This window comes from Stenotrophomonas sp. STEN031, from assembly GCF_056759975.1.
The window spans coordinates 1-40,814 of record NZ_JBRREA010000037.1; the positions used below are offsets into that span (position 1 = coordinate 1).

Consider the following 40,814-nt stretch of genomic DNA (forward strand, 5'->3'; position numbering starts at 1 on the left):
ATATTATAGTTATGTGGGGGGGGGGGGGGGCCGCCCGCGCCGCGCCGCCGGCTCCCTCCGCGCCGCCCCCGGCCGCGCCCCCCCCCCCCCCCCCCCCCCCCCCAACACTCCGCATCAAGGCCCCTGCACGTGCTGCAGGACCACCTTGGCCAGACCTTCGTAATCACCTTCAAAATGGTGATCGCCAGGCAGCTTGATCAGTTGTGCGCTACCGGCCGGCAGCTTCGGGCACAGCGCATCTTCATCGTCGGCACCATAGATGCACAGCGTGCGATCAGCCGCCAGGCGGCGCATTTCCGGCGCAATCGGCAACCCATCATCGCCGCCACTGGAGATCCAGTTGCTGACATGGAACTCGTAGTCGGCACGCTCCCCCACCGACATCAGCGCGGTCATGGCCAGCATCTGTGCGCTCGCCCGCGGCAGCTTGTTGATGGCCGCGGGCAAGACATCGGCCCCCTGCGAGAAGCCAATCAGCATCAGTTTCGGCCGTTGCCAATGGTTGGCGTAATAGCGCGCGATGCGATCCAGGTCGGCGGCGAATCCTGCCGGCGTGCGCTCGCTCCAGAAGTAGCGCAGCGAATCCACGCCCACCACCGGAATCCCAGCCTTTGCCAGGGCGCCAGCCACGTCCTTGTCCAGTCCAGCCCAGCCACCATCACCAGAGACAAACACCGCGAAGGTATCGCCCTGCCCGCTGGCCGGCACTTCCACCAGCGGCAGCCCATCCAGGTCCTGTGGCACGGCCGGCAGGCTGATACCCCGCTGCGCGCCCAGCACCCGCGCAGCCGCTACTTCACCGGGCAAGGCACTGCCCTGGCGGGTACGTGCGAACTGCCGCGCCCACGGCACCGCATCGGTGAACGCCGTCACTGCCGTCGCCGCACATGCCTGCTGCTTGCCCGCCGCCGCGTTCAACCAGGGAAAGTGCAACGGCTGCGGCAACAGCACCCGGCCCTTGATGGCATCGCCACAGGTCATCGTCGCGTTGCGCAGCTGCGGGCAGAAGCCATCGGTCAGCAATCCGGCGAACACGCCCGGGTCTGCCTGGCTCGCGACCGCATAGGCCAATGCCGCACCAGACCCCTCACCGCCGAGGATGGGCAGGCGATAGGTCGGTATGTGGTAATAGGCCTGCACGTAGCGCGAGAAGTTCTCCACATCGCCAGCGGAAAAACCACAGCTGCCACCTTCCCTGGCCAGCACCTGGTACAGGTGCGGGGTGTCGATATCCACCACCAGCGCGCCGTCATCGCGCAGTGCCTGCAGGCGCGCCACGTGCCCCGTGGAGGCGGCTGCATCGCCAAACCACAGCACCACGCGTTGTGCCGGCAAGTCGGGCAGCAGCACCGGTACATGCTGGAAACGACCGTGGCTGACCTGCTCGGTCGCCATTGCCGACGCCGCCCACAGGCCCAGCGCCAGCACCCCCATCCCCCACATCACACGTGCCATGTACAGGTCTCGATAACGGTGCCGCACAGCCTACGCCCCTGGCCGGCGGAAAGATGTCGAAGGTGCGGGTTCAGGCCTGTGTTTCGGGGTGGCGAGCGATCCATTCGGCCAGCTTCTGCCGGTAGATCATCAGTTCGTCGGTATACAGATCCAGCACGCACAACGGGCAGCCGCTGCCACAGCATTCGTTGGGACCCGGTGCCTCCGGCGGTTGCGGGCGGGGGTCAGGATCGGGAGTTGCGGGAGCTTGGACGGGCAATTCGTTCATTACAGCGGCCGGCTAGGCCCAATCAGCAACAGGACAGACTGCATTTTAGCCAAAGCCAGGCATCAGGCCGTGGCCCGGCGCAGGTTGGCACGCGCCGCCGCGTCGTAGCGTTCATGGAAGAAATCACTGAAGAAGATGCGTGGCTGCGCCAGCAGCTTCTTCAGGAACCGGCGCCGGTTGAGCCGGAACAGGAAACCCGGCACCTTGCCCAGGTATTCCTCGGCAATGCCACGGTCATAGGCATCAAACACCGCATCCGGCGCCCCCAGGATCGCCATGTCGCTGTCCAGGAACAACGCAGCGTCGGCATCCAGTCCCTCGCCATCCAGGCTGCCATGGCGCGCCGTCAGTTCAATCAACGCCATCACCCGGGCCACATCCACTTCGGCATCCGGCAGCCAACGTTCGATACCGGACGCGGCAAGCTGCGCCGAGCGCGCCTCGTTGTCGCCGCGCCCCGCCTCGTAGATGGCATCGTGGTAAAGCACCGCCAACAGCACTTCCAACGGCTGCTGCCAGCCGGGGCCAGCGGCGACATCACGGTAGTGCTGCAGCAGGGCCTGTACATGGCCAAAGTTGTGATACGCACGCGGCGGCTGCGCGTAGGCGGTTTTCAGCTCGGCCAACAGCGGCGGCGGCAGGGTCTGCAGCAAGTCGTTCATGGCCGCATCTTGGCATGAAGCCAGGACTTGGAAAGGCCCATCATCAATCGGGGAGCCGCGGATTGCACCGCGGACGGCAGCCCCCGGCTCAGCCCAGTTGCCAGCGGCCTTCGATCTGGTAACGGCCCTGGCCGAGGAAACTGCGCACCAACACGAATTCCCGCACGAACCAGCGCAGCGGCTGTACCGGCTGGATCGGCAGGCGGCGGCGGTCGTACAGCAGGGTCATATGCGGGGTGAAGCGCGGGTCCAGCTTGCCACCCACGCCCTGCAGGCAGCGCGCCAGCTCTTCGTGCAGGCCATTCAACAACTCCGCGCCGTACTCGCTGCGCAGCACGAAGGGGTTCTTCACGCCGCCGGCAAAGCTGCCCACCTGATCAAAGCAGACCTCGAACTCGGGCATGCGCACCCGTGCCGCAGCCTGGCGCACCTTGGGCAGCAGGCTCGGCGGCAGGCCGGCGTAGTCGCCCAGGTGATGCAGGGTGACATGCAGGCGTTCGGGGGCCAGCGGCTGCCCGATCAGGCCATGTTCTTCGCGCAGCCCGTCAGCCAGCTCCGCCACGCGCTCGGCCGTCATCGGGTCCGGCATCACGGCAAAGAAAAGGCGCTCGGTTGGAATATCGCTGCCCAGGCCCAGTGACATCTGGGCCTCGGTGGAGGAAAGCTGCTTCGTCATGGTCTGGTATCGAAAGCCGGCCGACTTGCCCGCTCCGTTGCGGCGGCCACTACTGTCTGGGCCGCGGATACTAGCAGACCCCGCCGGTCACGGCCCGGCCGTGGTGAAAATTTCACCACCACTTGCCGAGCCACGCCCTGCAAGGGCTGCCAGCAGTTATCCACATGTTTGCACAGCGCTGGTCCACACCTGCTGTGGATTTGTGCCGGCACTGCTCCCATGCCCCCGCAACAGGCCTACACTGGGCAGGCCGCAGCAAACTCCGGGTGATCGCCATGATCGGTTGGAATGCGTTAGTCCTGCTCGCCGCCAGCAGCGTGGCCTTTGCCGCGCCACCGCCAACCCCGGCCCCGGTACCGACCCCGGCGCAGGTGATGGCGATTCCGCCGGAGATACGCGCGCAGCTGCAGGAGCGGGTCATCAAGGTGGCCAATTCCCCCGAACAGCGCCTGCACCTGCTGGTTGAACTGGTGTTCCGCCCAGAGGGACTGGGCCTGGAATACGACACCGAAGCCACCCTCACCGTGGCCGAGACGTGGCAGCAACGGCGTGCCAATTGCCTGTCATTCACCCTGTTGTTCGTCGCCCTGGCCCGCGAGATCGGCCTGGAGGCACGCATGCAGGAGGTGGGCCAGGTGGTGTCCTGGTACCAGGACCAGGGGCTGATCTTCAACGCCGGCCACGTCAATGTCGGCATGCGCGTGGATGGCCGCCAGGCGACCCTGGACCTGGACAGCAACGTGCTGTACGACCGTCGCGGCCCACAGCCGATCAATGACAGCCGCGCCCTCGCCCATTTCTACAACAACCGGGGGGCCGAGCAGCTGGCCGCGCACGACTACGCCAGCGCGCGCGCCTATTTCGACGCGGCATTGCGGATGGATCCGCGGTTTGTGCCGGCATGGAGCAACCTGGGCGTACTCGAGTCGCGCGAAAACGACCTCGATGCCTCCGCCAGGGACCTGGAAACCGCATTGTCGATCAACCGCTTCCACGCCCCCGCCCTGCACAACGCCACCAAGCTCTACCAGCGCATGGGCGACACCCGCCGGGTGGCGCAGATGCAGTCACGACTGGAGCAGGTGCGCAAGCGCGACCCCTTCTACCAGTTCATGCAAGGCACCACCGCCGAGCGTGACGGCAACTACGTGCTGGCGGCGCACTATTACCGGGAAGCCGTGCGGCTCTACGGCAACGCCCATCAATTCCACTTCGGCCTGGCCCGGGCGTATTTCCTGAGCGGCGACAATCGCCTGGCCATGCGCGAGATGAAGCGCGCCCGCGACCTCGGCGGCGATCCGATGAGAGCGGTTTACCAGAGCAAGCTCGATGGCATCCGCCGGCTCGAAGCGCGCCATGCGGCGCGCTGATCGCGCACCGCTGGCGGCCTGGGCAATCCGGCTCAGGCCTTGCGCAGGAAGCAGGTCTTCAGCACCAGGCCCTTGATCTTTTCCGAGTTGCCTTCGATGTGCTCGGCATCGTCCTCGACCAGGCGGATGTTGCGGATCACCGTGCCCTGCTTGAGCGGAATCGATGAACCCTTGACCTTCAGGTCCTTGATCACGGTGACGGTGTCGCCTGCCGCCAATACGTTGCCGTTGCTGTCGCGGACCACCAGCGTCGACTCCGCCGCTTCACCAGCGGTCCACTCATGGCCGCAATCGGCGCAGATCCACAGCGCGCCGTCGGCGTAGACATTCTCCAGCGAACACTGCGGGCAGGAAGTAACAGACATGGGGGACTCCCGTACATTGAATAACCCCGCATTGTAGCCGCTCAGCTCCGCGTCACTCACGCCATCGCCACGCACACGGAAGGAAAGTGCCAGCGCGGCAAGCGATGTCGCGCTGCCAGGACATCACATGGCGAAAGACAGCGGCTCCCGATTCGTCATCCTCGTGGCACTGGCCGGCAACCTGGGCATTGCGGTGGCCAAGTTCATCGCGGCCGGCATTTCCGGCAGCTCGGCCATGCTCAGCGAAGGCGTGCATTCACTGGTGGACACCACCAATGAAATCCTGCTGCTGCATGGGCTGAACCGCGCCAGGCAACCACCCGACCGCGCCCATCCGCTCGGTCATGGCCGTGAACTCTATTTCTGGAGCTTCATCGTCGCGGTTCTGGTCTTTGCGATGGGTGCAGGCGTTTCGCTCTACCAGGGCATCATCCACCTGCGCGACCCGGAGCCCGTCGCCAACCCCGGCATCGCCTACATCGTGCTCGGTGTCTCGCTATTGTTCGAAGGCAGCTCATGGTGGGTAGCGCTGCGCGAGTTCCGCATCGGCAAGGGCCATCATGGCTATTTCGAAGCCTTCCGGCGCAGCAAGGACCCGAGCACCTTCACCGTATTGCTGGAGGACAGCGCCGCCCTGCTCGGCCTGTTGATCGCCTTGGCCGGGTTGATCGGCGCGCAGTGCTTGCAGATGCCGGAACTGGATGCACTGGCCTCGATCGGCATCGCACTGGTGCTGGCCGTGGCCGCCTTCCTGCTGGCACGGGAAACCAAGGGTCTGCTGATCGGCGAACCGGCCCATCCTGAATTGGGCGAGGCCCTGCTGCAGCTGGCGGCGGCCGACCCGGACATCGAGAACGCCAACGGCATCCTGACCGTCCAGGTCGGCCCCAATCAGGTACTGGCAACACTCAGTGCGGCCTTCGACGACCGCTGCACCACGCCGCAGATCGAAGCCTGCGTGGCCCGCATCGAACAGGCCGCGCGCCTGCGCCACCCGGAGATCGTGGCGCTGTTCGTCAAACCGCAGACGCCGCAGGCCTGGCAGGCGCGGTTGGCCGCGCTGGAGCCACAAGCAGCCAACAACGGGTGAAGCCAGCGTCGCGGCGGCGTAGTAAAGTGCGCGGCCGATTCAGCAGCAAGACGCGCAGGCACCATGAAACTCGGTATCGACTTTGGCACCAGCAACTCGGCCGCCGCCGCCCACATCGACGGCAAGGTGGTTCCGGTCAGTTTTGGTGAAGCCCAGCAGTTCCGCACCACGGTGTACTTCCCCGAGGTAATGCGCGACCCCAACGATTTCGAACTCACCCCGGCACTCGAAGCGCAGGTCGATGAGCTGATCGAATCCGGCCGCCGCGACGCCCGCGCGGTCGGCAACACGCGCAGCCATGAACAGCTGCGCAGCGACGCCATCCGCGTGGTGCGCCGGCAGTGGATGGAAGAACGCATCCGCGAACCGCGCAGCTCCACCACCCTGCTGCAGAACGCGGTCTATGGCGACGAAGCGCTGGAGGCCTATTTCGAGGAGAACGAAGGCAACCTGGTGCAGAGCCCGAAGTCGATGCTGGGCTACAACCTGCATCCGCGTGCCAAGCAGACCATCACCGGCATCGCCACCCATATCCTCGAACACATCCGCCTGACCGCCTCGCGCCAATTGCGCTGCAATGTGCGCAGCGCCCTGCTCGGTCGGCCCGTGCAGTTCCGCAGCTCGATTGGCGCGGCCGGCAACGAGCAGGCGCTGGACATCCTGCGCAGCGCGGCGATGGCAGCAGGCTTTGACGAGGTGGATTTCCTCGAGGAGCCGGCAGCGGCGGCCATGCATTACCACGCAGTCAGCAGCGAGCGCCACGAAGCGGTGATCGTCGACGTCGGCGGCGGTACCACCGATATCGCCCACGCCAGCGTTGGCGGCAACGCCGCGCCGCAGATCCATCGCGCCTGGGGTATTGCCCGTGGCGGTACCGATATCGACCTGGCGCTGAGCCTGGCGGGCTATATGCCACTGTTCGGGCGCGGCATCACCCGCGTGCCCGCGCACCACTACGTGGAGGCGGCGATGGTGCAGGACATGACCCGCCAGCGTGATTTCCGCCAGCACAATTACGACGCGGTGGAACTGCCCTATGGCCCGCGCCTGCAGGCGCTGCAGGACACCGGCAATACCGCGCGCCTGTACCGCGCGGTGGAACAGTGCAAGATCAGCTTGAGCAGCCAAGCCCGCCACAACAGCGTGCTGGATTTCATCGAAACCGGACTGTTCGTCGACATCGACGCACCGCATCTGACGGCGGCCGCCGGTGCTTATCTGGGCGAGCTGGAGACCTTGCTGCAGCAGGTGCGTGCCGATATCGGCCACGACCCGGCGGCGGTGTTCCTGACCGGTGGCATGTCGCGCGCCGGTTACATCCAGCAAGCAGCGGCAGCGGCATTCCCGACTGCCAGGCTGGTGCACGGCGACCCATCGTTCGGCGTGGTGCAGGGCTTGGCGCTGGCGGCAACAACCGGGGCGGTCGTAGGAGCTGCGTAAGCCGGGAAGCTGGGGCTCCAGAAACCCAGAAGCCCTACCCCTCCCCAACCCCTCCCCTTTGCTGCGCAAAAGGGAGGGAGCAAAAGCGTCCCTCCCCAACCCTCCCCTTGCCTATGACAAAGGGAGCGGGTGAATCAACGATCCAGACTCACCCGCACGCTGCCCGAATGCGACTGGATCGAAATATCACCGTCACCGCCGCCAATCCGCGCGTCCAGGTTCTTGCCCGGCCCGTAACGCGGGCTCTCCACCTGGCCTACGTCAGAGCGGATGCTGCCGCTGAAGGTGCTGACCTTGAGCTGCGCCGAGGTACTGGCCGGCAAGCCGAGTGATACCGAGCCACTCACCGTCTCCAGATTGACCCGGCCACCCGGCTGCAGGCCCGCACTGCGCACGCCCACGCTGCCGGATACCGACTCGGCACTGAGCCGCTGCACCTTGGCCAGGTCCAGGGTGATACCGCCAGACACAGTATTGGCCGAGACCTCACCGCCGCTGGCGCCGGCTGCATTGATGCCACCGCTGACTGTCCGCGTCTCCAGGCGCGACGTCTGCAGCTGCGAGCGGATCGCGCCGCTGACCGTGGTCAATTCCGCCTCACCAGCACGCCCATTGGCGGTGATGCTGCCGCTGACGGTGGAGCTCTGCAGACGACGCAGGTCCACATCCGCGACATCCACGCCCGCACTGACGGTACTGGTCTGCAACTGCGCGGCGCGCGGCACCCGCAGTTCCAGCACCGCACCGCGACTGCTGTGGCTGTTCTGCGGGTAAACCACTTTCAACGCCACCCGATTGGCACTGCTTTCTACTTCGAGCCGCTGGCCCTCGCCCAGTGAGCCGGTCAGCTGTACTTCGTTGCGGTCCCAGCCACGCACGGTGACCGAGCCGGCCACATTGCTCAGCTCTACACGGCCGCCGCTGGACAAGGACAGGTTACGGTTGACCGCGGTCTGCGCGAACGCGCTGGTCAATGGGGCCAACAGCAGTGCGGTGGCGATCAGATGGCGCATACAAGCTTTCATCAGGCGCTCCTTCATGTCGAAAGTCCGGTCGGGTTCACGCCCTTGCGGGTAAGTTCAAGCCGCAGCGCATAGGTGCGCTGCAACTGGCCAAGCAGAAAGGCGGCATCGGGACTTTGCGCGATGGCGCTGCGGATGCTGCCAGCGCTTTCGTCCAGCTCGCGCAGGGCCGGCTGCAGCTCGGCCGCCACGTCCTGCTGTGGCAGCGTGGCCATCGCCTGCCGGTATTGGTAGGTGATCGTATTGGCCTGATGCTGCAGGGACGATTCCTCGACCGCCACGGCTGCCGGTGGCTGCTGCGGCAACCACAGAACCCCCGCTCCCGCGACCAGCGCCACGACCACCGCGGCTGCGGCATAGCGCGGCCAGCGCCGCTGCATGCGCCTTGGGGCCGCTGCGTTCAGCGCCGGGGCGACAGGGGCCTGCTGGAAACGGGGTGTCTGCTCCAGCTCTGCGGCAATGCGCTGCCAGACGGCCGCCGGTGCCACCCGTTCGGATGGCAGGCCGCGTAAACGTTGGGCCAACGCATCATCGTGATCGTCGTCGTGAATATTCATCCTGCGTCTCCAAGCCGCGTGCGCAGCAAGCTGCGCGCGCGATGCAACTGTGCCTTGGAGCTGCCGACAGCCATCTGCAGTTCCACGGCGATTTCCTGGTGTTTCCAGCCCTCGATGTCATGCAGCACCAGCACTGCACGGGCGCGCGGCGGCAGCGTCAGCAGCGCGCGCTCCAGATCCATGCCCGTGGCATGGCAACGCGGCGTGTCAGCCATTTCGGCCAACAGGTCCATCCCTGATTCCCCGATGTCGAGCGATTCAAACGTGGTTGCCCGCAACTCCATCAAGGCCGTATTCACCGCCAACCGGTGCAACCAGGTGGACAATGCGCTCTCGAAGCGAAACTGCGGCAGCTTGCGCCAGGCCTGGATGAAGGTCTCCTGCAGCACATCCTCGGCACGCGCGGCGTTGCCGCCACACAGCCGCCACAGCAAGGCGTACAGCCGCGGTGAATGACGCCGGTAGATGCGCTCATAGGCGCGGGTGTCGCCGTCCGCGGCGGCACGGGCCAACGTAGCGTCATCCACGGCGGGCGGTGAGGGAGCAGTGGCAGTCACGGTGGCGTCGAGCATATCCATTGGATGCGGCAAGCAGGAAAAAGGTTTAAACCCGAATCAGGTTTTGCCAAAGCGGCCGGCAAGTGCGCCTCGACTGGCAGCAAATGCCGCACTGGCCGACAATCGCCGCTCGCCAAACCGTTGCCGCCCCATGTTGCGTACCCCCGCCCTGCTGCTTTGCGCCGCCCTTGCCCTGGCCGGCTGCACCAGCGCCCCGCTCGCCATCGAAACGCCTGCCAGCACCTCACGCATGCCCCAGCAAGCACTGGCGCCGGTGATCCTGGTTTCCATCGATGGTTTCCGCAACGACTACCTGGACCGCAACCAGACCCCGAACCTGGCAGCCATGGTGGCCGGCGGCGCCCGTGCCGAGTACATGCGCCCGTCGTATCCATCGATCACCTTCCCCAACCACTACACCCTGGTCACCGGCCTGCGCCCGGACCACCACGGGGTGATCGCCAACTTCATGACCGACCCGACCATCCCCGGCGTGCGCTTCAGCATGTTCGACCCGGCCACGGTCCGCGACGAGCGCTGGTGGGACGATGGCAAGCCGCTGTGGACCAGCGTCCGTGAACAGGGCGGCCGCGCCGCGGCGATGTTCTGGGTCGGCTCGGAGGCGCCGGTACACGGTGCACGGCCCGAGTTCTGGCGCCCCTTCGACATACAGGTAAGCTCACGACAACGGGTCAACCAGGTGCTGGAATGGCTGGCGCTGCCCGCAGCGCAACGCCCGCACTTCATCACCCTGTACTTCGACAAGGTCGACACCATGGGCCATCGTCATGGCCCCGACTCCGCCGAACTCAATGCCGCGCTTGGCGAAGTGGATGCGGCAATTGGCAACCTGCTCAGCGGCATCCGTGCGCAGGGGCTGCAGCAGAAGATCAACATCGTGGTGGCCTCCGACCACGGCATGACCGCCACCGGCCCCGACAAGCAGGTCTTTCTCGACGACATCGTCGATGTCGGCAGGCTGGATTTCGGCTGGACCGGCGCCTACGCCTCGTTCAACGCCCTTCCCGGTGGTGAAGCGGCCGCGCAACAGCTGCTGGACGGCAGTTACCCGCACATCCAGTGCATGACCCGCGAGCAGATCCCCGCCCGCTTCGAGTACGGGCATCACCGCCGCGTACCCGCCTACATCTGCACCGCCGAACTGGGCTGGCAGGTCACTACCCGCCAGGCCGAGAAGCGCAAGAACCACGAACTGCTGGGCGAGCATGGCTATGACAACACCTTGCCCGACATGTATTCACCCTTCATCGGCTATGGTCCAGCCTTCGTCCCCGGCGTGACCATCGCGCCGATCGACAATGTGGACATCTATCCGTTGCTGGCCCGTTTGTTGAACATCATCCCCGCCCGCAACGATGGCGATCCCCGCCATACCGATGCCGCACTGAAGCACTGACGCACCGCAAGGAAACCGCATGAAGCATTACCTACCCGCCTCGCTGCAGCAATGGATTGATCCGATCAACACCGGCCTGGGCATCCTGCTGATCCTGGTCGTGGCCTGGCTGCTGCGCCTGCTCACCCGGCGCCTGTTGGCGCGCCTGGGCCGTCACTACACGCTGCCGGCGCAGATCGAAATGGCAATCCGGCGACTGTCGAACTTCATCATCGGCACGGTGGCGCTGGTTGCCATCCTGCAGGCCCTGAACGTGCAGGCCAGCGTGCTGTGGACGGCGTTCACCGGCTTTGCCGCGGTCGGCGCGGTGGCGTTCTTCGCCGCCTGGAGCGTGCTGTCCAACATTTTCTGCACCTTCCTGATCTTCACCACCCGCCCGTTCCGTCTGGGCGACCAGATCGAGCTGCTGGAGAACGGTGAAAAGCCCGGCCTGAAGGGCGTCGTCACCGACATCAACCTGATCTACACCACCCTGCACGAGGTCGGTGGCCCGGTCGATGGCACCTTGATGCAGATTCCCAACAGCCTGTTCTTCCAGCGTGGCCTGCGTCGCTGGCGTGGTGGTGACGCCGCTGCAAGCACGCTGCAGGGAGATGGCTGAGCACTTCGGCCCTGCAAAGCGGGCTTCCCTACCTGCTCCAGGGCCGCTGGCAAGACCGCGGCCACGGCTGGCCCTGCTCCCGATCTGCAGAGCCCCGCCGGGCGCCGTGATCCACAGCGTTCTGCTCGCGTCCACCCGGCGCGTGCGAAAATTGCCTGCATTGAGCGACCGGCCCGGTCGCAGACCCGCTCGCAATGTCCGTCTCTCCCGATACTTCATGCCCTGCCCCGCAGGCAGGCGATGCTTTTGCCGTTGCCGAACACCAGCCGCCACGCTCCGACCGCCAACGCTGGCTCAGTGTCATCGCCCTGGCGCTGGCCGCCTTCGTCTTCAATACCAGCGAATTCGTCCCGGTCGGCCTGCTCAGTGACATCGGCGCCGATTTCGGCAAGCCGATCGAACATGTCGGCCTGATGCTGACGATCTACGCCTGGGTGGTGGCGCTGACCTCGCTGCCGTGCATGTTGCTGACCCGCAGCTTCGACCGGCGCAGATTGCTGCTGGGCGTGTTTGCACTGTTCATTCTCAGCCATGTGTTGTCAGCGCTGGCCTGGAGCTACCCGATCCTGATGGCCAGCCGGATCGGCATTGCATTGGCGCACGCCGTGTTCTGGTCGATCACCGCCTCGCTGGCAGTGCGGGTGGCACCGGCGGACAAGCGCCCGCAGGCCCTGGGCCTGCTGGCCACCGGCACCTCGGTGGCGATGGTGCTGGGCATCCCCTTGGGCCGCATCGTCGGCGAACTGCTGGGCTGGCGCGTCACCTTCATGGCCATCGGCGGCGTCGCCCTGCTGGTGATGCTGGTACTGGCACGCCTGCTGCCAGCCCTGCCCAGCCAGAACAGCGGTTCGGCCAGCAGCATTCCCTTGCTGTTGCGGCGCCCCGCATTGATGGCCTTGTACCTGCTGGTGATGACGGTGGTATCGGCACAGTTCACCGGCTACAGCTACATCGAACCGTTCGTGCAGAAGATCGGCGGCTTCGATGCGCATGTGACGACGTGGGTCTTGCTGTTGTTCGGCGGCATGGGCTTCATCGGCAGCCTGCTGTTTTCGCGCTACGGCCTGCGCTGGCCGCGTGGCTTCCTGCTGGCAGCCATCGGCGTACTGGCCGCCAGCCTGTTGTTGCTGCGTACTGGGCTGCACAGCAGCTGGCTGCTGTACGCGCTGGTTTCGGTCTGGGGCGTGGCGATGATCAGCTTCGCTTTGTCGATGCAGTCCAAGGTCCTGAACCTGGCCGCCGACGCCACCGACGTGGCGATGGCCTTGTTCTCGGGCATCTTCAACATCGGCATTGGCGCCGGCGCGTTGATCGGCAGCCAGGTCAGCCTGCAGCTGGGCATGCAGCACATTGGGCTTGTCGGCGGCCTGATCGCCACGGCTGGCTGGCTGTGGTGCCTGTGCGCGATGCTGCGCTGGAGCGGCAGCTTCCGTCCGGGTGGCGCGACGCACTGAGCTGCCGCCAGCGCACAGGTTTACAGCGTGGCGGCTGCAGGTATGCTTCCGTACACGCCGCTGCTTCCGGGGGCGCTACGGGGGAACTACGTGGATCAGGACATCACTTTGCGTGACGCCAACCTCGCCGATGCAGAGGCACTGAGCGCGCTGGTCACCCCGTTGGCGCGACACCTGCTGGACGCCGACAGCGGTGCCAGCGCACATGCGTTCCTGGCCTCGCTGACTCCCGCCAGCTTCACCGATCGCCTGGTCGACAAGGAGTTCGCGCATTACGTGATTGAGGATGCAGGTGCACTTGTCGGCATGATCGCGATGCGCAGCGACAGCCACATCCATCATCTGTTCGTGAGCCGCAGCAGCCGCCAGCGCGGCATCGCGCGGCGGCTGTGGGAGCATGCACTGCGCATACACGGCCGCCGCGAGTACACGGTCAACTCGTCCGAGATCGCAGTGCCGGTGTATGAGCGGTTTGGCTTTGTCAGCAAGGCTGCGCCACAGACGGTGAAGGGCGTGCGCTTTGTGTTGATGGAGCGACCGCGATTGGTGCCACGCGTTGTGCAGAAGCAATACTTGAACGCCGTGCTGCCTGCACCGGGAAAAAGCTGAGGCTTTGGGCTTTGGGCTTTTGCTTTTTTGCCGTCATCCTCGCGAAAGCGGGGATCGCTCTGGCTCTGGCTCCAGCCTTGGCCTTCGGCATTGATTCGGACCGGAATTACCGCGTAACTCCAAAGCGCAAGCACATGCAGAGCGATCCCCGCGTTCGCGAGGATGACGAGCAAGAGCAGGGCTAAAACAACAGCCAAAGCCGCAAACCACAGCGACGACCACAACAGGCACAGACACAGCCATCGTTCCTAGCGCAGCTGGCTATCCTTGCTGCCGCGCCGGTTATAGCCGGCAAACGCCTCGTCCTCATCCTGCGCCTGCTGGCAGGCGATGCACAGCCTCACCCCGGGCACGGCCTTGCGCCGGGCCTCGGGAATCGGCGCATCACATTCTTCGCAGTGTTCCAGCCCCGGGCCGCTGGGCATGCGGCTGCGCGCACGCTCGATCGCGTCCTCGACGGTGGCGTCAATCTGATCCTGAACGGCGGTGTCGCCCGCCCAACCGGTAGCCATGTCCTGTCTCCACGTACAGCAACACAGGCAAATTGCCGCCTCCTTGGACACAATTCAAGGGCTGGCGGCCAGGCGTACAGCTGCCTGAACAAGTTCCACCGGCGGAGGGCTGGCGCTCACCACAGGCGTCGGCCCGCGCCAAACCGCGCGAGCACAGCGTTCACCACATCAGGTCGTCAGGCACCTGGAACTGGGCGTAGTACGCATCATCCTCGGCATTGCCAGTGGAAATCGGCGTATCCGCACTCTGGCCGTGGTCGAGGACGATCAGGCTGGCGTCACGCTCACGCACCTTTTCCGCAGCCATGCGCGGCAGCAGTTCGAAACTGTCGCCGTGCCGGGCGATCACCAGCGCACCATTGGCCAGCTGGGTGCGCAGCGCCTCGGTGACCAGCATCGTACGGATCACTGCGCCATCGTTGAAACGGTATTCCAGCTCACCGGCGCGCGGCAGCTTGCGGTCGGCGATGATCTGTTTGGCCTGCGCGCGCAGCTCGTCGGCGCGACGCTGGGCATTGCGCTCGGCGGCCAGCTGGCGGTCCTTTTCGGCCTTCTCGGCACGGGCGCGATCGGCCTCGCGCTGGCTCTCGGTCGCACTGACCGGGCCCTTGCCGTGGCGCGCCTTGACCTGCTCGCGCGCCACCTGCGAGACCTGCGATTTCTTCACCAGGCCAGCCTTGAGCAGCTGTTCCTGCAGTGGATTACCCTTTGCCATCGTCGTTGTTCATGGTTCTGTTGCCGAGGCTGCCATCATAGCGGCCTGTCCTGTCCCGCCCAAATGCCCATGCTTCCGCTGAAATACCTGAATGGCTATCCCGAACACCTGCAGCAGCGCGCCCGCGAGCTGCTGGACGCGGGCAAGCTGGGCGAAGCGGTCCGCAAGCGCTACGCCGAGCCCAATCCGGTGCGCAACGACCGCCAGCTCTACGACTACGTGCAGGCCATCAAGGAGCGTCACCTGCGCCAGTCGGTGCCGCTGGGCAAGGTGTTGTATGACGGCAAGCTGCAGGTGGTCAAACACGCCTTGGGCACGCATACCGCCATTTCCCGCAACCACGGCGGCAAGCTCAAGGCCAGCCGGGAAATCCGCATTGCCAGCGTGTTCCGCGAGGCCCCGGCCGAGTTCCTGCGGATGATCGTGGTGCATGAGCTGGCGCATATCAAAGAGGCCGACCACAACAAGGCCTTCTACCAGCTGTGCCTGCACATGGAGCCGGATTACCACCAGCTGGAGTTCGACCTGCGCCTGTACCTGACCGCCTTGGAACATGAACCCGGCTGAGCCAGCCATCGCCGCAGTCCCGCCACAGCGCTACACTCCCCGCCCTTCGTAGAACCCATGGCCGCCATGACCACCCCGATCCGTCTCGACAAGCGCGTTGCCGCGCAGCTGCAGTGCTCGCGCTCGCAGGCCCAGCAGTACATCGAAGGCGGCTGGATCAGCGTCAACGGCGTGGTCGTGGAAACCCCGCAGACCATGGTCAGCGAGGAAGTCATCACGCTGGCCGCCGAAGGCAGCACCGAAGCCGCTGAAGCAGCCACGTTCCTGATCAACAAGCCGGCCGGCTGTACCGCCGAGCAGCTGTTCGCGCTGCTGGTCGACGAAAACCGCTTTGCCGATGACGCCTCCGGCATCCGTTCGCTACGCCGTCATTTCCAGCGGCTGGACTACCTGATGCCGTTGGATGACAACGCCAGCGGTCTGGTCGTGTTGACCCAGGATTGGCGCGTACGCCGCCACCTGCAGGAATCCGGCCCCAGCCTGGAGCAGGAATTCGTGGTCGAAGTCAGCGGCGAACCCACCCCGTGGGCGATGCCCAGGCTTACCCATGGGCTGGTCCATGAAGGTCGCAGCCTGCCGCAGGCCAAGGTCAGCTGGCAGAGCGAGCAGCGCCTGCGTTTTGCGATCAAGGACGTGCGCCCGGGCCAATTGCAGTTCATGTGCAGCCAGGTTGGCCTCAAGGCCGAACAGATCCGCCGCCTGCGCATCGGCCGCATCGGCCTGAGCAAGATGCCCGAGGGCCAGTGGCGCTACCTGGCCACCGAGCAGAAGTTCTAGAACAAGGCCCCTCAGGTCTTGTAGGAGCGGCGTCAGCCGCGAAGCTGACACATCATCCGGCCACGCCACGGAACGGCATCACACGATGTGCAGTCGCAGGCTATCAGCGCGCTGAGGGTTTACCGGCTTCGCGGCTGAGGCCGCTCCCACAGCCACCAGCTGGTTCACAGCAGTCGGATTAGCGCCGCAGCCGTCGCGCCCACAATCACCACCAACAAAAAAGGTGCCCGCAGCATCAAGGCTGCCGCTGCAACCAACAACGCAGCGATACGCCCATCGAAGGCCAGCCCCTGCCCGGCCGATACGGTGTTCATCGTGGTCAACGAAGCCAGCAAGCCGATGGTCAGACAGCCGGCCACGCGATTCATGCGCGGCGACTCCAACCACCGCACAGGCACCAGATAACCGGCGAACTTGATCGCCCAAGCAGCAACGCAGCCCGCTGCGATCCATGCCCACAGCGTCATCGCGCCGACTCCTGCCCGAGCTTCGGCGCAACGTCGGGCTCAAGCCCCTCGTCCGCCGGGCCGCGCCCAAACCAACCCCACACGGCGGCCACCGCGGCAGCCAACAGAATCGGCACACCTGGCGGTGCCCACGGCAGCGCCACCAGGGTCACCAAGGCACAGACCACGGCTATCGCCACTGGCTCGCGCGAACGCAGGCGCGGCCACAGCAACCCGAGAAAGGCGGCAACGGCCGCGCCATCCAGGCCCCACTGGCGCGGGTCGCCCAGCGCATCGCCAAGCAATGCGCCCGACAGGGTGAACAGGTTCCAGCACAGGTAGACGCCCAGCCCCGCCACCCAGAAGCCGCGCCGCTGCTCTTTCGGATTGGTCTGGCTTGCCGCGGTCGCCGCCGACTCATCGATCGTGACCTGCGCCGCCAGCGGCCGCAGCCAGCCACGCGGGCGCAGCATCCGGTTGATCTGTGCGCCGTACACCGCGTTGCGGATACCCAGCAAGGTAGCCGCACCAAATGCCGCGGCGCCCGTTCCGCCTGCACCGACAACGCCGATGAAGGCGAACTGCGAGCCTCCGGTGAACATCAACAGGCTCAATGCCGCCGTCTGCGCGACGCTGAACCCCGAGGCCACCGCCAGCGCACCGAACGAGATGCCGTACAGGCCGGTCGCAATAGCTATCGAAACGCCGATGCGTACCGCTGGCGTGATGCGCCCGGCCATGGCCATCAGCCGCGCCCGCGCGCTTGCTCGGCCGCGGCGACAAACACCACGTCGGTGGACGAGTTCAATGCGGTTTCCGCCGAGTCCTGCACCACGCCGACGATGAAGCCGACCGCCACCACCTGCATCGCGATGTCGTTGTTGATACCAAACAGACCGCAGGCAAGCGGGATCAACAGCAACGATCCCCCGGGCACGCCCGACGCACCGCAGGCACCAATGGCGGCCACCACACTGAGCAGCAGCGCCGTGGCCAGGTCCACCGGGTAGCCCAAGGTATTGACCGCCGCCAGGGTCAGCACCGAGATGGTGATCGCCGCACCGGCCATGTTGATGGTCGCGCCCAGCGGGATCGCCACCGAATAGGTCTCCTCGTGCAGGTCCAGCTTGCGGCACAGCTCCATGTTGACCGGGATGTTGGCGGCCGAAGAACGGGTGAAGAAGGCGGTGATGCCGCTCTCACGCAGGCAGCGCAATACCAGCGGATAGGGATTGCGACGGGTCACCACGGCGACGATCAGTGGGTTGCCGACGAAAGCCATGAACAACATCGCCCCCACCAGTACCGCCAGCAGATGCGCGTAGTTTTTCAATGCGCCCAGGCCGGACTCGGCCAGCAGCGAGGCAACAATGCCGAAAACACCCAGGGGTGCCAGCTTGATGACCAGGCGGACCACCCAGGTAATCGCGTCGGACAGATCACTGACTACGGTACGTGTGCCCTGGCTGGCGTGACGCAATGCCAGGCCCAGACCCACCGCCCATGCCAGCAAGCCGATGTAGTTTGCGTTGAGCAGCGCGTGCACGGGGTTGTCGACGATCTGCATCAACAAGGTATTGAGCACCTCACCGATACCGCCGGGGGCGCTCATGCCGGCCTCGGCAGCCTTCAGCACCAGCTTGGTGGGGAACAGGAAGCTGGCCGCCACACCAACCAGGGCGGCTGCCACGGTACCAATCACGTACAGCAGCAGGATCATGCGGATATGGGTCTTCTGCCCCTGCTGGTGATTGGCGATGGAGGCCGTGACCAGCACCAGGACCAACACCGGCGCCACCGCCTTCAGCGCCGAGATGAATACCGTGCCGAGCAGGCCAACGGCGGTCGCACCGGCAGGCCAGAGCAGCGCCAGCACGATACCGGCGACAAGGCCGATGACAATCTGCAGCACCAGACTGGGCGCTCGGAACAGGGAGGAACGTTCGGTCATTGCAGGGCTCGCAGGAAACGCAAACCCCGATTCTCGCCCACCCGGGGCACCGGCCGCACCCCCGGAACGTCATGGAATCGCTGCAAGCTGCCGCCGGCTCACGAACACCGTTAGGATGCGGGCATGGAAGACAAGCATCGTCCCAATCGCCTGCTGCGGTTCCTCGCCTATCTGCTGGGCGTGGTGGTGTTGCTGATCGGCAGTGGCCTGTTGCTGGGGGACCATCTCACGCCCAAAGCCGTAGGCGCGCCTTCATATGCCCTGCCCGTGCAGGCGCAGCAGACCCTGATCGATCGCCAACTGCAGCCCCTGTTGGCCGCGCATCCCGGCAAAAGTGGCGCGGTCTACCTCTCCGATGGGCTTGAGGCGTATGCGGCGCGCGCCATCATCACCCGCCAGGCCGGGCGCAGCCTCGATCTGCAGTACTACATGTGGCACGACGACCTGCTCGGCCATCTGCTGGCCCATGACGTCTACCAGGCCGCCGAGCGCGGCGTACGCGTGCGTCTGCTGCTGGACGACATGAACGCTGCCGGGCTGGACCCACAGATGCTGGCACTGGACAACCATCCCAACATCGAAATCCGCCTGTACAACCCCTTCCGCAACCGCGACGGACTGTGGCGCCTGGTCGAAATGGTGCAGCGGGTCTTCAGCATCAATCACCGCATGCACAACAAGGCGTGGATTGCCGATGGCCGCGTGGCCATCGTCGGTGGCCGCAATATCGGCGCGGAATACTTCGACGCACGCCCGGACGTGAACTTCCGCGATCTGGACCTGCTGCTCGCCGGCCCCGTCGCCAATGACGCCAGCACGGTGTTCGATGACTTCTGGAACAGCGACGCCGTGGTCCCGATCGCGGCCCTGCACTACAGCACCGACCAGCAGATGGCCAACTTCATCAGCCAGGCCGAGCTGGATGCACGCCAGCAGGAGGCCGAGCCCTACCTGCAACGCGTGCGTGCGCACTTCACCGATGCCTACCTCAGCCGGCAGTTGGACCTGCATTGGACTGACGGGGTAAGAATCCGCTCCGACCCCCCGCGCAAGCCGGTCGGCGGCGACAGCAGCCAATGGCTGGTGGCCCAGCTGGTTGACGTATTGAGCAGTGCCAAGCACAAGTCACTGCTGATATCACCGTACTTCGTACCCGGCGCAGTTGGCACCAAGGGACTGATCCAGCAGGCCCGAGCCGGCGTGCAGGTCGGCATCATCACCAATTCGTTGGCCGCGAACGACGTGGCGGCAGTGCATGGCGGCTATATGCACTACCGCCGCCCGTTGCTGGCTGGCGGCGTGCAACTGTACGAGCTCAAGGCGCATGGACACGTCGAAAAGGCGTCGACCTTCGGCAGCAGCGGCGCCAGCCTGCATACCAAGGCCTTCGTGGTGGATGACCGCCGCGGCTTCGTCGGTTCGTTCAACCTCGACCCACGCTCGGCCTACCTCAATACCGAAATGGGCGCGCTGTTCGATGACCCGGTGCTGGCAGCACGCCTGCGCCAGGAGTATCTGCGCCTGTCCAGCGCGGAGATGAGTTACTGGATGTATCTGAACAAGGATCACGAACTACGCTGGCTGGATCGCGGCAGCAATCCACCCATCAGCCTGCGCACCGAACCGGACACCGGGTTCATGCAACGTGCAAGCACCCGCGTGATCAGTTGGCTGCCACTGGAATCGCAGCTGTAGGCACCCTGCCCCACAGCGGCGCAGCCATCCCTCACCGCCAGGATACGGGCGCGCGATGTGCCGCGCGGCCCTCGTTGCGGGCCTCACTCCTGCGCAGCGTCGGCCTGGCTCATCCGCTTCCACAGCCATGTCGCCACATGTTCGGGCAGTTGACTGGCGAGCGCTGCAACGGCTTCTTCCTCGCTCATCAGGCCCTGCGCATGCAGCATCGCAGCGCTGGCGGCCAGTTGTCCTACCTGCAGGGAGCGCGCCAAGCCGGTGGCAGCAGGCGCATCCACCTGTTTGAGCGCCTCGACGATGGGGGCGGACAGTTTCCAGTGCCCGGCGATCCGCACGGCGGTTGGCGCACTGCAGCGCTCCAGCACCGCCAGCAGGGTACCCGGCTCACGCACCCGCAATGGCGGCTGCGCCAGCACATCGGTGGCCGCCTGCATGGCCATCGCCGCACTCAGCCCCAGCAGCAGGCCAGCCAGCTGCGCGGCGAAGCCATCCTCGCGCTCAACGCTGCGCGCGTGATCGGCGGCAGCCAATGAAACCCGCAAGGTGTATTCCCACAACAGGCCAGCGAACTCCGCATCGACACCACGCGCCGACTCCATCACCGGCTGCACCAGCGCCGCTGAAATGATCTGCCGGATGCCATCGTTGCCGATCAGCGTCACTGCCCGCTCTATGCTCTGTACATCCTGCCGCTGCAGGCGATAAAGGGGACTGTTGGCGATGCGCAGCAAGGTCGCCGCCAGCACCGCATCGCTGCCGATGATGCGCGCGATCGAGCGAGAGGACGCCGTGCTGTCGTTGACGCTCTGGATCAACTGCGGCAACAGATTAGGCCGACGCGGCGTGTAACGCGATGACAGGTCTGCGCGCGTCAGCGCCGCGACCACGTCGTCCACCACCGCCCGCTGTACACGCAATGCGTCAGCGGCTGCATCGGCAGCCCCCAGGGCACTGAGCAGGAAGCGCCGCTGCAGATCACCCACAGCCACGGTTGCCGCCTTGATCGTCGTTGTCGGTACGACCGGCGGGGTGCGCGGCCGCCGTTGTGGCCCACTCCTGTCGCCATTGCTCCGCTGCCAGAGCCAGACCAGGCCTCCGGCAACCACCGCCGCAACCACTGCCGAGATAATCACCATGACAAACAACGAATCAGTCCAAACGGAAAGCTGCCCGGTATATCGGCCAATGTCCAGGCTTCTTTAGCCAGCCGCCTATCAGGGAATTATTCAAACAACATGTCATATTCCAAGCAATTGCCCAAACAAATGTTTTAGGACAAATCTCAAAGAATCCCCACGCCCACCAGCCCTATATTTAAATTTGAAAATCAATAAAGCCAAATCAACCAAAACTTGGCCGCCATTATGCAATCCCCAATGAGATCCCCGAGCGAGAAACCCGCCAATGCGGGCTTGCCTGGGGCCACCTATCGCCCGCAGCCCAACACTTTCGGCACCCAGCAATTAACCGTAGCTAACAGCCAGAACCACTCCACTTGGTTTCACCTATTAAACCGAGCAAAGGGCACATTCGGTCGAAACCCCGAGAATTGTGAGCACCAACAAACAAATCCTATAAACTCCAAGCCCGCAATTAACAGCACAGCCAGATGATGAGTTCTCTGATTGAAAAATCCCCAAGCACAACTATGTTGAATCAAAGTTTCTGTATTGATATTCGGTTTCAAATATAAAACACCCCTCACCCTTGAGCAAACAGAACGGCATGAGCTGGAAAACTGCTTGTCGCAAATCGCAGGTTCACGCCGAGTGCTCTTTCGCAGTCACGCTGGTTGGCAATGAGATCGATTTTTCCCGATCGATGGCGCCGACCACGCCGCTGAAGAAGGCGGTTCACATGGCCATGCTCTGCTCAGCCGGGGATATGTCGAGGACGGCAAGGTTGCGCACCCGCCGCACGGGCTAGTGTTCGATATCCGTTCTGGGCACTGACTATGCGAGTCCGGCGGCTCCGATCTGCACACCTGCCCGCTGCGAGCACGGGCGGCCGAGGAAGCGGCGCTGTTCCTGGACAGGACTGGCGGACTACTCAACAGCATCGCGATCGCCACAGGCATCGGCGAACCAATGATGGACAAGCTTTCGCTGGAACGCTGGGATCGCACCCTGCAGGTCAATATGCCAGGCATCTGGATGATCAACCGCGCGAGCTTGCCCCATCCGTGTGCTGTCGATCGCAGCAAAATCCTGCCACTGGCCTCGCGCAACGCACTTTGGGGCGCGACACACGTGCAGCCCTACGCGGCCAACGAGCGCGCCGTGCTGGCGATGACACTCCCTTTAGCGCGTGAGCTGGGCGTCGACAGCCTCTGCGTCAACGCCATCGATCCCGTGATGACCCGGTGCAAAGGCGTTCCCAGACAACGCCATGCGCTGAATGAGAACGGACACGCCCTGCAGCGCGCGCAACACCCCAACGACATCAATGACAGCAGGACGTGCCTGCTGTCGGCACTTTTGGACTTCGTCAGCAGGCAAACCCAGCCCGTCAACGACGGCTTTGTCTTCAACTGAAGGGACGACGGATATGTCAACACCCCAGGCAACATCGGCAAAAGAGCCCACTCGCTACATGGTGCCGGCGCTGGAGAAAGGCCTGAACATGCTGCTGCTGTTCGGTCAGCACCGCGGCGAATTGAGCTTCACCCAGGTCTGCCAGCGTACCGGCATGCCCAAGGCCTCGGCTTACCGCACTGTGCAGACGCTGGAGCAGATGCGCTTCCTGAGTCGCAACAATGCCAGCGGGGGGTACAGCCTCGGCATCAGCATCCTGCGACTGGGCTTCGACTACCTGTCGTCGATGGACATCGTGAAGATCGGACAGCCGGTCATTCAGCGACTACGCGACACCACCACCTATTCGGCGCACCTGTGCGTGCTGGACGGTCGCGACGTGGTTTACGTGGCAAGGGCCAGTGCGATCGGCGAACTGGCAGCCGGCGTCGGTGTCGGCACGCGCTTGCCCGCACATTGCACTGCCATCGGTCGTGTCCTGCTTATGACGCTGCCGCAGCAGGAGCTGAGTTCGCTCTATCCGGAATCGGCGTTCTCGCTGACCTCGGAACAAGGACCCAAGACACCACAGGACCTGATCGCCCTGCTGGACGACGACAACGCCCGTGGCCACGCCATCAGCGAATCGTTCTACCAGCCGGGTGTTTCGGCCGTGGCCTACCCGTTGCGGGACCGCGACGGCAACGTCCTGGCCTCGATCAGCGTGATGGTCCCGCGTTCGGTGCTGCCACAGGATCTGAAGACCTCGCTGAGCACACAGGTGGAGACCGCCGCGCGCGAGATCGAAGCTTTCCTGCACGCCTGTTGAGTACACGGAGACCCGCTCCGCAACACAGCATCCGACCGTCACTGCTCGCCTGCGGCTCCTGACCCAACCTCCCCGCCCCCATGGAATGGAAATGCAGATAGCCGGCATTGAACAGTTCGAGTTCGGTGTTGAAGACCTTGCCATCCATGAACGCTTCGCCGCCGACTTCGGGCTTAGCCGCGCGGCCGCTGGGCACGGCCTGAGCATCTATCACCTGCAATCGACAGGTGCCGATAGCATCAACAGGCACGCGCAGGCCGACTCGAAGGAGCGCTTTTTCGGCACCGGCCAGCAGACCCATCGCGCGGCGAGTTGAATCGTTCTATAGGCAGTTTCCGCACCGAGAGCGAGGCGAGGACTCGCGAAGCGGGCCCAAAGGCGGTGGCGCATTATCTGCACCTGAGTACTGCAGATCACCGGTCAATCGCACGACCGATCCGCGCCAGATGGACACGACTGACGGTCGCGCTGCATCAACAATGCAGCGACGATGGGTCATCGCTTCCTTTTCTGCAGGCGTACACCCATCGGGCCCTGCAGTGACCCATCCTCGCCGATGGTGAAGTCCACTGTCTCCGCCTCGGTGCCCGGCACCACAACCTGCAAGCTGTCGCCCTCGCGGACATAGCGGGTCTGCTGAACCTTGCCCAGCATTTCGACGCTGGCCCTGCCATCAGCTGCGAAGGTATAGCTCACCATTCCCATGCCATCGTCCCAGGTACCGTCAAGGCCCTGGCTGCAGGCAACCAGCAAGGTTGCCAACGCAACGATCAGCAGCTTCTTCATCCACAACCCCCAGTAACAGCGCAGACCGACACGACGGTGTATCGACGAATATTCTGGCACACGCCCAATCAGGCTAGGCTAGTGGCTTCTACCAGGGAGCCGGATGCAATGGGTCGCATTGTGATGTCGCTATGTCTGCTGGGCCTGCTGCTGGGCTGCAGCAGCCTGTCCTCAACCCCCACTACCGTGCCTGCCAAGGGACAGTTCGTGGCACGCCAACTCGAGTTCGAGGGCCACCAGTTCCGTTACCAGGTATTCGTCCCGGCCGCTGCTGCAACGCCGCCGGGCGCACGTCCGCTGGTGCTGTTCCTGCACGGCTCGGGCGAGCGCGGCGATGATGGACACAAGCCCACCCTGGCCGGGGTAGGCCCCTGGCTGACCCAGAACTTGGATACCTTCCCCGCACTGGTCGTATTCCCACAGGTTCCGGAAAACGAAGAATGGCGAGGACGCAACGCGCGCATGGCGTTGGCGGTTCTGGATGCGGCCAGCGAGGAGTTTGGCGCCGATCCGCAACGCATCTATCTGACCGGTATCTCGATGGGCGGCTATGGCAGCTGGGAGCTGGCCCTGACCCGGCCTACGCAGTTCGCCGCGCTGGTGCCGATATGCGGGGCACTGCGCGCGCCGCGACCCGACCGCCCCGGTTTGATGGTCGACCAGGTGGCCGACGTTGCCGATCCCTACCAGGCAACCGTCAACCGCCTGCGCGATGTGCCGACCTGGATCTTCCACGGCGCGCTCGATGCGCTGGTGCCCACCACCGACGACCGCGCCATTGCCGCCGCCAGCCAGCAGTTGGGCGCGGGCTTCCGCTACACCGAGTATCCGGGCGTGGAACACAACGCCTGGGACGCCACGTATCGCAATCCGGCGATGTGGCAGTGGATGTTCAGTCAGCGACGCCAATAAAGGCAGTAGCCGCCATCTTTGCCAGCGCGTTGCGCTTTCCTCGCCGCGGGCGCTGACCGCAATGGTGCCTGAAAGCGCCATTGCGAGCGGGTCGATGCCATAGCGTGATTGCAGTCACGCATCCACTGGCGTCACCTACACGTGCCCTGCACGGCCGGGATTGGACAGTGCAGATGCGTGCCGCCGCTTCCAACCGCGCAGGGTTCGTGCCATAACAGCGCCTTGCCGCTTTCGACAGCAACAAGGGGTTGGCGGCCCATCGCGCTACGCTGCAACGGCAACCGGAGACTCAGGCTTGGCAACTACCGCAATGGCAACGCATGAAGGGTTGCCGCGTACCCGAGGCCTCCATTCCCGGCTGCATCTGCTGATACTTGCCACGCTGCTGCCCTTGTTGGTGATTGGTGCCGTTGCCGTCTGGAATGCCGCCCAGGATTACCGTCACAGCTCCGAGCAACGCCTGCAGGAAACCGCCACCGCCCTGGCCCGTGGCGTTGATCAAGGCATCGAGGACAACGTCAATCAGCTACGCCTTTTGTCATTGCTGGCACCGCAGCTGAGTGAAACCGCTCCGGAGCTGCAGGCCTGGGCACGTGAAAATCCGGACATTCGCCTGATCCAGGACGACAGCGAACAAGCCCGGACATTACCCTCAGGTCTGCTGTACGACGCACGCCGCGAAGGCAAGGTGCAGGTCTCGGACCTGTTTACCAACGCCATCACCCACACCCCGGAGGTGGCGATCGCCCTGCCCTACGACGATGCCGGTGGCAGCCGCGTCCTGACTATGGTGCAGCCCTCCAATCGACTGATCGCCAGCATCATGGGAACCGGCAACAACCAGCAATTGTTGACGGCGGTCGTCGACAACAACGGCGTCATTGCGGCGCGCTCACTGTCGCCGGAACGCTACATCGGCAAGCAGGTGCCCGACTGGCGGGTGCTGCAGCGCAGTGGTGGCAAGCACGGACTGTTCGATGCCAGCAGCAACGAGGGCCTGCCGGTCATCTTCGCCTTCCACCGGCTGCAGGCCGCACCCGGCTGGACCTTGGTGGTGGGAGAGCCGCAACAGAGCTTCCAGGCACGCTGGCAGCAGCCCTTGCTCGGGATCATTTTCGGCGGCATCGTCGCCGCCGTGATCGCCCTGCTCTGGGCCAACGCCATCGCCCGCAGCATTCTGCTGCCCATCCGCGCCCTGGTGCAACGCAGCCACGGCGTGGTCGACAACCTCACCCACCTGCCCGACCCGCAGCCCTCCAACATCCGTGAGGTGCGCAGCCTGCAGAGCAGCCTCAGTGGCACCGTCGATGCATTGAAGCGAAGTGCCGATGAAGCGCGCGAACTGGCCCGCGATCTGAAGGACAGCGAACAACGCTATCGCGCCGTTGCCGAAGCCGGTGCATTGGTGCTCTGGCAATCCGATCGCAACGGCCAGGTGCTTGCCGCCACCGGCTGGCGCGAACTCACCGGGCAGTCGGACGAACACGCACTCGGCAAGGGCTGGCTGCGACGGGTCAATGAGGACGACCTGCCACAGATAGAGATCGCGCTTGAGCAGAGTTTCACCGCCAGCAAGACCGGCTCGCTCGATGTGGAGTTCCGCGTCCTCGACCTGCATGGCAAGTGGCGCTGGTTGCGCGCCCGGGGTGCCCGCATCGGTCACAGCCTGAGCAAATGGGCCGGCGTGCTCGAGGATGTGGATGCACGCCGACAGGCGCAGGCGCGTATCGCCTACCTGGCGTTGCATGACGCACTGACCTCGCTACCCAATCGCAGCATGTTGTTCGAGAAGCTCGACCAGGCCTTGATCGCCGCCCAGCGAGGCCATCACAGCGCCTTGCTGCTGCTGGACCTGGATCGCTTCAAGGAGGTCAATGACAGCCTGGGCCACCCCACCGGCGACCGTTTGCTGCAGGAAGTGGCCCAACGCATCCTTGCCTGTGTACGCGGCAATGACCTGGTTGCACGGCTGGGCGGCGACGAGTTCGCCATCCTGATGGCATCGGAAAACCGCATGCCCGAAGCCGCCGCCGCACTGGCCGCGCGACTGGTGGACGAACTGGGCCGTAGCGTCGAACTGGAGAACCACCAGTTCGCCATCAGCACCAGCATCGGCATCGTCCTGATCGACAACCAGGCCCGCGCCGCCGATACCTTGATGCGCAACGCTGATCTTGCGCTGTACCGGGCCAAGGACGAAGGCCGTGGCTGCTACCGCTTCTTCGAGGCGGAAATGGACACCCGCATGCAGCGCCGCCGACAGCTGGAAACCGAGTTGCGCACGGCCCTGCAACAGCAGCAGTTTGAACTGCATTACCAGCCGCTGGTGGATCTGCGCCTGCGCCAGGTCACCGGGTTTGAAGCCCTGCTGCGCTGGAACCACCCGCAACGCGGCCTGCTCGAACCCAGCCAGTTCCTGGGCCTGGCCGAAGACATCGGGATGATGCTGCCACTCGGCGCCTGGGTGCTGCGGCAGGCCGCGCACGATGCCAGCCAGTGGCCTGAGGAGATGAAAATTGCGGTGAACCTGTCGGTCTCGCAACTGGCCCAGCCCACACTGGCCGACGGCGTCGAGCAGGTGTTGGCCGCCACCGGGCTGGCCCCGGCCCGGCTGGAACTGGAGATCACCGAGAACGCGCTGATCGCCAACATCGAAGCGGCCTCAGCGCAGTTGCTGCGCCTGAAGCAGGCCGGTGTATCGATCGTGATGGACGATTTCGGCACCGGCTATTCGTCGCTGGGTTACCTGCGCGCGTTCCCGTTCGACAAGGTCAAGATCGACAAATCCTTCATCCGCGACCTGGGCGAGCAAAGCCAGGGCAGCGCGATCATCGGCGCGGTATCACACCTGTGCGAGAAGCTCGGCATCACCACCACCATCGAAGGTGTGGAGACCCAGGCGCAATTGGCACAACTGCAGGAGGAGCACTGCGCCGAGGGACAGGGCTATGTATTCGGGCGACCGATGCCGCTGGCAGAAGTGGAGGACTTCATCCTTCAATGGCCGGCACGCTGGAACCCGGCCACCTAGCGGCGAAGACAAAGCCGTAGCCCGGGTAAGCGCGACGCACCCGGGGCTGCTGTTTCACAGGCAGGAAGAACGACAGATCTCTGCTCCCGGGTGCGCTGCGCTTACCCGGGCTACGTTGCTGCGTTCATCCTGACGGATCAAGCCTGACCTCAGTTGACCCCGCGGATGGCCAGGGTCAAGGCCAGCACGCTGAGGATCACGGCGATGGTGCCGTCCAGAATGCGCCAGGTGGAGGGCTTGGTGAACAACGGCGCCAACATGCGAGCGCCCAGCCCCTGCACCGTCAGCCACACGCCGCTGGCGGTCACCACGCCAATCGCAAAGGCCATGCGCGACTCACCGAAGTTGTCGGCGATCGAACCAATGACCATCATGTCCAGCCAGAAATGCGGGTTGATGATCGAGAAACCGGCCGCTGCCATCAGGGCTGCGCGCAACGACTGCTCGCCGTTGTCATCCAGCTTCATGCCACCGCCACCGGCCACCGCACGCCGCGCCGACTGCGCCGCATACCAGGTCAGGAAGGCAACACCACCCCACAGCAGGACGGTGGTCAGCCACGGCAACTGCGCGGTCAGCTGACGCAGGCCGGCCACGCTGGCCATGATGAACACCGCGTCGATGGCGAAGCAGGTGGCAATGATCGGAATCACGTGCTGGCGCATGATCCCCTGGCGCAGGATGAACGCACTCTGCGCGCCGACGATGGCGAACAGACCGATACCGATACCGGCACCACTGAGCCAGGCACTGCCGGCGGCTTGGGCGGAAATAACCGAAAACATGAGGAAAAACCTTGCTACTGGGGGGAAGGACGCAGCGGGAGAACCCACCGGCACGTCCGGACGCGACAATTGTCGCAATGCAGCAAGGAAAAGTAGAGCTAAACTTCATTAACCATCATTAGCAGAACTTAATATGCGCATTGATCATGCCCAGTTGCGGGCGCTGGCCGCGGTCATCCGCGAAGGCAGCTTCGAGCGCGCGGCGCTGTCGTTGAACGTCACCGCCTCGGCGGTATCGCAGCGGATCAAGGCGCTGGAGGACAGGGTCGGCAAACTGCTGATCAAGCGCACCATCCCCACCGAGGCAACACCGGAGGGCCAGGTGCTGGTACAGCTGGCCGAGCAGACCGCCCTGCTCGAGCGCGACGCCTTCGAGCGCATCGGCCTCAGCGATGCCGAGCTGCCCAGGGCCAGCATCCCGGTGGCGGTCAATCACGACAGCATGGAAACCTGGTTCCCGGAGGCGGTGCAGACCTTCTCCCACAGCACCTCCACCACCCTGGACCTGCATACCGAAGACCAGGACCACACCGTTGCCCTGCTGCGCCAGGGCGCGGTGATGGGTGCGGTCACCACCCTGTCCGAGCCGGTGCAGGGCTGCCAGATCCATGCGCTGGGCAGCATGCGCTACGCCGCCACCTGCACCCCCGAATTCCATGCCAGGCATTTCGCCAAGGGCGTGACCGCACAGGCGCTGGCACAGGCACCGGTGTTGGTATTCAACCGCAAGGACGACATGCAGGCCCGCTATGCACGCCATCTGGCCGGGGTCGAACAGCCGCACAATGCGCCGACCTGGTGGATCCCCTCCACCCGCGCCTTCGTCCACGCCAACCTCGGCGGACTGGGCTGGACCATGAACCCGCTGCCATTGGTACGCCGGCACCTGGAGAGCGGGCGCCTGGTCTACGTCAAGGCGCGCGCCTGGGAGGACGTGCCGTTGTACTGGCAGCACTGGAAGGGCGAGGTCAAGACCATGGCCTTGCTGACCCGCGCCATCCTGCAGGCCTCGGCCATGCTGATACGCAAGCGCAGATAGCGCGGGGCCTGTGCTGCACTGCAAGTTTCCCTAAAGGACACTGCCTGCCCCGGCGGCCCGGGCGGATGCTGCAGGGATTAACCCGCACACGTACCGGAGCCGCCAGATGTCGAGCAAACGATCTGCCCCCGTCATTTCCTCGTGGCTGCTCAGCGGCTTGGCCGCGCCGTTGGCGGGCGCCATGCTGATGCTGGCACCCACCAGCGCCAAGGCCCTGGAGTGCGGCAGCAACAACGGTTACACCTGCACAGGAACGGCGAACCAATACGCTGGCGGGTTCAATCCCGGTGTCGGCCAGGGCGGTTTTGGCGGCGGCAGCTGTACCGCCAGCAAGACCCCGGTGGTATTCATTCCCGGCAATGGCGACAGCGCCATCAGCTTCGACATGCCAGCTGGCGCGGTGGCCGGCTACAGCACCCCGCCGCGCTCGATCTATGCCGAACTGAAGGCTGCCGGCTACAACGACTGCGAACTGTTCGGCATCACCTACCTCAGCGCCAGCGAGCGCGCGGCGCCGCAGTACAACTACCACGCACCGGCCACCTATCAGACGCTCAAGACCTTCATCGACAAGGTCAAGGCCTATACCGGCAAGAGCCAGGTCGACATCGTCACCCACTCGCTGGGCGCGACCATGGCCCTGGCCTCGATCAAGTACAACGCCAATCAAGGCAGTGTGCGCCGCTTCATCAACATCGCCGGTGGCCTGCGCGGCCTGGAGAACTGCCGCAGCACTGGTTATCAATCGACCCTGGCGCCCACCTGCAACGCCGAGGCCTATGTCTTCCCGTACAACTACTACACCTTCGGCCTGTACCCGAGCACCGGCGTAGCCTATTACGGCTACAACCGCTGGACCGGCAGTGGCAGCGGCAGCCTGCGCACGTTCCCGGCCACGTACACCGGCATCCGCTTCTACACCATCACCGCCGGCTCGCGTGACCAGGTGCATTGCTTCACCACCAGCTACAGCGCCGGCTGCGCCGATGGCGCGTTGTTCAACAGCGCCACCAACGTCTACGCGCAGGTCGACATCGGCGCAGGCAGCAGCGCCTACAGCTTCGACTGGGATTGGAGCGACGGCAGCCCGTACAACTTCGGTGGCGGCGACACCAGCAGCGGCGTCGGCCATTTCCGCTCGAAGAACAATGCCGGCCTGATCGTGCGCAACATGCTCACCAGCGACTGCACCAGCAATTGCGCAGCCGGCTACAGCGGCGTGTACGGCCCTGCGGTCAATCGCTGAACCGCGTTCTCAATCGAAGGACATCGATACGCCTACGCCGCCTTGCCAATCGGTGGTGTCGGCATCCAGCCCGCGCAGGAACGATGCATCCAGTTGCACGCGCGGGCTCACCATCCACGTCACACCGGCACCGGCCGCGCGCATGTACTGCGCGCCGGTGCCATAGCCGCCCTCGACATAGGCCGACAACTGCGGCAGCAAGGCGAAGCCGTAGCTGGGCGAGAACAACCAGCCATTGCCACCGTCGCCCCATTGCCGGTCGATGTAGAACGCCAGGCTGCTGTCGCGCGGCAGCGCCCATGCCGCCGTCACGCCAAGGTCGTAGTCATGCCCCGCATCACCCAGCGGTGCCCTACCCCAAGGCAGGCTGGCCCCTGCTTTGAACGCCACTGACAGCTGCTCGTTGGCCAACGGCGGTGCCCACTTGAGTGCGGCGCTGCCGTCGCCGCCGCCGTTGTCCTGCACACGGATACCAGGGCCGCGCAGCCGCAGCTTGCTCCAGCTGTCCGCGCCAAGTTGCAACTCCAGCGTGTCGGCAAGCCCGACGCGCAACAGCGTGTCTGCGCTCCAGGTGGTGGTGGTCAGGCCATCCCTGCGATCAAGGCTGGCATCTGGCAAGCCCTGCTCCCAGACAATTACGTGCTTGCCGACCGTACTGGTGGAAAAGCCGATGCCTGGACGATCGAACTCCGGCGCGTCATCGGCCTGGGCGGGGCCACTTGCCAAGGCGAGCACTGCCAGCAGCAGAGACGAGGTTTTCATGCCCGCCATGTTCCATACGTGGCTGGGTGGCGATGTGAAAGATCATGGGCACTACCGGCATGCGCAGGGGGCGCCACGCTGCGCGATGGCCCGTTCCGGCTGTTGCAGCGTGCTTCCCGGGTGCGCTTCGCTTACCCGGGCTACGGATGCTCCGGGGAAGTCCTTCTGGTCGGTGGCGAGGCCACAAATGAAAAACCCACCCGCTTGCGCCGGGTGGGCCTTCAGCAAACCTGCGGATCCAGAGACCTCAGCGATGCGCCAGCGCGTAATCCAGCGCGCCGATCACCGCCGCCACCTGGGCGTCGTTGCACTGCTGCGGGGTCGCCTTGGCGCTGTCCGGATACACCTCGGTGGTGGTCGTGTAGCGCGCACCGCTGACGCTGGCGCATAGGCCAAGGGCCTTGAGCGGGTATTCGATCACGCCTTCGGCCACCACCTTGGAACCGATGATCTCGCCGCGTTCGTCGGCCGGTGCCAGATGCGTCACCTTGGCCACTTCGGCATTCACCGCCTGCTGGAACAGCGGCTGGCGATTCTCGGTGTCATCCACCAGATAGAAACCGTCGGGAATCTCGCCCGGCTCGAACGGCTTGCCATCGCGCGCGGCCAGCGCCGGACGGAATTCGGTTTCGTCGGTGTCGGTGGTTTCGTGCAGGTCGATATGCATCAGCACGCCCCCCCGCAGCGGCGCAACCAGGGCCATCAATGCCGCCGATTCCTGCGCCGGGCTGTTGTCCACGAACGAACGGTTCGGGTCCAGTGCCAGCGCATTCCAACGCTGGATGCGCTCATAACCCCACGGACTGACGCAGGGGGCGACCAGCAGGTTGCAGCGGCCGGCGTAACTCTCCGCGTGCTGGTCGACGAACTGCAACGCGCCCTGCACGCCGCTGGTCTCATAGCCGTGTACGCCACCGGTGACCAGCATCACCGGCAAGGCCTCGTCCCAGTTCCGGCTGCGGATGGCGAACAGTGGATAGCGTCCCGACGGGTAGTCCAGTTCACCGTATTGGGTGACATCGAAGCGCTCACGCAGCACATCTATTTTTTCCACCACCTCACCTGCATAGCTGCGCTGCACCTGCTGCTGTTCCAGCCACTGCGCGCGCTCCTGCTCGCCCCACGGCTTACCGGGGGTGCCAATCGGATAGAAAGCGGCATCAATGCTCATGCGCAGGTCTCTTCAATACGGAGGATGGCGCGCACTTTACACCCAAGCCGAGGAAGCTTCAGGCTGCACGGCACATTGGATGAACGCAGGTTCAATTGCGCCGCTCGCTTTTCACCTCGAGTTTCATTGCGTGGGCGCAGGCTGGACGCACATTGGCGCAAAGCTGCGCTGCCAATAACAGGAGTATCGACATGGGCAAGCTTCCTATCACCCTGGCCTCGACCATTGCCGCGAGTGCAATGCTTCTCTCCGTCGGCGTCAACGCACAAACCTATGGCCCACGCGATGAAGGCCGCCGTTTCAACGACGGCAGCCGCGTGGTCTGCCACGAGGTGGAGGTAGCCAACAACGCACGTGACCAGAATCGCGTAGCCGGCACCGCCACAGGTGCTGTGGTCGGCGGCCTGCTAGGCAACCAGGTCGGCAAGGGCAATGGCCGCAAGTTGGCCACGGTGGGCGGCGCGGTGGCGGGCGGTCTGGTGGGCCGCAATGTGCAGGGCCGCAACCAGGAGCGCAATGGCCAGCGCGTGGTCGAGACCCGCTGCGAACGGGTTCATCGCTGACGAATCCAGCGCCATGCAAAGCAACAAAGGCCCTGTCAAGGGCCTTTGTTTTCAACGATGGTGGTGATCAGGCCTTGCTTTCGAGCAGACGCGCGATGTCCTCATCCTTCTGCTGCCACAGGCCATTCATCCACTGCTGGAACTGGGCACGGAAGTTGCGATCTTCCTGGTAGTTGCGGCCGATGAACTCGGTGGGGATCGGCAGCTTGCGTACCAGCACCTTCACTTCCGGCAGGCGATTGGCCATCAGGTCCATCATCGAGGGAATGCCCTTGGGATAGACGATGGTCACATCCAGCAAGGCATGCAGGCCCTTGCCCATCGCATCCAACACGAACGCCACGCCGCCGGACTTGGGTTTGAGCAGGTGTTTGAACGGCGAGGCCTGCGCTGCGTGTTTGGCGGCCGTGAAGCGGGTGCCTTCGACGAAGTTCATCACCGCCACCGGAATGCTGGCGAATTTCTCGCAGGCCTTGCGGGTCACTTCCATGTCGCGCCGGCCCAGCTCGGGGTTCTTGGCAATCTGCTTGCGGTTGTAGCGGCCCATGAAGGGAAAATCCAGGGCCCACCAGGCCAGGCCCAGCACCGGCACCCAGAACAGCGAGCGCTTCAGGAAGAAACGCAGCAAAGGAATCCGGCGGTTGAACACCTTCTGCAGCACCAGGATATCGACCCAGCTCTGGTGGTTGGCCAGCACCAGATAATGGCCATCGCGCTCAAGCCCCTCGGTGCCACTGACCGTAAAGCGGGTAGCGGTAAAGGCGTGGATCATCGCGCTGTTCACCGCGATCCAGCTTTCCGCCAAGCCGGTCAGCAGCGGATTGCAGGCCCGACGCACCGACTTCAGCGGCAGTACCGCCTTGAACAGCGCCACCACGAACAACGGCAGGCAGTGGGCCAGCGTATTGATCACGATCAACGGGAAAATCAGAGCCACGCGCAACCACACCATGGAAATAACCGCGGGGAGCAACCCCAGAACCCAAAGAAGCACAGGGTAGCAAAACCGACGCTTCAGGTTTTATCCGAAACCGTCCGCACGCCCGGCAAACCTCGGCCAACGCACCGGGATCCCCCCACCCTCACGGGCCAGGACAACCCCTGTGCAGCGGGGCACCACCCCACTCGTTGCCGCCGCCCGGAGATCACTGCAGGCTGGTCTGTATCACCTCGACCCGGATGCCCGCCTCGGCCATGGCCTGGTTGGCGGCCGCCAGCTTCAGCCGCATGTCCTTGCGGAAACACTGGTCGATGGCATGTTCGATCTCGGGTTCACGGGCCATCAGCTGTCGCAGCGCATGCCGCTCCAGTGCCAGGTAGCGGGTGGGCTTGGCGGTGATCACGGTCGCGGTGGCCGGCATGTCGGTCAGTACGCTGATCTCCCCCGACAAGGCACCCGCCCCGCACCACCCCACAACGGCTTCATCCACCATGACCGCGACTTCACCGCTGGCAATGAACAGCATGTGGCTGGCCTGTTCGCCATGGCGGATCAGCACCTCGCCTGCCCCGGCCTCGCACCACTGCCCCAGATCCAGCACCCGTCGCGCCTGCGCCGGCTCCACCAATGGCAATACGGCTTCCCTGAAGCGGCGTTCCTCGGCGCTGAAATGGGTGATGCGGTTGCGATAGGCCTGCAGCGACAGCTGGCCCACGTTGACTGCCACGAAGATGATCTCCCAGGTGGCGCTGACGTAATCGGAGATCATCACCGAATAGGTGATGCTGAGCAGTCCTGACGCTACCGCCAGCGCACGCAGCCACATCATGCGTGTCATCAACATCGACAGGATCAACAGCAGGTAGCTGGCATGGCCAACCATCCCGTCTACCGAAAGTGCAGATTGCAGGAAGCTGTTCAGGTCCATGCCGCGAGCATGGGACAAGCCCTTGCCGACCGCAATTGGCAATGCCGGCCCTCCCCCGCCAGCAACGCTCCTGCACGCCGACGACGGGGCCGCAAGGGTGCCCGTTCAGGCCGGCGGGACCGGGGGCCGGCAATCGGCCGCGCCATCGGTCCCGCAACCGATGTTCGCCGGAGGGAGCCTCACCCGACATACGCTGACATCTGGAAACGGCATAATCCCAGCCTTCGTATTTGTCGTGTCTGCACATGCCTTTCAAGTTGCCGCCGCTCGGTGAAGTCCTGGACCTGCTACCCGACGCGGTGTGCATGGTTGCCCCCGATGGCGAACTGCTGATGGTCAATGCCGCATTCGAGACCATCTTCGGCTACACCCCCGCCGAGGCCAAAGGCCGGCAGATCATGGATCTGGTACATCCAGAGGACCGCGCCGCCACCGAACAGTCGGCGCTGGACGTGATGGCAGGCCGGCCACGTTCCAACTTCCGCAACCGCTACATCCGCAAGGACGGCAGCGTGGTCGACATCCAATGGTCGGCCAAATGGCTGCCGGAATACGGCATCCGCATCGGCGTCGGCCATGAGGTAACCGCCCTGCGTGGAATCGAACGACAGCTGGAGCACCTGGCCAGCCACGATGCCTTGACCGGCCTGCCCAATCGTTATCACCTGCGCCGTGAACTGGAAGCGGCGCTGGAGCGTGCGGGGCGTGACGGCAGTGGGCTGGCGCTGCTCTACATCGATCTGGATGGCTTCAAGGCCGCCAACGACCACTACGGGCATGAAGCCGGTGACCGCCTGCTGCGTGACGCCGCCCGCCAACTGCGCGATGGCCTGCGGCAGAACGACCTGATCGCCCGCGTCGGTGGCGACGAGTTCGTTGCCGTGCTGCCAGCCTGCGCCAGCCCCGGTGATGCGCTGAATATCGCTACTGCCCTGCGTGCACGGCTGGCCTTGCTACAGAGCCTTGGCAGCGACACCCCGCAGATCGACGCCAGCGTGGGCGTAGCCTGCTTCCCCGCCGACGGCAGTGATGCCGACGCACTACTGCGCCATGCCGATGCCGCCATGTATGCCGCCAAGGCGAAGAAGCGCCTTGCCAACTCCGCCGCGGATCGCGCCTCCAACCCGATTTCCTGATCCAGGCCGCTCTTCCAGGGTTGGGACGGTGTGCGTGGCGCAACCATGACACCGACATCCCAACGGCCAACCGGCCCGGGATCGCGAAGCGGCTTGCAGCGTGAACGCAACGTCCCCAGAACCCACCCTATCGACCGAATGGGTTCTGCCTGCACACGTGAGTGGACGCTATTGGACCGACTGGATCCGGATCTCGGCGCTGGAGGTCCGACTGCCCAACTCGATGATCTCATCAGCATCCAGGCCGGCGACCCGGTCCTTCACCCTCGCAATGCCAAAACCCTGCAACTCCGGATTGCCCACCACCTCATAGGCAGAGTTCACACCATCCAGATTGATCTGAAGCATGGCCAGCAGAAGCTTCTGCTTTTTCTCAGCACTGACGGATTCGATCATCTGTTTCCAACTGGACTCCGCTGCTGCATCGGAAGATGCATCCAATCGGATGGGTTCCTTGGCCAAGGCGCTACCTGCAGCCAGGACGCCGATGATGAGAACAGCAAGAAATCGAGCTTTCATAATGATCCTCCATGAAGTTTGATACCGGTGCCTTTCTGCATCAGGCCGCTACTTCCAGGGCATTTCGCCCTTGGCCACCTTGGCACTGAGCTCCAACGATGCCTCACCTGGCAGGCCCGGATAGCGCTGCTTCATCGCCGCAATCAGCGCGCTCGAATCCTTGGCCTTTGCCGCTTCCTCGTCGAAAGCCCGGATGTAGTTGGCGGTGAATTCAACAGCAGCCAGATCCTGTGGTGCGCCTTCCGCATAGTGGCCGGGAATCACCCGTGCCGGCGCAAGGTCCTTGATCTGCTGCAGCGCGGCCAGCCAATCCTGATGTGATTGCGGCGTCTGCGTATCAGCCATGAACACGTGAGAACCTGCATCCACCAGCACCCCGCCCATCACCGTGCTGATCGATGGCACCCACAGGGCCGTGCGCTGCGGGCTGGCGCCATCCAGGCCGATCACCTGCAACTCCTGCCCCTCCAACTGCAGGCTGTTGCCCTGCAATGGTGAAGGCACCAGCAACTGTCTGGGTGCATTGGCACCCAGTTGCGGCCCCCATATCTTCAGCTTTTCATCCTTGCTCGCCTGTATATGCGCGATGGTCTGCGGCGTGGCCAGGATCTGCGCATCGGGGAATGCGGCGTGCAGGGTCTCAAGGCCGAAGTAGAAATCCGGGTCGCCATGGCTGATATAGATCGTGGTCAGCTTCTTGCCTGACGCCTTGATCATATCCACCAGCTTGGCCGCATCGGCGGTGGAAAACTGCGCATCGACCAGCACGGCATCGCTGGTCCCGGTCAACAGTTCCGAGGACACCGCAAAGATGGCGTCCGCACCAGGATTGAACACTTCCACGTTCAAGGCTTGCTGGGTGCCTTGCGATGACGGGTCGGTAGCCGGCGCCGCTGCCGAGGGGGCTGCGGTGGTCGCCCCGTCTGGCGTCCCGGGCTTCCCGCAGCCGGTGATTGCCAGCGCGATCGCGATCGCCACCACTAAGGTCATGCATTTCAAACCTTTGTCGTTCATTGCGCTGCTCCAGCAAGCTACGGATGAAAACCGGCATGCACGATACCGCCCACGCTAAAAGCACGACCGCGCATTGCGGACGATGCTGGCAATACCGCTGTTATCCGCATGTTAAAGCGCGCAACTGCCAGTCGCACCCCGTACCCCGCCTGCGCAGCATACGGTGCGCATGCGATCATCCTTTCCCCCCAACACTGCTGCCCGCAATGACTTCCGAACAGCCTGATCTCGAAAGCATCCACAACCGGGCCTACCTGGCCATCGACGATGGCGAGTTGTGCAGCGCCACCCAGGATTTCGACCTGCTGTTACAGCACCACCCGGAGAACCCGTTCTATCACTACATGCGCGGTTTGGCATTGAAGTACCAGATGGAATGGGCCGGATCACTGCGGGACAACCTGCGCGCCATCGAACTGGCCGAGGAGTTCAGCCAGGCCCAGCACTGGAACGCCGCCATTGCGGCGACCGGCCTTGGCCAATGGACGACAGTGCGCGCGCTATGGGCCGCCTGCGATATCACCCTGCCCGAAGGCGAAGGACCCATCGACGGCAACTTCGGTATCGCGGTGGTGCGCTTGAATCCATGGAGTGCCGGGGAAACGGTGTTCATGCGCCGCATCGACCCGGTGCGCGCACGCATCCTCAACGTCCCGCTGCCGGAAAGCGGCCACCGCTTCGGTGACATCGTCCTGCACGACGGTGCCCCCACCGGCTCACGCTTCGATGGCGAGCATGAGGTGCATGTGTTCAACGAACTGGAGCGGCTGGAGTCGTCCGAGTTCCAGACCTTCGTGGTGTTCGTGCGCGCGGACAGCGCCGAGGACATCAACGTGCTGCTACGCGCCAGCGCACCCGGCATCGGCTACGCCGAGGACTGGACCCGCAGCATCCGCCATTACTGCCTGCGCTGCAGTTACGACGCGCCGCACAGCCATGCATCCAAGCCTGATGAAGACACGGCGTGGCAGCGTGAGCGCAACCTCGGCATTGCAGCGCAGAGCCACTTATCCGTCGAGAAGCTGTTGAAGGATTGGCTCGCCGGCGGTAGCGGCCGCCATCTGGACGCCATCGAGACCCGCGAATGTCCGCAGCCGGCGCGCGAGGACGGCCATGCCTGGTGGTTGTCGCCCGAGGATGAAGACGAGGACGAGGACGCACAGGGCGACGAGGAAGAGTAAGCCCGTGCAATGACGACGTGAGCGCACCGCGCCACGTCGTCGCGCATATCACGCTCAGGCCAACACCGGCGCCAGCAGGCGGAAGGTTCCGGCGTCGGCATCCATCTCCACCTTGCCGCCGACCGGCACGATGAACTGCTCCTTGATGTGGCCGATCATCGCGCCGCGGTAGGCCGGGATCTTCAACGGCAGGATGTAGTCGTCGAAGATCTGATCCAGGGTCAGCGAGCCATAGCCATCACCCGGCGCGCAATCGGTGCACTCACCGAAGATGAAACCGGCGATCTTGTCCAGCGCCCCCATCAGCTTCAAGGTGCTGAACATGCGATCGATGCGATAGGGCGCCTCTGCGACGTCTTCCAGGAACAGGATCTTGCCGGTGAAATCCGGCAGATAGGGCGAACCGGCCAAGGCCGCGAGCACGGTCAGGTTGCCGCCGATCAACTCGCCTTGCGCCTTGCCACCACGGATGGTCAATGTGCGGTTGTCGCGCGGCACCAGCTCATCGTCGTTTTCGCTGCGGTTCTGGTAGTGCATCAATTCGCGCTTGAAGAACACGCGTTCGAACTGATCGACATTGAAACGGTTCCAACTGCCTGCGCCGATCTGCCCATGGAAAGTCACCAGGCCGGTTTTGGCATGGATGGCACAATGCAGCGCGGTGATGTCCGAGTAACCGAGCAACACCTTGGGATTGGCGCGGATGCGCTCGTAGTCGAGCAGCGGCAGCAGCCGTGCTGCGCCGGAGCCGCCGCGCACACAGATGATGGCCTTAACCTGCTTGTCGCCGAACATGGCATTCAGATCACCGGCACGCTCGGCATCGGTGCCGGCCAGGTGGCCATGGCGCGCGGCGTAATGCGCCCCGGTCTTGACCACAAAGCCCAGCGCCTCCATCGCCTCGCGCGCCAACTGCAGACTGAGCCGCTCGCTGCTGGCCGAGGACGGGCTGACCAGCCCCACCGTGTCACCCTTGTTGAGCCCGGCCGCGAGCAGCTGCCCGCGCGTAGCCGCCAGTGCGCCCTGCATGCCGAGCAGCGGCAAGGTAGCCGCCAGCGCCGTACCGCCAATAAAACGCCGTCTATCCATGTTGTTGCCTGTTACCGGGAGTCGGCCCAAGAGTAGCAGCGCGACGCTCCACCTGTAGTGGGGGGCGGGGGGCGGGGCGGGGCGGAGGGGGTCGCGCACCGGCCGCCCCAGGGACCGCAAACCAGTGCCAGGCGGGGACCGACGGACGCGGCCAGGGGCGGGCG

At 64.5% G+C, this 40,814-nt stretch carries 43 protein-coding genes; 20 read left to right on the forward strand and 23 right to left on the reverse strand.

Annotation, left to right across the window (positions count from 1 at the left end; genetic code table 11):
• Window positions 1-114: 114 nt before the first annotated feature.
• From ACVOLQ_RS15560 to thpR, 4 genes are all read right to left on the reverse strand, one after another.
• On the reverse strand, window positions 115-1,455 hold the full coding sequence (locus ACVOLQ_RS15560) for a virulence factor family protein (RefSeq protein WP_481528553.1): 1,341 nt from the start codon (window positions 1,453-1,455) through the stop codon (window positions 115-117).
• Between the two features lie 70 nt (window positions 1,456-1,525).
• Window positions 1,526-1,723 carry an oxidoreductase-like domain-containing protein gene (locus tag ACVOLQ_RS15565; RefSeq protein WP_481528554.1) on the reverse strand — a complete coding sequence of 66 codons (198 nt, stop codon included), beginning with the start codon at window positions 1,721-1,723 and terminating at the stop codon, window positions 1,526-1,528.
• Window positions 1,724-1,785: 62 nt separating this feature from the next.
• Window positions 1,786-2,385 (reverse strand): HD domain-containing protein, encoded by a 600-nt coding sequence (locus ACVOLQ_RS15570; protein ID WP_313170736.1) that lies wholly within the window; start codon window positions 2,383-2,385, stop codon window positions 1,786-1,788.
• Between the two features lie 88 nt (window positions 2,386-2,473).
• Window positions 2,474-3,061, reverse strand: coding sequence for an RNA 2',3'-cyclic phosphodiesterase (gene thpR / locus ACVOLQ_RS15575; protein ID WP_313170734.1), 588 nt, complete (start codon window positions 3,059-3,061; stop codon window positions 2,474-2,476).
• Window positions 3,062-3,336: 275 nt separating this feature from the next.
• On the opposite strand from thpR, the gene ACVOLQ_RS15580 reads away from it, so the two are divergent.
• Window positions 3,337-4,431: a tetratricopeptide repeat protein gene (locus ACVOLQ_RS15580; protein ID WP_313170732.1), complete on the forward strand. Its 1,095-nt coding sequence runs from the start codon at window positions 3,337-3,339 to the stop codon at window positions 4,429-4,431.
• A 32-nt stretch (window positions 4,432-4,463) separates the two neighbouring features.
• Here the strand turns inward: ACVOLQ_RS15580 and ACVOLQ_RS15585 are convergent, their stop codons facing one another.
• Window positions 4,464-4,796, reverse strand: coding sequence for a zinc ribbon domain-containing protein YjdM (locus ACVOLQ_RS15585; protein ID WP_282265415.1), 333 nt, complete (start codon window positions 4,794-4,796; stop codon window positions 4,464-4,466).
• A gap of 112 nt (window positions 4,797-4,908) precedes the next feature.
• Between ACVOLQ_RS15585 and ACVOLQ_RS15590 the strand changes: the two genes are divergently transcribed.
• Entirely contained in the window at window positions 4,909-5,886 is a 978-nt protein-coding gene (locus ACVOLQ_RS15590) for a cation diffusion facilitator family transporter (RefSeq protein ID WP_481528580.1), read from the forward strand.
• 63 nt (window positions 5,887-5,949) lie between these two features.
• On the forward strand, window positions 5,950-7,326 hold the full coding sequence (locus ACVOLQ_RS15595; RefSeq protein ID WP_481528555.1) for an Hsp70 family protein: 1,377 nt from the start codon (window positions 5,950-5,952) through the stop codon (window positions 7,324-7,326).
• A 134-nt stretch (window positions 7,327-7,460) separates the two neighbouring features.
• On the opposite strand, the gene ACVOLQ_RS15600 is transcribed toward ACVOLQ_RS15595, so the two are convergent.
• The 3 genes from ACVOLQ_RS15600 to ACVOLQ_RS15610 are packed head-to-tail and all read right to left on the reverse strand — an operon-like array spanning window position 7,461 to window position 9,477.
• Window positions 7,461-8,366, reverse strand: coding sequence for a DUF4097 family beta strand repeat-containing protein (locus tag ACVOLQ_RS15600; RefSeq protein ID WP_481528556.1), 906 nt, complete (start codon window positions 8,364-8,366; stop codon window positions 7,461-7,463).
• Window positions 8,363-8,905 carry a hypothetical protein gene (locus ACVOLQ_RS15605; protein ID WP_313170726.1) on the reverse strand — a complete coding sequence of 181 codons (543 nt, stop codon included), beginning with the start codon at window positions 8,903-8,905 and terminating at the stop codon, window positions 8,363-8,365. Before ACVOLQ_RS15605 ends, ACVOLQ_RS15600 begins: the two co-directional genes overlap by 4 nt.
• Window positions 8,902-9,477, reverse strand: coding sequence for an RNA polymerase sigma factor (locus ACVOLQ_RS15610; protein ID WP_481528557.1), 576 nt, complete (start codon window positions 9,475-9,477; stop codon window positions 8,902-8,904). Before ACVOLQ_RS15610 ends, ACVOLQ_RS15605 begins: the two co-directional genes overlap by 4 nt.
• 136 nt (window positions 9,478-9,613) lie before the next feature.
• Here ACVOLQ_RS15610 and ACVOLQ_RS15615 point away from each other — a divergent pair, with 136 nt between their 5' ends.
• The 4 genes from ACVOLQ_RS15615 (at window position 9,614) to ACVOLQ_RS15630 (ending at window position 13,543) form a co-directional block, all read left to right on the forward strand.
• Complete coding sequence (locus ACVOLQ_RS15615; RefSeq protein ID WP_481528558.1) at window positions 9,614-10,879, forward strand: alkaline phosphatase family protein; 1,266 nt, start codon at window positions 9,614-9,616, stop codon at window positions 10,877-10,879.
• Window positions 10,880-10,898: 19 nt separating this feature from the next.
• A complete protein-coding gene (locus ACVOLQ_RS15620; protein ID WP_313170722.1) occupies window positions 10,899-11,480 on the forward strand; it encodes a mechanosensitive ion channel domain-containing protein in 582 nt (193 codons plus the stop codon).
• A 194-nt stretch (window positions 11,481-11,674) separates the two neighbouring features.
• Window positions 11,675-12,934, forward strand: coding sequence for a sugar transporter (locus ACVOLQ_RS15625; protein WP_481528559.1), 1,260 nt, complete (start codon window positions 11,675-11,677; stop codon window positions 12,932-12,934).
• A 90-nt stretch (window positions 12,935-13,024) separates the two neighbouring features.
• Window positions 13,025-13,543, forward strand: a complete 519-nt coding sequence (locus tag ACVOLQ_RS15630; protein WP_481528560.1) for a GNAT family N-acetyltransferase — start codon at window positions 13,025-13,027, stop codon at window positions 13,541-13,543.
• Between the two features lie 248 nt (window positions 13,544-13,791).
• Here the strand turns inward: ACVOLQ_RS15630 and ACVOLQ_RS15635 are convergent, their stop codons facing one another.
• Together ACVOLQ_RS15635 and ACVOLQ_RS15640 are read right to left on the reverse strand one after the other, a co-directional pair.
• Window positions 13,792-14,055: a DksA/TraR family C4-type zinc finger protein gene (locus ACVOLQ_RS15635; protein WP_481528561.1), complete on the reverse strand. Its 264-nt coding sequence runs from the start codon at window positions 14,053-14,055 to the stop codon at window positions 13,792-13,794.
• 160 nt (window positions 14,056-14,215) lie between these two features.
• Window positions 14,216-14,770: a DUF2058 domain-containing protein gene (locus ACVOLQ_RS15640; protein ID WP_313493361.1), complete on the reverse strand. Its 555-nt coding sequence runs from the start codon at window positions 14,768-14,770 to the stop codon at window positions 14,216-14,218.
• A 69-nt stretch (window positions 14,771-14,839) separates the two neighbouring features.
• Between ACVOLQ_RS15640 and ACVOLQ_RS15645 the strand changes: the two genes are divergently transcribed.
• The gene (locus tag ACVOLQ_RS15645; protein ID WP_303749993.1) at window positions 14,840-15,337 is read left to right on the forward strand and encodes a M48 metallopeptidase family protein; all 498 of its coding nucleotides are present in this window, start codon (window positions 14,840-14,842) and stop codon (window positions 15,335-15,337) included.
• A gap of 66 nt (window positions 15,338-15,403) precedes the next feature.
• Window positions 15,404-16,114 carry an rRNA pseudouridine synthase gene (locus ACVOLQ_RS15650; RefSeq protein WP_313170713.1) on the forward strand — a complete coding sequence of 237 codons (711 nt, stop codon included), beginning with the start codon at window positions 15,404-15,406 and terminating at the stop codon, window positions 16,112-16,114.
• A 164-nt stretch (window positions 16,115-16,278) separates the two neighbouring features.
• Here ACVOLQ_RS15650 and ACVOLQ_RS15655 read toward each other — a convergent pair whose 3' ends face one another.
• From ACVOLQ_RS15655 to sstT, 3 genes are read right to left on the reverse strand one after another with little or no spacing between them, the layout of a single operon-like run.
• The gene (locus ACVOLQ_RS15655; protein ID WP_481528562.1) at window positions 16,279-16,581 is read right to left on the reverse strand and encodes an AzlD domain-containing protein; all 303 of its coding nucleotides are present in this window, start codon (window positions 16,579-16,581) and stop codon (window positions 16,279-16,281) included.
• Window positions 16,578-17,306: an AzlC family ABC transporter permease gene (locus ACVOLQ_RS15660; protein WP_481528563.1), complete on the reverse strand. Its 729-nt coding sequence runs from the start codon at window positions 17,304-17,306 to the stop codon at window positions 16,578-16,580. Before ACVOLQ_RS15660 ends, ACVOLQ_RS15655 begins: the two co-directional genes overlap by 4 nt.
• Window positions 17,306-18,511: a serine/threonine transporter SstT gene (gene sstT, locus ACVOLQ_RS15665; RefSeq protein WP_481528564.1), complete on the reverse strand. Its 1,206-nt coding sequence runs from the start codon at window positions 18,509-18,511 to the stop codon at window positions 17,306-17,308. Before sstT ends, ACVOLQ_RS15660 begins: the two co-directional genes overlap by 1 nt.
• 123 nt (window positions 18,512-18,634) lie before the next feature.
• Here sstT and ACVOLQ_RS15670 point away from each other — a divergent pair, with 123 nt between their 5' ends.
• Window positions 18,635-20,206 carry a phospholipase D family protein gene (locus ACVOLQ_RS15670; protein ID WP_481528565.1) on the forward strand — a complete coding sequence of 524 codons (1,572 nt, stop codon included), beginning with the start codon at window positions 18,635-18,637 and terminating at the stop codon, window positions 20,204-20,206.
• An 83-nt stretch (window positions 20,207-20,289) separates the two neighbouring features.
• On the opposite strand, the gene ACVOLQ_RS15675 is transcribed toward ACVOLQ_RS15670, so the two are convergent.
• Window positions 20,290-21,342 carry an HDOD domain-containing protein gene (locus tag ACVOLQ_RS15675; RefSeq protein WP_481528566.1) on the reverse strand — a complete coding sequence of 351 codons (1,053 nt, stop codon included), beginning with the start codon at window positions 21,340-21,342 and terminating at the stop codon, window positions 20,290-20,292.
• Window positions 21,343-22,197: 855 nt separating this feature from the next.
• On the opposite strand from ACVOLQ_RS15675, the gene ACVOLQ_RS15680 reads away from it, so the two are divergent.
• The 3 genes from ACVOLQ_RS15680 to ACVOLQ_RS15690 all read left to right on the forward strand — a co-directional run bounded on the left by ACVOLQ_RS15680 (window position 22,198) and on the right by ACVOLQ_RS15690 (window position 23,864).
• Complete coding sequence (locus tag ACVOLQ_RS15680; RefSeq protein WP_481528581.1) at window positions 22,198-22,740, forward strand: SDR family oxidoreductase; 543 nt, start codon at window positions 22,198-22,200, stop codon at window positions 22,738-22,740.
• Window positions 22,741-22,753: 13 nt separating this feature from the next.
• Window positions 22,754-23,548, forward strand: coding sequence for an IclR family transcriptional regulator (locus ACVOLQ_RS15685; protein ID WP_481528567.1), 795 nt, complete (start codon window positions 22,754-22,756; stop codon window positions 23,546-23,548).
• A 91-nt stretch (window positions 23,549-23,639) separates the two neighbouring features.
• Entirely contained in the window at window positions 23,640-23,864 is a 225-nt protein-coding gene (locus tag ACVOLQ_RS15690) for a hypothetical protein (RefSeq protein ID WP_481528568.1), read from the forward strand.
• Between the two features lie 179 nt (window positions 23,865-24,043).
• Here the strand turns inward: ACVOLQ_RS15690 and ACVOLQ_RS15695 are convergent, their stop codons facing one another.
• Window positions 24,044-24,334, reverse strand: coding sequence for a hypothetical protein (locus ACVOLQ_RS15695; protein WP_313170675.1), 291 nt, complete (start codon window positions 24,332-24,334; stop codon window positions 24,044-24,046).
• Window positions 24,335-24,442: 108 nt separating this feature from the next.
• Between ACVOLQ_RS15695 and ACVOLQ_RS15700 the strand changes: the two genes are divergently transcribed.
• Both ACVOLQ_RS15700 and ACVOLQ_RS15705 read left to right on the forward strand, forming a co-directional pair.
• Window positions 24,443-25,246, forward strand: a complete 804-nt coding sequence (locus ACVOLQ_RS15700) for a carboxylesterase family protein (RefSeq protein ID WP_481528569.1) — start codon at window positions 24,443-24,445, stop codon at window positions 25,244-25,246.
• Between the two features lie 295 nt (window positions 25,247-25,541).
• Window positions 25,542-28,277, forward strand: a complete 2,736-nt coding sequence (locus tag ACVOLQ_RS15705) for a bifunctional diguanylate cyclase/phosphodiesterase (protein ID WP_481528570.1) — start codon at window positions 25,542-25,544, stop codon at window positions 28,275-28,277.
• A gap of 149 nt (window positions 28,278-28,426) precedes the next feature.
• On the opposite strand, the gene ACVOLQ_RS15710 is transcribed toward ACVOLQ_RS15705, so the two are convergent.
• Window positions 28,427-29,062, reverse strand: coding sequence for a LysE/ArgO family amino acid transporter (locus ACVOLQ_RS15710; protein WP_282265376.1), 636 nt, complete (start codon window positions 29,060-29,062; stop codon window positions 28,427-28,429).
• 133 nt (window positions 29,063-29,195) lie between these two features.
• Here ACVOLQ_RS15710 and ACVOLQ_RS15715 point away from each other — a divergent pair, with 133 nt between their 5' ends.
• Together ACVOLQ_RS15715 and phaZ7 are read left to right on the forward strand one after the other, a co-directional pair.
• Window positions 29,196-30,101 carry a LysR family transcriptional regulator ArgP gene (locus ACVOLQ_RS15715; protein ID WP_481528571.1) on the forward strand — a complete coding sequence of 302 codons (906 nt, stop codon included), beginning with the start codon at window positions 29,196-29,198 and terminating at the stop codon, window positions 30,099-30,101.
• A 106-nt stretch (window positions 30,102-30,207) separates the two neighbouring features.
• Entirely contained in the window at window positions 30,208-31,347 is a 1,140-nt protein-coding gene (gene phaZ7, locus ACVOLQ_RS15720) for an extracellular native short-chain-length polyhydroxyalkanoate depolymerase PhaZ7 (RefSeq protein ID WP_481528572.1), read from the forward strand.
• 9 nt (window positions 31,348-31,356) lie between these two features.
• Here phaZ7 and ACVOLQ_RS15725 read toward each other — a convergent pair whose 3' ends face one another.
• Both ACVOLQ_RS15725 and ACVOLQ_RS15730 read right to left on the reverse strand, forming a co-directional pair.
• A complete protein-coding gene (locus tag ACVOLQ_RS15725; RefSeq protein ID WP_481528573.1) occupies window positions 31,357-32,109 on the reverse strand; it encodes a transporter in 753 nt (250 codons plus the stop codon).
• 247 nt (window positions 32,110-32,356) lie between these two features.
• The gene (locus tag ACVOLQ_RS15730; protein WP_481528574.1) at window positions 32,357-33,280 is read right to left on the reverse strand and encodes a M14 family metallopeptidase; all 924 of its coding nucleotides are present in this window, start codon (window positions 33,278-33,280) and stop codon (window positions 32,357-32,359) included.
• A gap of 239 nt (window positions 33,281-33,519) precedes the next feature.
• Here ACVOLQ_RS15730 and ACVOLQ_RS15735 point away from each other — a divergent pair, with 239 nt between their 5' ends.
• A complete protein-coding gene (locus tag ACVOLQ_RS15735; protein ID WP_313170776.1) occupies window positions 33,520-33,843 on the forward strand; it encodes a glycine zipper 2TM domain-containing protein in 324 nt (107 codons plus the stop codon).
• Between the two features lie 67 nt (window positions 33,844-33,910).
• Here the strand turns inward: ACVOLQ_RS15735 and ACVOLQ_RS15740 are convergent, their stop codons facing one another.
• A complete protein-coding gene (locus ACVOLQ_RS15740) occupies window positions 33,911-34,795 on the reverse strand; it encodes an acyltransferase (RefSeq protein WP_313170660.1) in 885 nt (294 codons plus the stop codon).
• 193 nt (window positions 34,796-34,988) lie between these two features.
• Window positions 34,989-35,711: a cyclic nucleotide-binding domain-containing protein gene (locus tag ACVOLQ_RS15745; RefSeq protein ID WP_313493340.1), complete on the reverse strand. Its 723-nt coding sequence runs from the start codon at window positions 35,709-35,711 to the stop codon at window positions 34,989-34,991.
• Window positions 35,712-35,956: 245 nt separating this feature from the next.
• Here ACVOLQ_RS15745 and ACVOLQ_RS15750 point away from each other — a divergent pair, with 245 nt between their 5' ends.
• Window positions 35,957-36,847 carry a diguanylate cyclase domain-containing protein gene (locus tag ACVOLQ_RS15750; RefSeq protein ID WP_481528575.1) on the forward strand — a complete coding sequence of 297 codons (891 nt, stop codon included), beginning with the start codon at window positions 35,957-35,959 and terminating at the stop codon, window positions 36,845-36,847.
• A 168-nt stretch (window positions 36,848-37,015) separates the two neighbouring features.
• Here the strand turns inward: ACVOLQ_RS15750 and ACVOLQ_RS15755 are convergent, their stop codons facing one another.
• On the reverse strand, window positions 37,016-37,366 hold the full coding sequence (locus ACVOLQ_RS15755) for a hypothetical protein (protein ID WP_481528576.1): 351 nt from the start codon (window positions 37,364-37,366) through the stop codon (window positions 37,016-37,018).
• Between the two features lie 48 nt (window positions 37,367-37,414).
• A complete protein-coding gene (locus ACVOLQ_RS15760; RefSeq protein WP_481528577.1) occupies window positions 37,415-38,380 on the reverse strand; it encodes an MBL fold metallo-hydrolase in 966 nt (321 codons plus the stop codon).
• A gap of 206 nt (window positions 38,381-38,586) precedes the next feature.
• On the opposite strand from ACVOLQ_RS15760, the gene ACVOLQ_RS15765 reads away from it, so the two are divergent.
• Entirely contained in the window at window positions 38,587-39,561 is a 975-nt protein-coding gene (locus ACVOLQ_RS15765) for a tetratricopeptide repeat protein (protein ID WP_481528578.1), read from the forward strand.
• Between the two features lie 54 nt (window positions 39,562-39,615).
• Here the strand turns inward: ACVOLQ_RS15765 and ACVOLQ_RS15770 are convergent, their stop codons facing one another.
• Window positions 39,616-40,650, reverse strand: coding sequence for a S66 peptidase family protein (locus ACVOLQ_RS15770; RefSeq protein ID WP_481528579.1), 1,035 nt, complete (start codon window positions 40,648-40,650; stop codon window positions 39,616-39,618).
• Window positions 40,651-40,814 lie beyond the last annotated feature (164 nt).

Excerpts from the sequence above, each read along its gene's own strand:
- ACVOLQ_RS15560 (WP_481528553.1), bottom strand. The coding sequence starts at position 1,455 with ATGGCACGTGTGATGTGGGGGATGGGGGTGCTGGCGCTGGGCCTGTGG.
- ACVOLQ_RS15565 (WP_481528554.1), bottom strand. The coding sequence starts at position 1,723 with ATGAACGAATTGCCCGTCCAAGCTCCCGCAACTCCCGATCCTGACCCC.
- ACVOLQ_RS15570 (WP_313170736.1), bottom strand. The coding sequence starts at position 2,385 with ATGAACGACTTGCTGCAGACCCTGCCGCCGCCGCTGTTGGCCGAGCTG.
- thpR (WP_313170734.1), bottom strand. The coding sequence starts at position 3,061 with ATGACGAAGCAGCTTTCCTCCACCGAGGCCCAGATGTCACTGGGCCTG.
- ACVOLQ_RS15580 (WP_313170732.1), top strand. The coding sequence starts at position 3,337 with ATGATCGGTTGGAATGCGTTAGTCCTGCTCGCCGCCAGCAGCGTGGCC.
- ACVOLQ_RS15585 (WP_282265415.1), bottom strand. The coding sequence starts at position 4,796 with ATGTCTGTTACTTCCTGCCCGCAGTGTTCGCTGGAGAATGTCTACGCC.
- ACVOLQ_RS15595 (WP_481528555.1), top strand. The coding sequence starts at position 5,950 with ATGAAACTCGGTATCGACTTTGGCACCAGCAACTCGGCCGCCGCCGCC.
- ACVOLQ_RS15600 (WP_481528556.1), bottom strand. The coding sequence starts at position 8,366 with ATGAAGGAGCGCCTGATGAAAGCTTGTATGCGCCATCTGATCGCCACC.
- ACVOLQ_RS15605 (WP_313170726.1), bottom strand. The coding sequence starts at position 8,905 with ATGAATATTCACGACGACGATCACGATGATGCGTTGGCCCAACGTTTA.
- ACVOLQ_RS15610 (WP_481528557.1), bottom strand. The coding sequence starts at position 9,477 with ATGCTCGACGCCACCGTGACTGCCACTGCTCCCTCACCGCCCGCCGTG.
- ACVOLQ_RS15615 (WP_481528558.1), top strand. The coding sequence starts at position 9,614 with ATGTTGCGTACCCCCGCCCTGCTGCTTTGCGCCGCCCTTGCCCTGGCC.
- ACVOLQ_RS15620 (WP_313170722.1), top strand. The coding sequence starts at position 10,899 with ATGAAGCATTACCTACCCGCCTCGCTGCAGCAATGGATTGATCCGATC.
- ACVOLQ_RS15625 (WP_481528559.1), top strand. The coding sequence starts at position 11,675 with ATGTCCGTCTCTCCCGATACTTCATGCCCTGCCCCGCAGGCAGGCGAT.
- ACVOLQ_RS15635 (WP_481528561.1), bottom strand. The coding sequence starts at position 14,055 with ATGGCTACCGGTTGGGCGGGCGACACCGCCGTTCAGGATCAGATTGAC.
- ACVOLQ_RS15640 (WP_313493361.1), bottom strand. The coding sequence starts at position 14,770 with ATGGCAAAGGGTAATCCACTGCAGGAACAGCTGCTCAAGGCTGGCCTG.
- ACVOLQ_RS15645 (WP_303749993.1), top strand. The coding sequence starts at position 14,840 with ATGCTTCCGCTGAAATACCTGAATGGCTATCCCGAACACCTGCAGCAG.
- ACVOLQ_RS15650 (WP_313170713.1), top strand. The coding sequence starts at position 15,404 with ATGACCACCCCGATCCGTCTCGACAAGCGCGTTGCCGCGCAGCTGCAG.
- ACVOLQ_RS15655 (WP_481528562.1), bottom strand. The coding sequence starts at position 16,581 with ATGACGCTGTGGGCATGGATCGCAGCGGGCTGCGTTGCTGCTTGGGCG.
- ACVOLQ_RS15660 (WP_481528563.1), bottom strand. The coding sequence starts at position 17,306 with ATGGCCATGGCCGGGCGCATCACGCCAGCGGTACGCATCGGCGTTTCG.
- sstT (WP_481528564.1), bottom strand. The coding sequence starts at position 18,511 with ATGACCGAACGTTCCTCCCTGTTCCGAGCGCCCAGTCTGGTGCTGCAG.
- ACVOLQ_RS15670 (WP_481528565.1), top strand. The coding sequence starts at position 18,635 with ATGGAAGACAAGCATCGTCCCAATCGCCTGCTGCGGTTCCTCGCCTAT.
- ACVOLQ_RS15675 (WP_481528566.1), bottom strand. The coding sequence starts at position 21,342 with ATGGTGATTATCTCGGCAGTGGTTGCGGCGGTGGTTGCCGGAGGCCTG.
- ACVOLQ_RS15685 (WP_481528567.1), top strand. The coding sequence starts at position 22,754 with ATGTCAACACCCCAGGCAACATCGGCAAAAGAGCCCACTCGCTACATG.
- ACVOLQ_RS15690 (WP_481528568.1), top strand. The coding sequence starts at position 23,640 with ATGCAGATAGCCGGCATTGAACAGTTCGAGTTCGGTGTTGAAGACCTT.
- ACVOLQ_RS15695 (WP_313170675.1), bottom strand. The coding sequence starts at position 24,334 with ATGAAGAAGCTGCTGATCGTTGCGTTGGCAACCTTGCTGGTTGCCTGC.
- ACVOLQ_RS15700 (WP_481528569.1), top strand. The coding sequence starts at position 24,443 with ATGGGTCGCATTGTGATGTCGCTATGTCTGCTGGGCCTGCTGCTGGGC.
- ACVOLQ_RS15710 (WP_282265376.1), bottom strand. The coding sequence starts at position 29,062 with ATGTTTTCGGTTATTTCCGCCCAAGCCGCCGGCAGTGCCTGGCTCAGT.
- ACVOLQ_RS15715 (WP_481528571.1), top strand. The coding sequence starts at position 29,196 with ATGCGCATTGATCATGCCCAGTTGCGGGCGCTGGCCGCGGTCATCCGC.
- phaZ7 (WP_481528572.1), top strand. The coding sequence starts at position 30,208 with ATGTCGAGCAAACGATCTGCCCCCGTCATTTCCTCGTGGCTGCTCAGC.
- ACVOLQ_RS15725 (WP_481528573.1), bottom strand. The coding sequence starts at position 32,109 with ATGAAAACCTCGTCTCTGCTGCTGGCAGTGCTCGCCTTGGCAAGTGGC.
- ACVOLQ_RS15730 (WP_481528574.1), bottom strand. The coding sequence starts at position 33,280 with ATGAGCATTGATGCCGCTTTCTATCCGATTGGCACCCCCGGTAAGCCG.
- ACVOLQ_RS15735 (WP_313170776.1), top strand. The coding sequence starts at position 33,520 with ATGCTTCTCTCCGTCGGCGTCAACGCACAAACCTATGGCCCACGCGAT.
- ACVOLQ_RS15740 (WP_313170660.1), bottom strand. The coding sequence starts at position 34,795 with ATGGTGTGGTTGCGCGTGGCTCTGATTTTCCCGTTGATCGTGATCAAT.
- ACVOLQ_RS15745 (WP_313493340.1), bottom strand. The coding sequence starts at position 35,711 with ATGGACCTGAACAGCTTCCTGCAATCTGCACTTTCGGTAGACGGGATG.
- ACVOLQ_RS15750 (WP_481528575.1), top strand. The coding sequence starts at position 35,957 with ATGCCTTTCAAGTTGCCGCCGCTCGGTGAAGTCCTGGACCTGCTACCC.
- ACVOLQ_RS15755 (WP_481528576.1), bottom strand. The coding sequence starts at position 37,366 with ATGAAAGCTCGATTTCTTGCTGTTCTCATCATCGGCGTCCTGGCTGCA.
- ACVOLQ_RS15760 (WP_481528577.1), bottom strand. The coding sequence starts at position 38,380 with ATGAACGACAAAGGTTTGAAATGCATGACCTTAGTGGTGGCGATCGCG.
- ACVOLQ_RS15765 (WP_481528578.1), top strand. The coding sequence starts at position 38,587 with ATGACTTCCGAACAGCCTGATCTCGAAAGCATCCACAACCGGGCCTAC.
- ACVOLQ_RS15770 (WP_481528579.1), bottom strand. The coding sequence starts at position 40,650 with ATGGATAGACGGCGTTTTATTGGCGGTACGGCGCTGGCGGCTACCTTG.